At 39.6% G+C, this 57315-nt stretch carries 67 protein-coding genes and 5 pseudogenes (1 of these 72 only partly in view); 17 read left to right on the forward strand and 55 right to left on the reverse strand.

Features of this window, described 5'->3' with window-relative positions; genetic code table 11:
• From R0K30_RS15005 to R0K30_RS15060, 12 genes are all read right to left on the reverse strand, one after another.
• Nucleotides 1-284 (reverse strand): RusA family crossover junction endodeoxyribonuclease (locus R0K30_RS15005; RefSeq protein WP_410611486.1); only part of this gene is annotated, 284 nt, incomplete at its 3' end.
• A 378-nt stretch (nt 285-662) separates the two neighbouring features.
• The gene (locus R0K30_RS15010) at nt 663-1466 is read right to left on the reverse strand and encodes an ATP-binding protein (RefSeq protein ID WP_189293841.1); all 804 of its coding nucleotides are present in this window, start codon (nt 1464-1466) and stop codon (nt 663-665) included.
• Nucleotides 1456-2403: a hypothetical protein gene (locus tag R0K30_RS15015; RefSeq protein ID WP_189318748.1), complete on the reverse strand. Its 948-nt coding sequence runs from the start codon at nt 2401-2403 to the stop codon at nt 1456-1458. Before R0K30_RS15015 ends, R0K30_RS15010 begins: the two co-directional genes overlap by 11 nt.
• A 213-nt stretch (nt 2404-2616) precedes the next feature.
• The gene (locus tag R0K30_RS15020; RefSeq protein WP_081105436.1) at nt 2617-3417 is read right to left on the reverse strand and encodes a PD-(D/E)XK nuclease-like domain-containing protein; all 801 of its coding nucleotides are present in this window, start codon (nt 3415-3417) and stop codon (nt 2617-2619) included.
• A complete protein-coding gene (locus R0K30_RS15025) occupies nt 3377-4297 on the reverse strand; it encodes a hypothetical protein (protein WP_410611489.1) in 921 nt (306 codons plus the stop codon). The genes R0K30_RS15020 and R0K30_RS15025 overlap by 41 nt, the downstream gene beginning before the upstream one ends.
• 107 nt (nt 4298-4404) lie before the next feature.
• Nucleotides 4405-4626: a YqaI family protein gene (locus tag R0K30_RS15030; protein ID WP_025092875.1), complete on the reverse strand. Its 222-nt coding sequence runs from the start codon at nt 4624-4626 to the stop codon at nt 4405-4407.
• A 32-nt stretch (nt 4627-4658) separates the two neighbouring features.
• Entirely contained in the window at nt 4659-4850 is a 192-nt protein-coding gene (locus R0K30_RS15035) for a hypothetical protein (protein WP_025092874.1), read from the reverse strand.
• A gap of 189 nt (nt 4851-5039) precedes the next feature.
• On the reverse strand, nt 5040-5210 hold the full coding sequence (locus R0K30_RS15040) for a hypothetical protein (protein ID WP_155267116.1): 171 nt from the start codon (nt 5208-5210) through the stop codon (nt 5040-5042).
• Nucleotides 5211-5480, reverse strand: a complete 270-nt coding sequence (locus tag R0K30_RS15045) for a hypothetical protein (RefSeq protein WP_410611493.1) — start codon at nt 5478-5480, stop codon at nt 5211-5213.
• Nucleotides 5481-5482: 2 nt separating this feature from the next.
• Nucleotides 5483-5749 (reverse strand): helix-turn-helix domain-containing protein, encoded by a 267-nt coding sequence (locus tag R0K30_RS15050; protein ID WP_223254150.1) that lies wholly within the window; start codon nt 5747-5749, stop codon nt 5483-5485.
• 63 nt (nt 5750-5812) lie between these two features.
• Nucleotides 5813-5962 carry a hypothetical protein gene (locus tag R0K30_RS15055; RefSeq protein WP_181185473.1) on the reverse strand — a complete coding sequence of 50 codons (150 nt, stop codon included), beginning with the start codon at nt 5960-5962 and terminating at the stop codon, nt 5813-5815.
• A gap of 13 nt (nt 5963-5975) precedes the next feature.
• Nucleotides 5976-6194 (reverse strand): helix-turn-helix transcriptional regulator, encoded by a 219-nt coding sequence (locus R0K30_RS15060; RefSeq protein ID WP_047947372.1) that lies wholly within the window; start codon nt 6192-6194, stop codon nt 5976-5978.
• A 173-nt stretch (nt 6195-6367) separates the two neighbouring features.
• On the opposite strand from R0K30_RS15060, the gene R0K30_RS15065 reads away from it, so the two are divergent.
• The 6 genes and pseudogenes from R0K30_RS15065 to R0K30_RS15090 all read left to right on the forward strand — a co-directional run.
• Nucleotides 6368-6715, forward strand: coding sequence for a helix-turn-helix domain-containing protein (locus R0K30_RS15065; protein WP_047947373.1), 348 nt, complete (start codon nt 6368-6370; stop codon nt 6713-6715).
• Nucleotides 6716-6811: 96 nt separating this feature from the next.
• A complete protein-coding gene (locus R0K30_RS15070) occupies nt 6812-7282 on the forward strand; it encodes an ImmA/IrrE family metallo-endopeptidase (RefSeq protein WP_410611497.1) in 471 nt (156 codons plus the stop codon).
• A 104-nt stretch (nt 7283-7386) separates the two neighbouring features.
• On the forward strand, nt 7387-8064 hold the full coding sequence (locus R0K30_RS15075; protein ID WP_410611499.1) for a hypothetical protein: 678 nt from the start codon (nt 7387-7389) through the stop codon (nt 8062-8064).
• Between the two features lies 1 nt (nt 8065).
• Nucleotides 8066-9028, forward strand: a complete 963-nt coding sequence (locus R0K30_RS15080; RefSeq protein WP_410611501.1) for a PD-(D/E)XK nuclease domain-containing protein — start codon at nt 8066-8068, stop codon at nt 9026-9028.
• Nucleotides 9029-9033: 5 nt separating this feature from the next.
• Nucleotides 9034-10173, forward strand: coding sequence for a hypothetical protein (locus R0K30_RS15085; RefSeq protein WP_410611503.1), 1140 nt, complete (start codon nt 9034-9036; stop codon nt 10171-10173).
• A 1-nt stretch (nt 10174) separates the two neighbouring features.
• Nucleotides 10175-10573, forward strand: a pseudogene (locus R0K30_RS15090) (sigma-70 family RNA polymerase sigma factor); the annotation flags it as partial.
• 217 nt (nt 10574-10790) lie between these two features.
• On the opposite strand, the gene R0K30_RS15095 reads toward R0K30_RS15090, so the two are convergent.
• The 3 genes and pseudogenes from R0K30_RS15095 to R0K30_RS15105 all read right to left on the reverse strand — a co-directional run bounded on the left by R0K30_RS15095 (nt 10791) and on the right by R0K30_RS15105 (nt 11989).
• Complete coding sequence (locus R0K30_RS15095) at nt 10791-11063, reverse strand: DUF3986 family protein (protein WP_180275481.1); 273 nt, start codon at nt 11061-11063, stop codon at nt 10791-10793.
• A 39-nt stretch (nt 11064-11102) separates the two neighbouring features.
• A pseudogene (locus tag R0K30_RS15100) lies at nt 11103-11530 on the reverse strand (Imm1 family immunity protein).
• 33 nt (nt 11531-11563) lie between these two features.
• Nucleotides 11564-11989: an NUDIX hydrolase gene (locus R0K30_RS15105; protein ID WP_230030422.1), complete on the reverse strand. Its 426-nt coding sequence runs from the start codon at nt 11987-11989 to the stop codon at nt 11564-11566.
• Between the two features lie 147 nt (nt 11990-12136).
• Here R0K30_RS15105 and R0K30_RS15110 point away from each other — a divergent pair, with 147 nt between their 5' ends.
• Nucleotides 12137-12268 carry a hypothetical protein gene (locus R0K30_RS15110; protein ID WP_257213622.1) on the forward strand — a complete coding sequence of 44 codons (132 nt, stop codon included), beginning with the start codon at nt 12137-12139 and terminating at the stop codon, nt 12266-12268.
• 86 nt (nt 12269-12354) lie between these two features.
• On the opposite strand, the gene R0K30_RS15115 is transcribed toward R0K30_RS15110, so the two are convergent.
• The 4 genes from R0K30_RS15115 to R0K30_RS24070 all read right to left on the reverse strand — a co-directional run bounded on the left by R0K30_RS15115 (nt 12355) and on the right by R0K30_RS24070 (nt 15269).
• Complete coding sequence (locus R0K30_RS15115) at nt 12355-12570, reverse strand: hypothetical protein (RefSeq protein WP_099726573.1); 216 nt, start codon at nt 12568-12570, stop codon at nt 12355-12357.
• 95 nt (nt 12571-12665) lie between these two features.
• Nucleotides 12666-14078 carry a polysaccharide deacetylase family protein gene (locus R0K30_RS15120; RefSeq protein ID WP_410611507.1) on the reverse strand — a complete coding sequence of 471 codons (1413 nt, stop codon included), beginning with the start codon at nt 14076-14078 and terminating at the stop codon, nt 12666-12668.
• Nucleotides 14079-14236: 158 nt separating this feature from the next.
• A complete protein-coding gene (locus tag R0K30_RS15125) occupies nt 14237-14776 on the reverse strand; it encodes a delta-aminolevulinic acid dehydratase (protein ID WP_099726781.1) in 540 nt (179 codons plus the stop codon).
• A complete protein-coding gene (locus tag R0K30_RS24070) occupies nt 14745-15269 on the reverse strand; it encodes a GNAT family N-acetyltransferase (protein WP_441296451.1) in 525 nt (174 codons plus the stop codon). Before R0K30_RS24070 ends, R0K30_RS15125 begins: the two co-directional genes overlap by 32 nt.
• A 335-nt stretch (nt 15270-15604) precedes the next feature.
• Between R0K30_RS24070 and R0K30_RS15135 the strand changes: the two genes are divergently transcribed.
• On the forward strand, nt 15605-15931 hold the full coding sequence (locus tag R0K30_RS15135) for an uberolysin/carnocyclin family circular bacteriocin (RefSeq protein ID WP_099726571.1): 327 nt from the start codon (nt 15605-15607) through the stop codon (nt 15929-15931).
• Nucleotides 15932-16562: 631 nt separating this feature from the next.
• Here the strand turns inward: R0K30_RS15135 and R0K30_RS15140 are convergent.
• Nucleotides 16563-16811 (reverse strand): hypothetical protein, encoded by a 249-nt coding sequence (locus R0K30_RS15140; RefSeq protein ID WP_327925151.1) that lies wholly within the window; start codon nt 16809-16811, stop codon nt 16563-16565.
• A gap of 53 nt (nt 16812-16864) precedes the next feature.
• Between R0K30_RS15140 and R0K30_RS15145 the strand changes: the two genes are divergently transcribed.
• From R0K30_RS15145 to R0K30_RS15160, 4 genes are all read left to right on the forward strand, one after another.
• Entirely contained in the window at nt 16865-17629 is a 765-nt protein-coding gene (locus R0K30_RS15145; RefSeq protein WP_410611510.1) for a hypothetical protein, read from the forward strand.
• Nucleotides 17630-17732: 103 nt separating this feature from the next.
• Nucleotides 17733-18272: a stage II sporulation protein M gene (locus R0K30_RS15150; protein ID WP_410611512.1), complete on the forward strand. Its 540-nt coding sequence runs from the start codon at nt 17733-17735 to the stop codon at nt 18270-18272.
• Nucleotides 18273-18293: 21 nt separating this feature from the next.
• A complete protein-coding gene (locus R0K30_RS15155; protein ID WP_099726569.1) occupies nt 18294-18839 on the forward strand; it encodes a hypothetical protein in 546 nt (181 codons plus the stop codon).
• Entirely contained in the window at nt 18832-19500 is a 669-nt protein-coding gene (locus tag R0K30_RS15160) for an ATP-binding cassette domain-containing protein (RefSeq protein ID WP_230030426.1), read from the forward strand. Before R0K30_RS15155 ends, R0K30_RS15160 begins: the two co-directional genes overlap by 8 nt.
• 251 nt (nt 19501-19751) lie before the next feature.
• On the opposite strand, the gene R0K30_RS15165 is transcribed toward R0K30_RS15160, so the two are convergent.
• Nucleotides 19752-20045: a spore coat protein gene (locus R0K30_RS15165; protein ID WP_099727703.1), complete on the reverse strand. Its 294-nt coding sequence runs from the start codon at nt 20043-20045 to the stop codon at nt 19752-19754.
• A gap of 177 nt (nt 20046-20222) precedes the next feature.
• Here R0K30_RS15165 and R0K30_RS15170 point away from each other — a divergent pair, with 177 nt between their 5' ends.
• Together R0K30_RS15170 and R0K30_RS15175 are read left to right on the forward strand one after the other, a co-directional pair.
• The gene (locus R0K30_RS15170) at nt 20223-20537 is read left to right on the forward strand and encodes a hypothetical protein (protein WP_099727704.1); all 315 of its coding nucleotides are present in this window, start codon (nt 20223-20225) and stop codon (nt 20535-20537) included.
• A 35-nt stretch (nt 20538-20572) separates the two neighbouring features.
• Nucleotides 20573-20785, forward strand: coding sequence for a hypothetical protein (locus R0K30_RS15175; RefSeq protein ID WP_410611515.1), 213 nt, complete (start codon nt 20573-20575; stop codon nt 20783-20785).
• A 36-nt stretch (nt 20786-20821) separates the two neighbouring features.
• Here the strand turns inward: R0K30_RS15175 and R0K30_RS15180 are convergent, their stop codons facing one another.
• From R0K30_RS15180 to R0K30_RS15195, 4 genes are all read right to left on the reverse strand, one after another.
• On the reverse strand, nt 20822-22162 hold the full coding sequence (locus R0K30_RS15180) for a sugar porter family MFS transporter (protein ID WP_099727706.1): 1341 nt from the start codon (nt 22160-22162) through the stop codon (nt 20822-20824).
• An 84-nt stretch (nt 22163-22246) separates the two neighbouring features.
• Complete coding sequence (gene araA / locus R0K30_RS15185) at nt 22247-23668, reverse strand: L-arabinose isomerase (protein ID WP_410611517.1); 1422 nt, start codon at nt 23666-23668, stop codon at nt 22247-22249.
• A 17-nt stretch (nt 23669-23685) separates the two neighbouring features.
• Nucleotides 23686-24390, reverse strand: a complete 705-nt coding sequence (locus R0K30_RS15190; protein ID WP_099727708.1) for an L-ribulose-5-phosphate 4-epimerase — start codon at nt 24388-24390, stop codon at nt 23686-23688.
• Entirely contained in the window at nt 24384-26009 is a 1626-nt protein-coding gene (locus R0K30_RS15195; protein WP_410611520.1) for a xylulokinase, read from the reverse strand. The genes R0K30_RS15190 and R0K30_RS15195 overlap by 7 nt, the downstream gene beginning before the upstream one ends.
• 273 nt (nt 26010-26282) lie before the next feature.
• On the opposite strand from R0K30_RS15195, the gene R0K30_RS15200 reads away from it, so the two are divergent.
• The gene (locus R0K30_RS15200; protein WP_099727710.1) at nt 26283-27383 is read left to right on the forward strand and encodes a GntR family transcriptional regulator; all 1101 of its coding nucleotides are present in this window, start codon (nt 26283-26285) and stop codon (nt 27381-27383) included.
• Nucleotides 27384-27417: 34 nt separating this feature from the next.
• On the opposite strand, the gene R0K30_RS15205 is transcribed toward R0K30_RS15200, so the two are convergent.
• The 17 genes and pseudogenes from R0K30_RS15205 to R0K30_RS15285 form a co-directional block, all read right to left on the reverse strand.
• Nucleotides 27418-28143, reverse strand: a complete 726-nt coding sequence (locus tag R0K30_RS15205; RefSeq protein ID WP_249705033.1) for a DsbA family oxidoreductase — start codon at nt 28141-28143, stop codon at nt 27418-27420.
• A 150-nt stretch (nt 28144-28293) separates the two neighbouring features.
• Entirely contained in the window at nt 28294-28851 is a 558-nt protein-coding gene (gene hxlB / locus R0K30_RS15210) for a 6-phospho-3-hexuloisomerase (RefSeq protein ID WP_249705032.1), read from the reverse strand.
• Nucleotides 28848-29480 (reverse strand): 3-hexulose-6-phosphate synthase, encoded by a 633-nt coding sequence (gene hxlA, locus R0K30_RS15215; protein WP_249705031.1) that lies wholly within the window; start codon nt 29478-29480, stop codon nt 28848-28850. The genes hxlB and hxlA overlap by 4 nt, the downstream gene beginning before the upstream one ends.
• 303 nt (nt 29481-29783) lie before the next feature.
• Nucleotides 29784-30140 (reverse strand): transcriptional activator HxlR, encoded by a 357-nt coding sequence (gene hxlR / locus R0K30_RS15220; RefSeq protein ID WP_029708013.1) that lies wholly within the window; start codon nt 30138-30140, stop codon nt 29784-29786.
• A gap of 75 nt (nt 30141-30215) precedes the next feature.
• Nucleotides 30216-31085, reverse strand: coding sequence for an alpha/beta hydrolase (locus R0K30_RS15225; RefSeq protein ID WP_410611524.1), 870 nt, complete (start codon nt 31083-31085; stop codon nt 30216-30218).
• 53 nt (nt 31086-31138) lie between these two features.
• Nucleotides 31139-31516, reverse strand: a complete 378-nt coding sequence (locus tag R0K30_RS15230) for a hypothetical protein (RefSeq protein ID WP_410611526.1) — start codon at nt 31514-31516, stop codon at nt 31139-31141.
• Between the two features lie 1440 nt (nt 31517-32956).
• Nucleotides 32957-33745, reverse strand: coding sequence for a BPU family class D beta-lactamase (blaBPU, locus tag R0K30_RS15235; protein WP_367307814.1), 789 nt, complete (start codon nt 33743-33745; stop codon nt 32957-32959).
• A gap of 118 nt (nt 33746-33863) precedes the next feature.
• Nucleotides 33864-35033, reverse strand: coding sequence for an acyl-CoA dehydrogenase family protein (locus R0K30_RS15240; protein WP_410611528.1), 1170 nt, complete (start codon nt 35031-35033; stop codon nt 33864-33866).
• Between the two features lie 282 nt (nt 35034-35315).
• On the reverse strand, nt 35316-36146 hold the full coding sequence (locus R0K30_RS15245) for a manganese catalase (protein WP_099727804.1): 831 nt from the start codon (nt 36144-36146) through the stop codon (nt 35316-35318).
• A gap of 122 nt (nt 36147-36268) precedes the next feature.
• Entirely contained in the window at nt 36269-37312 is a 1044-nt protein-coding gene (locus tag R0K30_RS15250) for a 2,3-butanediol dehydrogenase (RefSeq protein WP_230030431.1), read from the reverse strand.
• Nucleotides 37313-37382: 70 nt separating this feature from the next.
• Nucleotides 37383-38603, reverse strand: coding sequence for an MFS transporter (locus tag R0K30_RS15255; protein WP_410611531.1), 1221 nt, complete (start codon nt 38601-38603; stop codon nt 37383-37385).
• Between the two features lie 373 nt (nt 38604-38976).
• Nucleotides 38977-39726 (reverse strand): glucose 1-dehydrogenase, encoded by a 750-nt coding sequence (locus R0K30_RS15260; RefSeq protein WP_410611533.1) that lies wholly within the window; start codon nt 39724-39726, stop codon nt 38977-38979.
• A 303-nt stretch (nt 39727-40029) separates the two neighbouring features.
• Nucleotides 40030-41063: pseudogene (locus R0K30_RS15265) on the reverse strand (iron-containing alcohol dehydrogenase).
• Nucleotides 41063-42043 (reverse strand): annotated as a pseudogene (locus tag R0K30_RS15270) (alanine/glycine:cation symporter family protein); the annotation flags it as partial. The pseudogenes R0K30_RS15270 and R0K30_RS15265, both read right to left, overlap by 1 nt.
• Before the next feature lie 157 nt (nt 42044-42200).
• A pseudogene (locus tag R0K30_RS15275) lies at nt 42201-42800 on the reverse strand (ABC transporter ATP-binding protein); the annotation flags it as partial.
• A 260-nt stretch (nt 42801-43060) separates the two neighbouring features.
• Entirely contained in the window at nt 43061-44275 is a 1215-nt protein-coding gene (gene fdhA / locus R0K30_RS15280; RefSeq protein WP_099727725.1) for a formaldehyde dehydrogenase, glutathione-independent, read from the reverse strand.
• Between the two features lie 430 nt (nt 44276-44705).
• Nucleotides 44706-45308, reverse strand: a complete 603-nt coding sequence (locus tag R0K30_RS15285; protein WP_326839039.1) for a class I SAM-dependent methyltransferase — start codon at nt 45306-45308, stop codon at nt 44706-44708.
• A 267-nt stretch (nt 45309-45575) separates the two neighbouring features.
• Between R0K30_RS15285 and R0K30_RS15290 the strand changes: the two genes are divergently transcribed.
• Complete coding sequence (locus R0K30_RS15290) at nt 45576-45701, forward strand: YjcZ family sporulation protein (RefSeq protein ID WP_099727727.1); 126 nt, start codon at nt 45576-45578, stop codon at nt 45699-45701.
• Between the two features lie 43 nt (nt 45702-45744).
• Here R0K30_RS15290 and R0K30_RS15295 read toward each other — a convergent pair whose 3' ends face one another.
• The 7 genes from R0K30_RS15295 to R0K30_RS15325 form a co-directional block, all read right to left on the reverse strand.
• Nucleotides 45745-45912: a hypothetical protein gene (locus R0K30_RS15295; protein WP_180275522.1), complete on the reverse strand. Its 168-nt coding sequence runs from the start codon at nt 45910-45912 to the stop codon at nt 45745-45747.
• 159 nt (nt 45913-46071) lie between these two features.
• Nucleotides 46072-46206, reverse strand: coding sequence for a YrzI family small protein (locus R0K30_RS15300; protein ID WP_008342648.1), 135 nt, complete (start codon nt 46204-46206; stop codon nt 46072-46074).
• Between the two features lie 445 nt (nt 46207-46651).
• A complete protein-coding gene (locus R0K30_RS15305) occupies nt 46652-46882 on the reverse strand; it encodes a YrhC family protein (protein ID WP_099727728.1) in 231 nt (76 codons plus the stop codon).
• A gap of 72 nt (nt 46883-46954) precedes the next feature.
• The gene (locus tag R0K30_RS15310; RefSeq protein ID WP_327925171.1) at nt 46955-48103 is read right to left on the reverse strand and encodes a bifunctional cystathionine gamma-lyase/homocysteine desulfhydrase; all 1149 of its coding nucleotides are present in this window, start codon (nt 48101-48103) and stop codon (nt 46955-46957) included.
• 1 nt (nt 48104) lies between these two features.
• Nucleotides 48105-49028, reverse strand: a complete 924-nt coding sequence (locus tag R0K30_RS15315; RefSeq protein WP_410611539.1) for a PLP-dependent cysteine synthase family protein — start codon at nt 49026-49028, stop codon at nt 48105-48107.
• Nucleotides 49029-49074: 46 nt separating this feature from the next.
• Nucleotides 49075-49770, reverse strand: coding sequence for a 5'-methylthioadenosine/S-adenosylhomocysteine nucleosidase (gene mtnN / locus R0K30_RS15320; RefSeq protein ID WP_099727731.1), 696 nt, complete (start codon nt 49768-49770; stop codon nt 49075-49077).
• Nucleotides 49771-49785: 15 nt separating this feature from the next.
• Entirely contained in the window at nt 49786-50427 is a 642-nt protein-coding gene (locus R0K30_RS15325) for a class I SAM-dependent DNA methyltransferase (RefSeq protein ID WP_410611541.1), read from the reverse strand.
• Nucleotides 50428-50612: 185 nt separating this feature from the next.
• On the opposite strand from R0K30_RS15325, the gene R0K30_RS15330 reads away from it, so the two are divergent.
• Complete coding sequence (locus R0K30_RS15330) at nt 50613-50816, forward strand: YrzA family protein (protein WP_008358500.1); 204 nt, start codon at nt 50613-50615, stop codon at nt 50814-50816.
• Between the two features lie 90 nt (nt 50817-50906).
• Here R0K30_RS15330 and R0K30_RS15335 read toward each other — a convergent pair whose 3' ends face one another.
• The 6 genes from R0K30_RS15335 to R0K30_RS15360 form a co-directional block, all read right to left on the reverse strand.
• Nucleotides 50907-51572, reverse strand: a complete 666-nt coding sequence (locus R0K30_RS15335; protein WP_410611544.1) for a YrrS family protein — start codon at nt 51570-51572, stop codon at nt 50907-50909.
• A 67-nt stretch (nt 51573-51639) separates the two neighbouring features.
• Nucleotides 51640-53382 carry a peptidoglycan D,D-transpeptidase FtsI family protein gene (locus tag R0K30_RS15340; protein ID WP_099727734.1) on the reverse strand — a complete coding sequence of 581 codons (1743 nt, stop codon included), beginning with the start codon at nt 53380-53382 and terminating at the stop codon, nt 51640-51642.
• Nucleotides 53383-53432: 50 nt separating this feature from the next.
• Nucleotides 53433-53906, reverse strand: a complete 474-nt coding sequence (gene greA, locus R0K30_RS15345; protein ID WP_099727735.1) for a transcription elongation factor GreA — start codon at nt 53904-53906, stop codon at nt 53433-53435.
• A gap of 639 nt (nt 53907-54545) precedes the next feature.
• Nucleotides 54546-55178, reverse strand: a complete 633-nt coding sequence (gene udk, locus R0K30_RS15350) for a uridine kinase (RefSeq protein ID WP_249705020.1) — start codon at nt 55176-55178, stop codon at nt 54546-54548.
• A gap of 7 nt (nt 55179-55185) precedes the next feature.
• Nucleotides 55186-56454: a peptidase U32 family protein gene (locus tag R0K30_RS15355; protein WP_410611547.1), complete on the reverse strand. Its 1269-nt coding sequence runs from the start codon at nt 56452-56454 to the stop codon at nt 55186-55188.
• A gap of 20 nt (nt 56455-56474) precedes the next feature.
• A protein-coding gene (locus R0K30_RS15360; RefSeq protein ID WP_410611549.1) for a peptidase U32 family protein crosses the window boundary here: on the reverse strand, nt 56475-57315 show its 3' portion. Its footprint extends 89 nt past the window's final position; the window shows 841 of its 930 coding nt (coding positions 90-930); its start codon lies beyond the right edge, outside the window; the stop codon is at nt 56475-56477.

Consider the following 57315-nt stretch of genomic DNA (forward strand, 5'->3'; position numbering starts at 1 on the left):
TTATCAACATCCGGCTTCTTAGCTGGTCTCAGCTCGCCTCTTTCAGCTTCTGCGGCCTTTTTCTTGCTGAAGCTTTTCAATAATGATTTATAGACTTTCACCTTCAATTCAAGTGGTCCTGTGAGGAGCTGATCCGGACGATGATCACTTGCAGCCAGCTTCACATAAGACTTAAAATCTCTTGATTTTTTCGGATCATACAACCTTGTCATGCCATTTACAGTCGTAGCCCGAGGTCTTCCCTGTGCAACCGGCTCTGCGTAAATGGTGAATGCTATCTTCATTCAGATGCCTCCATCCTGGCGTTATATGTTATCACCCTATTGCCACGTTGACTCTTGAAAGAGATGACAAGCATTTCAAGTTCATAGAGTGATAAATTTTCAGGGTTCTTGTCCAAACTAGCTAAATATCCAATACGAGTTAATTCGCTTAAAAGGTTCTCACGACGCTGTTTGCTATTAATATTTGACATATTCATTCCTCATTTCATAGTTCTGGCTTCGACTAACATTTGATTTAATTGCTCGATGATTGGTTTTAGGCTCTGTTTGCGCCCTGTATGGTTACATTCAGGGCAAGGGTAGTAGCCAGCCATAAATGACGTTTTACCTATGATGATTTTCTTGTCATTGCAGGTATTACACATCTTCCCTTCCCCTTTACTCGTATAGTTCCAAAAGCAGTTCTTCATTTTCTTTTTGCGCTATCTTTTTACGAATCTTTTCATTTGGCATAATCACAGGGAAAGCCAATTTTTCAATCCTGCTACTGATCCGACCACTTTTATAGACTGTGTCAAGTTCGTCTATACTTAAATTGCTTGTAAGAATTGTAGGCTTCTTGTTTTGAAGTCGGTAATCAAGAATACGAGTGAATGTTTCTTCAACAAAACCAGTTACGTTTTCTACTCCAATATCATCTAGGACAACAAGATCAGCTGTCTTGACAGCATCCATAATGTCAGTACTCTTCACTTTCGATTCGCTATCAAACGTGCTTTTTATTTCTCCGATTAAATCAGCTGTAGACGAATAGATGATTTTAAGTGGTTTGTACTTTTTGGTTTCTTTGTCATAAACCGTGTCATGAGTTTTGGTTATCGCATGAAGAATACTAGCAGCAAGCCTTGTCTTTCCGCTGCCTTTCTCTTTACTAAAGAAATACAAACCTTTTCCAAGCTCCCGCATCTTTTCAAATTTCAAAATATAATTTTTAGCAACCCGTTTCGCATTGGCTGCTCGCTCTTTGGATTCGGGTTTGTCGTAAACATTGATATCAAAAGAGTTTAGAGAAGCGTCTTTGAACTCTTCTGGTAGTCTTGCGCTCATAAGCCTATTTGAGAGCTTTTTCACTTCTTTGCATGGACACTCTTCCATAAATTCTTTGTTTTCCTCATGATCAATAATCCATATCAACCCCGCCCCATCGCATTTCCCATACATGCAATGTTGTTTAGAAATCACAGTGAGTGTCTCGTATCTTTCCTGAGAGGCCCTTTTCACGGGCAAGCGCTTCGAGTCTTTCAACTTCTGCGCTAGATGTGGATTGGCTTTCTCCAACGCCTTTAAGGTATCCCCCATACTCTGCATCCTTCTTCACTCCTTTGGGTGTCCAATTGCTATGCTTTTGTGGTTTACGCTTAAATTCTGAAACATTATTAGGTGGCTTTTGTTTAGCATGCCAACGATCAAGAATCGCTGATTCCAGGTATGCAAATGATTTAATACTATCTGCTCTATGCTTTGGTTGATATTGATCAAATACCTCGTCGATCCACACCAATATTTCTTCAAGTGGGATTCGCTCCTTGAGAATCCTTTCAATGGCAGCTGAATCTTTTGGTGTTAACATCAACCCACCTTTTCGTGATAAGTACTTTTCTTCGATTTGCTGGAAAGGAGTTAGATCATTTTCTACTGAGGCTCTCTTTTCCTCTTCTTCTTTAATTCTTAAATTCTTTAATTCTTGATATAGTTCCGACTTCGTACCGCTTTCGTTCCGTCTTCGTTCTGCGATAGGTTCTTCTTCCGTTCTGGGTTCTGTTTCGTGATCATTCGAAAACTCTTGATATGACTCGTATTTCACAATGGTGAATAGTGTTCCTAGTTCCGTTTCGCTAACAGTGATGATGTTGTTCATAACAAGTTTCTTAATTGAACGCATAATTGTACTTTTAGACAGCTTTTTTAGCCCTCTTCCTTCTTTATAAGCGAGGTCCTCACATAGTTTTGAGTACGATCTTATGTACTGGCCCTTATTTAATACAACTCCATTCATTTTGAAGCCATCTTGATGACTTGCTTTCATAACTAATAAAGTGAACAGTCTAAAAGTAGTCACGTCATTCCATAATTCGTGTTCTAAAATTTTTCGATGCAGTTTTACCCATCCAGTAGACAAATAACTTCCTCCTCTCCAACACCGTCAGTTACGGCCTTTTAATCTCACATAGAGCGTACATTCCACTGATCCTAATAAAAGTAAGACCTGTCTCATTTCTTTGGATATAACCCTTTACATATGCTCTAAATAACGCAGCTTGATTACGACTTGATTTAGATAAAGACAGGTATACAAACGGAATAGGAACTTTAATGATTAGCTTCTCCCTCATTAGCTGTTTACCAGCTCAGAAAAATGGATGATCCGGTTAAGACGATTTGTAGATCGACAATACTTACACTTTTCACACCTTCTCGGTCTTTCTCCACCATGCTTAACCTGAACGATCCGCTCCATATTTTTTTCTATATCCTCTAACTCGATTTCCATCCTTGACTCATCAATATTGATAACTGCTTTATCTGGTGGATCTTCTTTTGATATGGCCACAATCAAAGGCTCTAACCATTCACTACGTCCTGCTTCCTGTCTTTCTAATTCCGCATAGAGAGCCATTTGAGCAATATATCCATAGGCTTCTACAAATGAACAATAGCCGAGCTCTTGATCCCATATTCTTTCCCTGAGAGAACGAGTTGTTTTAAGATCAGCAAAGCGGCCACCTGCTGGGTTGTACACATCGAGTTTTCCTTTCCAGAGCACTCCGAACAGTTCACCTGTGATAATCACTTCTTTATCTCCTTGAAGAACAAACATGCACAAGTCGTCATTCTGTATAGCTTCAATCATGAGATCAGCCAATTGATATTGTTTATAAAGCTGGCCCTTTTGTGTAAATAGAGCAGGTGTGTTCATCTTAAATTCATCAAAGGCCTGCTCTCCTTCAAGCCAGGCATGAACATATTGACCAAAGAGTAGAGCCTCAGAGGACGGCGGCTGCCACTCACCATTGAGTTTTGCCATTGTAGCCGCCTCACATTCTAAGAAACTCTTATATTGAGAATTTGACATATAAACTTGATCGATCTCGTTAGAGTAATAGTTCTCCTTGTTGATTGTCGGAATGATCATTTGCTGGCTCACCAGCCTTTTCAGCACTTTCTTTTTGTTCCTGCTGCTTTAGAAACTCTTCTTCGATTTTGGATTTTGTGGCATTAGTAGCACCTGAAGTTTTGACGTTGAAATAGTCCTCTTTCTTTGCCATTCCATCACGAAGTGAAGTATAGATGCGTCCTATTTTGAGGTAATCCTGTTCAGTAAATGCATCCAATTTGCTACCGACATATTCCTCGATCATTTCCTTCGTAACACCAAAATCAGATTTAAATGTTGTTAATGCTTTTCTTAAACGGTCTTCTAAAGGCTCTTTATGACCACTAATCAGCGTTCTTTGACACATATCAACCGCGGCATCAACAATGTCTCCTGGTATCACTCCAAGAATGCATGCACGAACCCGACGTGCGCCTAGATTAGCCACAAGTTCATAAATATCTCTTGGATCATTGAGTTTTGTAATGGCTCCTTTTGCTTTTCGTTCATGCTTTACCGTAAATATTTTGGTCTGACGAGTATTGGTTTCAAGATCCCATGCATAAGCCATAACAGAAGATTCTCCCGCTTTTTGTTCAAGTTCCATGATTCCGTAATCAATGTTCCCCCAATTCTGTGCCAAAGCTTCAGCAAGACGAATTGAAGGACCTGATACCTTTGTGCCACCTCGTGGATATTCATAGACAGCATTCTCAGCTAATAGCCTACGCTCACATGCTTTCTTGATTCGTTCAAAAGCAGCATAAACGTCTCTTGGAAACTTCTTTGCTATGACCATAGCTGCTTGTACTTCCTGTGCCTGCCGACTAATCATAGCTTCTGTTGTTACTGAAGTTCCTGCTGATTGCTGAGAACCTGCCATATAGTTTGAGTAATCAACATTTGACAATCCATTCATATAAGAAACCCCCATTGAATTTAGGTGCCAACCTGCTTATAATAGTGGTTGACACCATATTCTGTGTCTGGTTATTTAGATGAGTTCACTTGTGGGAGTGAGCTCTTTTATTTTGCTGTTTTAAATTCAAAATCAAGCTCCTCTGCAAGATATCGTTCTAAATTTTCTCGCAAGATCAGTTCACCCGAATTTTTATCCTCAACATAGTCATCTTCTAGCAAAATTTCTGACCCATAAAAATCAATTCCAAAGTGTTCTTCTTGCCTCACCATATCTTTTGGATAGCCATATCTGTTAATCTCTGTGATGATCGGATGCTCAATATTCATCTTCTTCCCTCCTCTTCTGTTTGATATGAAAATCATGAAATCTCTAACTTTGAGCGGATCGCATCTGCCTTTAGTTGTTGAAATTTCTCAAAGGCTTGTTTATCAGGAAATTGGAACATTGGCTTACCTTTGTTAGTCATCACAATTGATCCATTCACTTGTGATAGATAGAACTGATCAGACTGTCTCTCACTGAAAGGTTTAATAACTGGTTTAGTTCTCAAGACTTCTTTCCTCCCTAACACATTATTTGATGCTTATTCGCATCGTCCGACCGCGGATGGAGCATGATTTGAGGGGGTAGGTGTGCACTGTCCCATCCGCAAGCCGGACGACAAGAATAAGCCTTGTCGTGATCTCTAAATAACGCTATAATGAGATCGATCATTTTGTTATTCATGGTTTGAAATGATTTAAGCAGTAAGTGTCGGAGCTTGCTGCTTTTTTCTGTTTTCTATTTCCGTTCTGATCTGTAATTCCAGAGCGGCTAATAAAATGAGCCCTTCCTCTGTATGACGCATCTGACATTGTTTCACGATATCTTTCGCCTTCATTAAGCGACTTGCTGTGAACAAATACTTCATCTAAATCAATCCTCTCAATCTATTTTTTAGTGATTTTGGATATTTGATTTTTGTAATCTTCGCAGCCTGTTTTAATAAATGAACTTTAGCTTGGCTTTCGTAACACTGAATTTGGTTTAATGATTTAGCAATATCTTTGTGAGCTGCTAATGCCGTATTTGTATCAGCACTCTCTAATGCTTTCATTAATCTTTTTTGTAGTTGTTCAATACAGATCATTTCAGCTGTTATCCCTTCATGATCAATACTCTTGAAAATCGCTTTTCTCATCTTCATCCTCCAAACAAAGCCATAATGGCTGTAATTTGCTGCGTGACCGCAAGTGGATCGACACCACATAAGGTTGCGATCATGGCTTCTTTTGCATTTGTCGCCTCCATCCACCGCACATATGTAGGAACATCAAGCATCTTTTGATCGTTCTCAAATTTTGATATACAGCTCCTTGAGCGACTTAACAATTCAGCGAGCTTCTCTTGGGACATCCCAGCTCTTTTTCTTGCTTGTCGGAGCACTACCCCCAACCTCAACTTCCTCACCCCCTTTGTTCTGGTTAAGAACTTTTTCCAAGTTAGAACAGCTAGAAAATTTTTAAATGGGTATCATGATGAAGAAGCAACTAATTCTTTCTTTTCTCTTTCAACTTTTTCTTGATGCTCTTTCATTCGTTTAATTAAGATGCCGCTTAGGTACTTATAAGCCCTGGCTTCTGCTTGATGAAATAGAGGGCCTTTTGTGACGGTTATTTTCAATTGGCTACATCTCCTATTCATTTTGTGATGTATCATCACAATTATGATTAAAAAATTTTGTCCATTCAAAATCTAGAATATTGCCTAAAACCTTGGCAACTCTAACACTTGGGGTTTGACCATTCTCAATCTTGGTATAATAAGACCTATCAATACCTGCTTCCCTTGCCACTTCATACTGTTTGAGACTTTTACTCGCTCTAAAATCTTTTAACCATTGATTGGATTTCACTAAATCACCTCCACATTGTGATCTTTCATCACAATTATAATGTGTTATATCATCACAATCAACCCTTTTTGTGTTTTTTTATCACAAAAATTTAATTGTGACCTATTATCACTTATAATGAACTAAACAACAAATTACATATAAACTAAGATTTTTATGTCAGGGGTTTTAATATGACTGGATTAAGTGAGCGGTTAAAAAAACTAAGAAATAATCATAGACCTAAGCTCTCTCAACAAGCTCTTTCGGAAAGATTAGGTATCAATAGAGCAACTTATGCAAGATATGAAACGGGAGATAATGAGCCTGATTATGATACATTAGAAAAAATAGCTCAGTTCTACAATGTGAGTATAGATTTCTTAATAACAGGGAGAGAATTTGAGGCATCAGATGAGGAGATGTGGAAAGAGCTCTTAAATCCGAAAACACAACTTTTCTTTAAAGATCTTAAAGATGCACCCGATGATAAGATTGAGGAATTAATTCAGTTTTGGGAGTTCATTAAAAACAAAAAATAATACATTAAACACTTTTATAGAAGCCTACAAAAAGGCTTTTTTTATTAACCCAAAACAGAACATTCGTTCTAATATTTTTATAAGGAGTTGCTTAAGTTGGAACGTATTTTGCCAAAAAACACAACACACTTAGATGACTGGATCGAAGCATTCTATCATCAAATCAACATTAAAAATCCATCAGAACTTGATCTATTAGACATCGCCTACCGCTCCAATTTAAAAGTCGAATTCTTAAACATCAGCAGCCGGTACTATGCTGGAACTATTATCATTGATAATCGCCTCAGCCCTCAGGAACAGTGGCAAGATTTTGGTCATGAACTTTGTCATGCGCTAAGACATGAAGGGAATCAACTGATTATGCCCCCACTGTTTAGAGAGCTGCAGGAAATGCAGGCGAAGCGTTTTGCATATAAGTTTTGTATTCCGACATTTATGCTTAGAAAAATAAAAGCTATTCAGCCGTATAATAATTTCATAAATGAAATAGCAGCACTTTTTAATGTTACACATGAATTCGCTACCGAACGTTTTGTGACTTTTACCGCATCTAATAAATCATAAATTTGTCTACTTTTGTCGAAAATAAACATAATATGGATTTTTGGGTTATTATATACTTGTGCATTTAGAGAATTTAACCCATTAACAGTTTTCTGAGGAAGGAAATGGGGATAATGCTTTATATATTTAAAAAAATAGATAATACCTCAATAAAAAAAATCCAAAGTTTTTTTGAGGATTTCAACTCTATGCCAAAAAATAAATTTGAAGTAAAGGATGTAGAACATTTTTCGGATTTTATAAGATACACCTTTGTTAAATTTTTTGACTCATATGAACTATTCTATGACGAAAATACTCAAAATCTTGAAACAAAGAAATTCTCAAGAATGTATTCTGCACAAATATTAATTTTAATAAAGTTTAATTGCATTATTATTTTTGGCGAAAAAAAAGTTTGTTTAAGTGCTGAAAAGCATATCTTTGAAATTTCATCTAATACTTTAATTAATTGGGAGTTCACTTTTAATCAAATATACAACCACTTTTCAGAACTGGAGATGACTATTAGTGAAGTAACATTTTCAAATATCAATTTACTTGATACTTCTCTAAATGCTATAACTCTAGAATTTCACAATAACTTTGATGCTCTTAAAATTATTAATAAATTAAAAAAAAATCCTATAAGTATGAATTTCAAAGTTTTTTATCAGAAAGAAATGTGCGAACTAGGAATTAATTTTATTTCAGGGCAGATAGAATTGAAATACGAAAGTTTTTCAAGAGTTGCTTTAGAAAATTTAGAGGAAAAAATATTGAATCTAATTGAAGGTGAATAAAATGTCAGAAGGACAACAAGTTCAAGGAGATCGTTGGACTACACAAACTCTAAATATTTTAAAACAATTTGGTTGGGAGCAAAAAGCTGATGCTAATTTTGATATTGCCTGCTCCAATAAACCTAAACATGGAACTAACGACAAAAACAGAAAAAATCCACATGGCATAGATTTGCTGCTTTCTTATTTTGATCCCTATAAAAGCAGTACTAGTGATGTATTAGTAGAATCGAAAGAAAGAAAATGGGATGGCATTTCCACAACTACATTGCAAAGTTTTGTTAAACAATTATCAAACACAATAGAATGTGCAAGAACAGCCCCATCCATAATTAATGATTTTGGATGCAAAAACCTCAATGAGGGATTACTGATGATATGGTGTAATGAACCTGAAAAGTTTGACGAAAATGAATTTCAAAAATACTTAAGCGAATTAAAGATAGCAAAAAGAAGGAGACCACTGACCATATACGTTGCTTCTAATAAAGAAATACTGAGATGGTGCTCTATATTATTAAAAATTAAAGATATTCGTACTAAAGGTGAGAAAATAGAATTCTTTTTCCCAGGGGATTATTTTAGTAACGGTCTCACAACAGTTAAGAGGCAACAACAACTAAACATTACCCACATGTTCTCGGATTATATTTTTGCCAAAGGGAAAAGTTCGATAACACTTTTAGATCATCAATTCACGGTTAATTCGAGTCATGTATTTTTCTTTGCTGAACCTACTATTGAAGAACTGAGATTTATGGATAAATGTATAACGCCTTATCAAATTGAAGACGATACTCAACGGCTTGTTATTCATATTTATGGTGAGCAGAGAGAATATCGTACACAATTACAGCAATTTAAAAATGAAAAAGAGCAAAATAGCAATTCTAAAATAAAAATTGAATTCGACTATATGATTGATTTAAAGAAACCACCTGAAAATCTAATTTATAAGGAGTAAAATCCATGCAATTAAATAGATATCCGGAAAAAACCAATCTATTCAAAGCAATGAAAAACTATATGCATTGGAAAGATATATTTGAATACTTAAGAAATAGAGGTGTTTTAGTAAGTGGCTTTTCTAAAGATGACTATGCACGTGTAGGGGTGAATTTCTATTTTTCAAAAGAAACATATTTAGACTTGAAACAGAGATTAGATGGTGAAATTAATTTCATTAAATCTAGCAGATATTATATTGATAGTGAAAAGGTAGATGATTTGAAAAATAGTATATCAGAAATCGTAGGAAAAAATTTAGGAAATGATGACACATCAGTGGTTTTATTTGATAATAATGATGATACATGGGAATTTGAAATTACCTATACAGAATCAAAGCCAGGGATGATAGATTTATTAGATTCAACTGAAAGAAGAATACCTGTTAAAGTTAACACTCATAAATCTTTCACAAGTCTCGATTTTAATCTGGAAAGCGCAAGTGATCATAAAAAAGTTACTGAAATTTTGACTCATATACAAAAAGAAAATCCAGAAGTATCATTCGCCCTATCAGATATAGACTTAGAAAAACTCGACGAGAATAATAAAATTTCCTTATTTAAAAATTTCTTCGAAATGCTACACTCTGATTGGGAACTCAAAAAGATAAACAAGTTGAAAGTAAATAGACATTCTAAAGATCAGAAGAAAAAGTTAGATGATTTACTTCAAGGTATAAATTCAGCTTTATTAGATGGCGAAAATTTAATCGAAAACGAATTTATTAAAACAATTACTAAAAAAGATTTTCATTTTACCATGGCAAGTATGCGATTTGATAATAAAAAAACATCAGAATATATTGATTTCTCTATAGAATTCAAATCAAGACCCGTAAGATTTGAAGCAAAAATATTAAATTCAGGTGAATATGAAGAATCAAAAGATGGTTTAATTGAGAATAAAAAAGTTCTCAATAAAGATTTGCAAAACAGTATTACTTTCGATTTTCAAAATCAATTTTTTATTCTGTATAAACAATTACTAAACAAACAAAGAGCAGAATATGAAGAACTTAATTTAACCGACGACTTGACGCTGGATGAAACTGCAGCATCGAATGAAATATATGAGGATGACGACGCTCCCCCCTCTTGACATTAATAATGAAATCCTCATGCATTTACGCGCACTCAAAAAAACAAAAAAAGATGTCTCTCTGCATGACCCCATCGGTCAGGATAAAGAAGGTAACGAAATCAGCCTCATCGATGTCCTCAAATCAGAAAACGAAGACGTCATCGACACCATCCAGCTCAACATGGAGCTTGAAAAAGTGAAAAAATACATCGACATCTTGGACGGTAGAGAAAAAGAAGTCATCGTCGGCCGGTTTGGCCTTGATTTGAAGAAAGAGAAGACGCAACGGGAAATCGCGAAGGAGCTCGGGATTTCGCGGAGCTATGTGTCACGGATTGAGAAGCGCGCGTTAATGAAGATGTTTCATGAGTTTTATCGGGCGGAGAAGGAGAAGCGGAAGAAGGCGAAGGGGAAGTGATGACAGATTTCAAAATAACTTTTTCCAACTTCTAGTTAAAAACAGACCTTGTTTGGTCTGTTTTTATTTTGTCATTACGATCTTCCCCCCACATTCGTCACCATCCTTTGTTTCATATTTGATAAGAGAAAGAATCTATTAATAAAAAGAAGCAAACATTAAATTTCACTCTAAATAAAAAACATCACCAAGGCTAAGTAATGTTTACATTCTCCATTTATTTCACTATGCTGTTTTCTTTTAAAAAACGCTCAAATAGTTTATGACCTTCATCCTCAATTTGGTCATCTTCAATAGGATACTCCCCTATCAATAGCCCTAAATCATCGTATTTTTCATAGCGCTTTAAAAGCATTATTCCGTAACTTTTATGATCAAAAAATAATAGCCATCTTTCTGATTCTAAACTCTTATAAAACACCCCTTCATAATCAAAACCGTTTTTATAATACCCTACATGTAAATGCATGGTATCGTCTAAATTAAGCATTCTTTTCTCTCTCCTTAATACGCTTCGTCTCAAAAAAGTCTATTTACAGATATGCTGAAAATCAATATTCCTCAACTCTACCCATTCAACAAAATCAGGCATCGTTTTTGTCTTTAGAAAATGTTGAACGATTTGATGGGCTTCATCTCGATTTACATAGCTGCACGATGGCACATACAATGGCGCTCCTGCCACAAAATACTCAATTGTTTCTATATTTTCAACCTTTGTAAAAGGGACCAAAAAATCTGGATATCTCAATATAAAAAAACCATAAGGTTCATTGTAAAAGAAAACAAGACTTTCATATTCCCCTTCTTCTTCAATCTCAATAGAAGATTCGCCATTCCCTTGTTTCCAATAATCTTCACCCTTTTGAAAGAATATACTTTTCATTAATTCTTCTCCCGGAATTCTTCTCCCGGATTTTCTACTGGCGCTCCTGTGGGCCCATAATACAAAAACATAAAATCTATCCATCGTACCTATTCACCAACAACTTAACCAATTGTTCTATTTCCTTCAAATTCATAAAATGCATGCGTTTGTTGTTTTAATTTTAGCATGCTGAATAGCTTTGGATTTAGCTTTTGAGCAGCTTGAGCGCTTACCCATTTTACTTCTTCAATATCATGATCCGGATCTAGAATGTTCATCTGCCCGCCGATGATTTCAGCAAAGAAGGTCACGATGAGTGCATGATGCATTTTATCTTGAAAGAATGCTTCTCGAATCGAATGAAGTTCATTTATTTTTACTACATACCCTGTCTCTTCTCTCACTTCACGGATGACAGCCTGCTGCAAGTGTTCACCTTTTTCCACAGCACCGCCTGGAAGTTCCCAATATCCCTTTACATTCTTGACCATTAATATATTTTCTTTCACGTCATAAATAATAGCTGAAACCACGTCTACTCGTTTCAAATGAATCCCCCTCAATTATTCACCATTCACATCAATTGTCGAATTTATGGAACGAACTGTTCATTTTAATACATTCTCATTATACTGTAACCTTGATACGAAAGCGGCAGCAAAAAAGGAATTAGTCAGCCTATTGGAGGCCTTAGCATGTGGATCATCATCATTTCACTTATTGTCCTAATAGGATTTACGGGAAATATCGTTTCTCTTTTGAGACAAATCAAAAAGGCGAACGAAAAAAGCATCCAACTGTTAGATCATCAAAAACCAAGAAAATAAATAAACCTCCTTCATCTTAGTAGGAGGTTTGTTTTTAGATTTGGATGGGTCATTGCGTGATTATGATGGAAACAGGAGGTACAACTTTATGACTTTGGGTCTTTTCCTTTCAACGGCTTCTCATCAAACAACATGTATCTGATTCGCTGAATATAATGGAACGAAATATGACCGAGGCAGAAAAAGAGCCCAATCATCGCAAGAATATAAATGGGCAGCATCAAACCAGGTACATAGTTTACGATAAAAGCCAAACCAAACGCTGTCAGCATATATAGGCTGATCAACCTCATCAATACCATATGAAGTCCTCCCACACTCACTTTAACATATTTTCCCTTTATTTTCATGATTCACTTTAAAAAAAGATGCGAATCCACTAAGATTCGCATCATCATTACATATTCAATTCACCTTTCTTCGCACGCTCTTCCTTCCACTCTTCAAGCTCCGACACTGTCAATAATTGATACCCTTGTTTGGTCAATTCTTTGATAATCGTGACAGCTGCGTTTGCTGAGGTGTCATAGATGTCGTGCATTAAGACGGTTTCTCCGCTAGACGCATGCGCTAGAATGTAGTTGGCGACGTACTGACTGTTTCGATATTTCCAGTCTTCAGGATCTACATCCCAAAGGGTGACTTTCATGTGAACAGCCTCGTTGATTTGCTGATTTGTTCCACCATATGGCGGTCTAAAGTGAGTCGGTGTGAACCCGCCTGCTTTTTCAATGATTTGCTGCGTCTCTTCTACTTGTTTGATGGCTTGTTTTAATGGCAGTCTTGTGAGTAAAGGGTGGTTATAGGAATGATTTCCGATTTCATTTCCACCCTTTCGGATTTCATTCAGCATATCTGGATAATACTGCACCCTGCTCCCTAATACAAAAAATGTCGCATGTCCTTTGTTTTCTTTTAAGGCTGTTAAAATTTTTGAGGTCGTTGATGGATTTGGCCCATCATCAAATGTGAGTGCAATGGCTTTTTGGCTTGGACTGAATGTTGACTGTTTTGGCAGTTTCACGATCTTTCTTTTTGGAATCGGCTCTTTTTTCTCATTTTTGTTCTTTTCTTTATTGATGTATTCAGGCTTTAACATTCCTTTAAGAAGTGTTTTCTTAATCGCTAACACTTGAGGGCCTTGCTTATCTGATGCAATTTGTCCAACTGGAAAGTAGAATTCGATATAACGATCCTTGATAGCAAAATGCTGATAATGCTTCGCCGCTGGAGACGTTCCTTGTTTGAGCAAATGCTGATTTTCAGCAAGAGAGCGATCTTTTTTTAACTCCTCTAATGTCATATGAGACAGTTTTTGCAGACTTTCTTTTTTTGATAAAAATAGATCATCTATCGATAAAAATTGCTGTTTCTTGAAATCAAAGTTGAACATCTTCGTTTGATGTGCGCCTTTTACTCCGCCTTTCAATTCATATGTATTGAATTTGATCGCAGCGGTTTGCTTGGCATAATGAGTGATCTCGTAATCTATGTTTAATTCGTAGCGATTCTCTTCATCGACATCACTTGCTTCGCTAAATGATGTTTTGAATCTGTCCAGCGCTGTTTCTGCAAATCTTTTCATCTCTTGATCTAGCTTTTTTTGATGAAACACTGGATAGTTGACAGCATATCGCATGTATCTCCCGTCATTCACGAGGGTGACTATCTCAACTTCTTTATAGCTCGCATCTGGTTCTATTTTCCTCTTCTCTGTCCCGCTTGCCTGCTGGTTATGATAAAACGCAGCGATACCGATGACGATCGCAAGTCCGCATAGGACGAGACTGACCTTCCCTTTTATTGACACAATGATTCTCCTCTCGTGATGCCGCCATGCCTGGATGACGTGTGTTTGTAGGATAGACTTTGCATCACCCCTTTTTAGTTTGCAAAAAACACAATTGTCACATTTTCGTCACAATTATGAGAGGATGAAAAAAAAGGCTTGATCTCTCAGCCCTTTGATTATTTTTGCATATATAGTTGAAATAATTTCGTTTCTTCATCAATAGAGCTCGCTCGATCAAAAGCCGCTCTAACCGTCTTCGTGTTGTTCATGAGCTCATACAGCATTGTCAGGACAAAGATAAATGCCGCATCTCCATCAATGTAATCATCAGGGGCTGTATAGGACAATGCACCTGCTTCTAAAAAGGCTTCTGCAAGTTTTTTCTCACCTAGTGTGCAGCCGGTTGATATGACGTGAACCCCTTTTAAGGAAGCATACCGCTTGATTTCATCCGCTCCAAAAGTTGCACCTCTAGGCTCCCCATCTTCGTATACATCTTTCCCTAACTCCGGCATGAGAAACGCTCCTTCGTCCCCGTGAAAAGATAAAAGAAGGTAGTCCGTCTCCCTTCTATTTCTCCCAGATAACACATCAATCAGATCATTGGGTCTGCCTATCCAATGCATATCGACTTTAGCACCAAAGTTCTCAAATGCTGCACGCAGGGCAAAAGATTCTAGCTCACTATTTGGTCCTGCTGCTAATGTGATGCACATGGCCTGTTGTTTCACTTTTATCTCCTCCAAACGATGATAAGAATAAAACCATTTTTTCCTCATCTGCATATGTATCATTCATATTTAAAGCTTTTTCTTCTACAGCATACGACTCAAATCCAACGGACCTGTACAGGAGATTGGTTGTCACCACTATGAGTCCTTTCTTTCTCGTGCGAAGGACAGAGCTTTCGTCATCAGGGCCTTGCCTATTCCTTGTCCGCGGCCAGCAACCGTTACATGCATGGCTGTCACATTTGCGCGGTGCTTTCATTGCTGCAAGGTTTCTTGTATGAGCGTGACCGAGCCACCAGTTGATCTTGATGAAAGGCTCCAAATGTCCAATAGATTGCGCCGAAGCACAACGCGACGAGTAGTTGCCCTTTGTATCTACATTCTCTTCTGCATAGATCATAGCAAAACCCTCTGGATTTAATCGCAGTGCTTCTAATATCAAGTCTGCATATTCTTGAGCATCACCTGGCGTTAACAATCAAATATTCAGAAAACCGTCTCCAAAAGAGTGATTGATACTTCCAATTTTATCTTGAAAGGAGCTTTTGATCAAAGGATATTGATCTTTTTGCACGCATCTCTTTTCCTATATGCTATTAGTCTTTCTTTCCCTTCTGTGAAAACAAGGTAATTTCGATCATGTTTACTCGTTTTATCCTATCAAAAACGATTCTTTTCTCACTTATCTTTTCACCTTTTTTATATTAATCTATAACTAATTCATGAAAAAAATGAAAAAAAAAGATTGCTATGAACAAAAACATATCATAAGATAGAATAGTAATAAAAAGACAAAAAAGGGAGGAATTTGATATGACGGAAACAAGAAATGAAATCAAACTACATGTTCTTTTTGGTGCTTTAGCAGTAGGGTTCCTTATGCTAGCTCTTTTTTCCTTCTCGTTACAGATGCTGCCAGTTGCTGATTTAGCAAAAGAATTTGGTATTCCAGGCAGTGTTGCTGCTGTTGTTCTTAACGTGGTTGAAGCCGGCGGAGCTGTCACAACAATTGTCTCCATTTTAACGGCTGTAGGATCAGGTGGTCTTTCACTTATTGCAGCTGCTGGTAAAGAGACTATTCGTCAATACCTTAAAAAACAAATTAAGAAAAAAGGCCGTAAAGCCGTTATTGCTTGGTAATTCATTTTTATGACTCAATAGAAGGAGACTTTGTTCTCCTTCTATTTAAATTTTGATGCAGGTGAGAAGATGTTATATCCATTATTATCACTACTTCTATCAATTAGAATTCAACAACAGTATTCAAATCTAGCTCAGTTCATTATACGAAAGGTTCCGTTTTTCACATCGTTTTCTTCTAAACAATACATACTATTTTCTTGTATACTTGATACTTTATTCGGATTCATGATTGTATTCGTTATTTCTTCATTTCTTTACTCTCCGGTCTATCAAATGGAATGGGAAAGTGCTTTTGTGATATTCTTGTTTCTTTTTTCTATCGTCAAAGGGATTGAATCTTATAGAAGAACGCATATTCTTCCTTTTGAAGAATTGATTCGGCTCGCACCTGTTTCCTCAAGACATCTTTTTCAAACGCTTTTGTTTTCAGAATTGATTTGGCTTGTGTTTACGAGCTTGAGTACTTATTTGATCTATTTTCTGTTTCAATATTCAATTACTCAAACACATGACTGGATATTCTGGTTGAAGCATCTCAATGTCATGTTGTCAGGTTTCTTCCTTTTTATCGTCAGCAATAAGATATTCGGTGCTTACATCTATAACATTGTCGTAAAAAAGATTGGGGTTATTCGTGTCCTCTTTTTTGCAAACATCTCTTTGCTTTTTTTCTTTTTTGGAAGGGTCCTGATATTGAACATGATTTTCCCTTTTTATCACACCTTCCAACAACTTTTTCAATCGATCTCATCGCTTGCAGAGGATTCGTTTTGGATGACTCTTTCCAACGAGCTGGTGTCTCTATATAAGAATGATCTTCAGCAGATTCATCATGCTTTATTTTCAAAGGGTTCTCTATTTCTACAATTTCAATCACTTTTCTCTTCACCTATCACGTTCTTCGTTGTGATACTAGGTGCTGTGTTTATCATGATGAGTCCTGTTCGCTGGATTCCTACTGGGAGAAATCACGACCAAAGCTCAACGCATTTTCAAGATTTATTTTATTGGTATTTTCAAGCACTTCATAAAATTCAAGGTTCACTGTTTCGAAAAAAGGTGTTGATTCAAAAAGACCTCAAGCTGCTGAAAGAAAAAAGGTGGCTTCTATCTAAAGAGTTTTTTAATTATATGTTCATGTCATATGAAGCCTTCTTTTATATAGGGTTTTTTACAGGCTTGATCTCCATCATCGATCATCAAGCCTTGCAAATTCAGCTGCTATTTACATTAAATGTGATGATATTAGCTAATCAATCTTATGAGATGAGAATGCTGACCCCTTCTATTTTTTCTTTAAGTGCTGAAAAAAAGAATATTTGGCTTTTCGAGCTTTCTCAAACATCTCTTTTGCAGTTTTTCTTATCAAAAATCCAGTTGTTTTATTGTTTATTTTTCATACCAGCACTCTGGCTACTATTCATTAATCTATCAATCATGGTTGTGTATCAGCTGTTTGATATTCAGATGCTCATACAAATTGTGGCATTAGGGATTGGCTTTTTCATTTTCCCTTTGATTCAGCTTTACTTGTTTCCATTTACGACGAAATTCAATTTTATTCATGAGCATGAAATAGGAACAACCAATGAGGAAATAGAAATTATTGATAAAGGTCAGTCTTTTGCAAGAAACTTTCTTGTGTTACCTTTCATGTACTATATGATCTTGGCCTCTTTTCTACCTATTTTGTAGCAGTCCTCAGGGCTCGTAAACGTTCTGTTTGCTCTATATTTTGTGATCGTTTCAGTGATTTGCTGGGTGTTATGCCGCAAGACCATATATAAAGGAATTGAGTATGTTGAAAAAAATAAGATATTTTCTATCGGAGAATAGATTGATTTTACGCCTAGGCTACCTTTACGCTGCCGTCTTTATTGCAGCTGTGCTCATTGGAAGCCTCCTTCCCTATGATCAGATTCCTTATTTAAAAAAGGATGAAGAGATGTTTTTTTTGTCTATTTTTTTAAACAATTTACAGGTTGGAATGGCGATATTAGGCATCGGCGCTTTTACAGGCGGCATCATGTCTGCTGGCATTCTTTTTTACAATGGCTACATTATCGGCAAACTCGTCCAGTTTTTGATTGTGAATCACGAGGCTCAGCAGTTATTCACAGGGCTCCTGCCGCATGCTTTCGTCGAGGTTCTTGGTTTAATCCTGTTCTCAATCGTCAGCTCCTTTCCTTTTATTTATCTTTACCGATTTATAAAAGGAGATACGATTGATCTAAAAAAGCTGACTCGGACCGTGCTTCAATTGATCTTTGCAGCAGCTGTGCTCTTATTAATGGCGTCTCTTTTAGAGGAATACGTCAGCCATGTACATCTACCATAGAAGAAAGGAGAATGTGGTTCCATGGAGCTACTTCTACGACCTAAACAATTTTTCAATCAAAATCAATCTATTAAAACCATTGTAGGACTTGTCTTACTATCTTTATTTGTTTCGACTGTCTTCTTAACATTTTTTATTATTGATTTGTTAGTAGAGGAGCCTTTATCTGCCGGGAAACAATTAGCCAGCATTGTTTTTATCTTTTTGCTGACGATCCCGCTTTATTTCATCTTAAATTTTCTCAGTACTGTCCTGACTTCTATTTATATGTATTTTTTTCATAAGGCTTTTATTTTACGCAAAATGTATCTGGTCATTTTGGTTTATAATGCGTTTCTTTTATTAGTGAATAGTGCAGCGATCTATTGTGTGATGGTGCTGCATTTAGACCACTATTTTATCTTAATCCAAGCGGTTTCCTTTTTGATCAACTTATATCTTTTACGCATCCTTTATGATGGGATCATTTACTATGCCGAAGGATCAAAAAAGGCTGCCCTTGCGACTGTGACCTTGTATATGCTCGTGACCACTGTATTTGTTATTGGGGGATTTATAAATGGCTAGTTTGCAAGTGTCTCAGCTATCTTTTCGCTATGAAACAACAGAAGAAAACTCTCCCCTTCTGGATCAAGTATCATTTCAACTGAAAGAAAGTGATCGAGCTTGTATCATTGGAAAAAACGGCAGTGGTAAATCAACACTTTTAAAGATCATCGCAGGTCTGCTTCCTTCAGTATCAGAAACGATTGTACTCAATGAGCAGCATTACCCTGGGTCAGCTCAATATAAAAGTATGGTGGCGTACATCCCAGATAAGCCTTTAGTCTATGATGCACTGACTGGTATAGAGCACATGGAGCTTGTACAGTCTTTATGGAAAATGAGAAAGCCAGAAAAGGATTTATACAAAGAGACATTTCTATCGCTTTGTGATGCGTTTGATTTAACTCATGCACTAAAAATGCCTGTCAAACAGTATTCATTGGGCATGAGATATAAGCTTTTTTTTAATTGTATGGTGGCAAGGTCTCCAGAGCTGATTATTCTTGATGAACCTTTTACATCTCTTGATGAAGCGTCTCAAATGCAATCAATTTCTTTATTAAAAAAAGAATTCTCACATCGATGTGTTTTATTTACAAGTCATCAGCGCTATCTTTATTCAGAATTAGGTAATCGCTTCTTTCAGCTTGATAAAGGACAATTAAATGAAATAGAACATTAGACAAACAAAAGGCATCCCATAAAAGGATGCCCCAGCGTGTAGACAAATCCTCGCATTCGGTGTCAGTCCTGCGTGCCGGTGCTCACGAATGTCAAATTCACTCCGCTCCGGTACTCGTCCTTCCTAGACTTCAAGGGCTTTCTATCACGCTGAAAAGAAGACAAAGGGCTAAAATGAAGATCATTTTAGCCCTTTGTCAACAATCTGAGGCATCCCATAAAAGGATGCCCCTATTCCTCCTCAACATCACATTACCACTTACAGCGTTTTACCGGACGGCAGCAAGGGTTCTTGATATCCCTGCCGCAATCGTATTCTTCCACAATATACTCGTTTTGAGTAGATTGCGTGACAGGATAGTAGTTTTCAATTCTCTTGATGTTTTTATTGACGTTTGTGATATGCGTTGGATGAATTTTTCTGATGGTTTGTTCATTCGTTGTCGTGTTGACAATTTGACGTGTGGGGAAAACAACCGTTTCATCTCCTCCTTGGTTTCCTCTGCGAGGCCCAAAGAAAAAATCATCTAATCTATTCCGGCTCATCTTAAAACCCCCTTCAAGTTGTCTTTCACTTACACTCTATCGTATGCAAGAGGCGTCTTTCGTGACTAGATGCTTGTCTATTTTTAAAAAATCCACCATCCATCTAGTTTTCTCTTTCTTTACAAAAGGGTAAATTTAACATATCATACAAATGATATCTGTAAAGAAAGGACATCGATGAAAACAAAACATAAGCTCTTTTTGTTCATTACATTACTCGTCATCATCACTCTTCCACTGCTGTCACCTATCATTTTTACAAATGCGACTGAAAAAGGAGCCATCCGGCAGGCTATTTATCAAGAAGGCTATCCTTATCAAAGCTACTTTGCCATTTTGCAAAAAAAGAATCATGTAGATCCTCAGGATGGCCAGCTTTATGATGTGTATTGGCATGCTTGGAAAAGTGAAACAGGGATGACGCCTTCCGTCTGCTATTCAAAAAAGGTAGAAGAAAAAGAATATGAGGTCAGCTGCGGAACTGCGCCATGACCTTTCCACTCATCATGAAATAAGAGGTGAACCATATGATCAATCCGACACAAACTATCGAACGTAACAAGCTAGACATTGCCCTTGAACTCACTCAATTGCATTTGAATCAATATGAAACGAATCATCCTGATCAGCTGAGTGAAATCTATGCGAAATATTATGCGCTGCTTGAAGTTCTGGATTTGTGTTCCTATGATCAATTAATTGATTTACTGCCAGATGATCTTAAAAATACGCTTGAGTAAGAAAACCATCTATCCACGTGGGATAGATGGTTTTCTTTATACACGTGCCGCCATATCGGTTTCGATTTGCTCTAAGCTTCTTCCTTTTGTTTCGACTAAAACAAAGCGGGTGAACAATAGTCCGATTAAGCAGATAACCCCAAATGAAGAGAAGATGACCCCAAAGCTGAATTGATCAGCCAAGATGGGGAAAACGAGTCCGACTGCTAACGACCCCGTCCAGTTAAAGGCAGATGAAATACCTGCTCCAATGCCCCTGACAGAGAGCGGAAAGATTTCGCCGATGATGATCCAAGTGATCGGCGCCCAAGAGAAGGCATAGCACAAAATAAAGCAGCAAAGTGAAATCAATGTGACCCAGTTTAAAATCCCTTCACTGACTCCGAGTGCACCTAATGCCGCTGGTGCAAAGAAGGAAAGTGCCATTCCTGTTCCCCCTACTGTGAGGATCGTTCGGCGGTCAAACCGATCGACAAATTGCAAAAAGATAACAGTTGTCACAACGAAAATGACACCAACGATGACTGTAAAACCCGCTGCGACCTGCGGAGCAAGACCGACATTTCTAGCGATACTCGTTGCATAATACACAATGGAGTTGGCCCCCTGTATTTGCTGAAGGGTGGCCATCCCAACCCCAATGAAGAGTGCCATTCGGAATTTCTTTTGGAACAATTGACGAATACCTGAGCGTTCTTCTTTTGCGACTTCTAAAATTTCCTGCATTTCTGCTTCGATTTCTTCACGGGAAGAGCGCAGTGACCCTAATACTTCCCGTGCTTTATGAGCCATTCCGTGTTTAATTAAATATCTCGGAGATTCAGGAAGTTTGAGCATGCCAATATAAAGCACGATAGCAAATAAAGCGGCACTTCCCAGCATCCAACGCCAGCTGTCTGGGATGGGCTCAAACACAAACGCGACAATATAGCTGAGCAATAGTCCGCTCACAATCATGAGCTGATTGAGCCCAGACAATTTCCCGCGGATTTTAGCAGGAGCGATTTCAGACATGTAAGCCGGCACCAAAGATGAGGCTGTTCCTACTGCTGTCCCTAAAAAGATACGAGCAATGGTTAATGAAATCTCTTCTGGTGCGATAGCTGATCCGATAGCTCCGACAAAAAAGATGATCGATGAGACCAAAATGAGCTTTCTGCGGCCGAACTTATCCCCCATAAGACCGCTTAAAATCGAACCAATGATTGCCCCGCCCATTAATGAAGAGACGACGATCCCAAGCCATAATGGACTGAGCTGAAATTCTTCCTGAATATGTCCTTCCGCCCCTGCAATAATGCCAATATCATATCCGAATAAGATTCCTGCAAAGGACCCGAAAAAGAAGATAAATTTACTTGACACTTTTTTCTCCAAGTGGATAACCCCCTCACTTAATAAACCGCTTTCATTTCACCCAATGATTCTACTGTAAACAGCAGAATCTATTTCACCCTTCATTTATAAAACCACATATTCTGCATTCACAAGCTTTGCAAAATGAACAATTTGATCAACCGTTAAATTGAGAGACACGACTGTATGATGACCGCCGCCTTGTTCGATCCATGCTTTGACTCCGTCCTGAAAGTTCGGCTTGATTTTCCAGAGCACACGGGCAACTGGTAAATGAGGTGCTGCTTCCTGCGGTTCAAAGGCCTCAACTTCTTGAATCAGCCATTTGAAATGCGTTCCAAAATCAGCGATGGAGACAACAACGCCCTCCCCTGCTTTTCCATCAAACACAAGACGCGCTGGATCTTCCCGATTTCCAATGGCAAGTGGAGACACGACAATGACGGGTTTCGTATTTGCAAGTGCTGGATCTACTTCTAACATATGAGATTGCAGCACCGCTTCCTGCCCAGAGGTCATTTCATACGTGTAGTCCTCCATAAAACCAGTTGCTTGATGATGACTCATCACCTTTAATAAACGGTCCAGTGCGGCAGTTTTCCAATCGCCTTCACCAGCAAAGCCATATCCCTTTGCCATCAGCCGCTGAACCGCAAGTCCAGGTAGCTGCTTCATGCCATGTAAATCCTCAAAGTTTGTCGTAAAGGCATTGTAGCCGCCTTCATCTAAGAAACGTTTGATGGCGATTTCATAGCGCGCTTGCACCTTTACACTTCTTTCCCATTCTTCAACCGAATAACTCCCATAATGAACGTCATATTGCGTCAAATAATCAGCAAATAGTGCATCCACTTCTGCTTCTTCCACTCTGTTTACATATTCGACGAGATCACCTATCCCAAAGTAATCAACAGTCCAGCCTAGTTGGATCTGAGCTTCAATTTTATCTCCTTCTGTCACAGCAACATGGCGCATATTGTCACCAAACCGAGCCACTTTGATGTGAAAGCTCTCTTGGTAGGCAGCAGCGACGTCCATCCAATCAGCGATTTGCTGCTTCACCTCTGGTTTAGACCAATGACCGGCGACAATTTGGTTCTGTTTATTTAAGCGTGCATTGATATAGCCATACTCTCTGTCTCCATGTGCAGATTGATGGAGATTCATATAGTCCATATCAATCGTGTCCCATGGAATCTTTTCATAATATTGAGTGACGAGATGCAGGAGAGGCTTTTGCAAAAGAGACGTACCGCGTATCCACATTTTTGCTGGAGAAAATGTGTGCATCCAAGTCATCACACCGATCACCTCATCACGATAGTTGATCTCTTTCATCAGCTGTGTGATTTGATCCGCGCTGACAGCCAGCTCCTGCAATATAATTGGATAAGGTAGTAAACCGCTCTCATTTAAGGCATCCGTTATCTTCTGTGCATCTGCCTTTACTTGCTGCAGTGCTTCATCTCCATATAAGTGCTGTGACCAGACGACAAACCAACATTCTTTTTTCTGACTTGTTAACATAGAAATCCCTCTTTTCTTTATCTTGAAGGTTTTTGTCCATAATACGCATGCGCACCATGTTTTCTTAAGTAGTGTTTATCCAAAATTCGCTGCGGAAGAGGCTCCGCATATTCGTTCAATTGCTTTGCAAACAGATTCATTTTGGCTACTTCGTCTAAAACCACACTGTTCGTTACCGCACTTTTTGCATCTTTCCCCCATGTAAATGGACCATGGCCTTGAAGCAAAACACCAGGTACCGCCATCACATCTATCTTTCTTTTCTCAAATGTTTCAATGATCAGCCGGCCCGTTTCCACCTCATATCCGCGATTTACTTCTTCTTCTGTGAGAAATCGAGCGCACGGAACAGGGCCGTAAAATGTATCCGCGTGAGTCGTGCCCATTGCTGGTAAATCGAGACCAGCTTGCGCCCATACGGTTGCCCACATGGAATGGCTATGTGAAATACCGCCAATTTCCTCATAGTGTTTGTAAAGAACAGCATGTGTGGCTGTATCTGAAGAAGGACTGAACTCCCCTTCCACTACTTGCCCGTCAAAGTCGACAACGACCATGTCTTCCGCTGATAGTTGGTCATACTCTATGCCGCTCGGCTTAATGACAAACAAACCGCTGTCACGATCGCACGCACTGACATTGCCCCATGTAAATTTCACAAGTCCGTATTTTGGCAGATCTAAATTCGCGTGAAACACTTCTTCTTTTAACCGCTCTAACATACCGTTGTCACTCCTTTCTTTGGCGTCAGATGTGCTACTGCGGCTTCTTCAATCGGGAGTCCCACTTGATAGCGCTTTAAAAATTCCTCAAAGCCTTTGACATCGAGTGGATCGGGCTCGACCAGCTCTTCTGTTGTGCTTGCAAACACTTGATGTGTTAGAAAATCAGCCAACGTTTGCTGCTGATAATTGACCATATATGAAGCAAGGACAGCCATCCCAAACGCACCGCCTTCTCCGGCTGTGGAAACGACTGATACAGGTGTATCAAGCGCAGCAGCAACCATTTTTTGACCAACGAGCGGTGTTTTAAATAAACCGCCATGTCCTAGTAAACGATCAATCACAACATGCTCATGTTCTTTTAAGCGGTCCATCCCTATTTTCATTGCACCAAATGCAGAGAAAAGGTGGGTACGCATGAAATTAGCGAGGTTAAAGCGGCTTTCAGCGGCCCTGACAAAAAGAGGCCTTCCTTCTGGCAATCTTGTAATATTTTCACCAGAATAATAGCCGTAGCTTAAGAGTCCGCCGCCATCACGGTCTGCTTCTAAGGCTTGCTGTAATAAGACTCCGTATAACCTTTCTGACTCCACTGGCTGGCCCATTGCTTCAAATGCTTCACGAAATATATTCATCCAAGCGTTTAGGTCACTTGTACAGTTATTCGCATGAACCATTGCTACTGGCAGTCCGTCTGGTGTCGTGACCATATCCACTTCTGGATACACACCTGTCAGATGCTGCTCTAACACAATCATGGCAAAAACAGAGGTCCCAACTGAAATATTTCCTGTTCGCCTTTCCACGCTGTTTGTCGCCACCATCCCCGTTCCCGCATCGCCTTCTGGCGGGCAAAATGGAATACCTGGCTGCAAATGTTTGCCTTGATCTAAAATAGCTGCTCCTGCTACCGTTAACATGCCAGCCTCCTCGCCTGCTAAATAAACACGTGGCAGAAGGTGACGTAGATTCCACGGATAGCCTTTTTCTGCGATCAAGTCTTCAAATTGATGGAGCATTACTTCATTGTAATCCTTCGTTTGTTCATCGATTGGAAACATGCCTGACGCATCCCCAATGCCAATGGCCTGCTTTCCTGTTAACAGCCAGTGAATGTAACCTGATAGGGTGGTCATATATTCTAAGCGGGAAAGATGTTTTTCCTCTTCTAATATGGCTTGATACAAATGGGCAATGCTCCATCTTTCTGGAATATGAAATTGGAAGACATCCGTCAGTTTTTGACTCGCCTCAATGGTTGTTGCATTCCGCCATGTGCGGAACGGAACGAGGACCTCTCCTGTATGATCACATGCCACATAGCCATGCATCATCGCTGATACTCCAATTGAGCCAATGGTTTGAATGGTCACGCCATACCTTTGCTCGACTTGCTCTTTCATCTCTCGGTACGCTACTTGAAGACCTGTAATGATATCGATTAAGTTGTACGTCCAAATTCCTTCCTGGAGAGAACTTTCCCATTCAAATGTCCCTTGGGCAATTGGCTGAAACGCTTCATCTATTAAAATGGCTTTAATTCGTGTTGAACCAAATTCAATCCCTAAAGATGTCCGTCCTTCTTTTAAGGCTTTGGTCGTCTCTTCATGATTCATTCTGCGTTCACCTCCATTGTTGATAGCGGTTTCAATTTTAATTTTCTAGATTCATTGATTCTCTGTGCACATTCACAATATAATATTTGTACGTACATATGTCAATATTAAATATAGTTGTACATACACAATATGACAAAAACCTGCACTTTTCTAAAGCTGAGACGACAGAAAGGGAAAGCGCCTGTTTTTGATTCGACAACCATGTTAAAATATGTCCATACAATTTCTTCTCAATCCGAGTAGATGATCAACTGAGAAAGAAGTGAAACGATGAAAAAGAAGTACCAGATCATTATCGATGATATAAAAAGCAAAATACTTACAGGGGATTACCGGATCGGGGAACGTATTCCAACTGAATCAAGCCTGCAGGAGATGTATCAAGTGAGCAGGCATACGGTTCGAAAGGCCATCTTAGAATTGTCGAGCGAAGGTTTTTTGCGAAGTGAGAAGGGTTCAGGCACATTTGTGACCAATCAATATCAAACAAAGCCTGCCGGACATGCTCATATGAAAACGATTGGGGTTATCACGACATACATATCCGATTACATTTTCCCTTCCATCATTCGAGGCATTGAAAGCCGATTAAACGAAGAGAACTATTCTTTGTTACTGGCGAGTACGAATAATGATGTAGAACAGGAGAAAAAAGCGCTAGAAATGATGCTGTCCTTTGGTGTGGACGGACTCATTGTCGAACCGACGAAAAGTAATTTATATAATCCGAACATCTCGTACTACCTATCTTTTAAAGAACAGGATGTACCGCTCATTATGATCAATGCCTATTATGAGCAGTTAGAGGTTCCTTTTCTCTGTTTGGATGATGTCAAGTCCAGCTATCTAGCCACAAAAGAGCTGATCACGTCTGGACATAAGCAAATCGGGCTGATTTCAAAGACAGATGATTTACAGGGGAAATACCGGATGAAAGGTTATATTCAGGCACTAGGTGAAGCCAAGCTGAATTTCCTGCCTGAGCATGTACTCTTTTTCGATACAGAATCGAAGCAGCATTTGGGGGATCATATCAAAACATTCTTAATCGCGCACCAGCATGAGCTGACCGCCCTCGTTTGCTATAACGATGAGGTTGGATTAGAAGTGGCTAATGTATGCAGCGAAATCGGGCTATCCATTCCTGGTGATCTCTCGATTATTGGACAGGATAATTCGTACATTGCCCAAAAAAATGCCCATGTGAAGCTGACAACACTGACACATCCTCAGGAGCAAATGGGCCGAGATGCAGCAGACTGGATGATTAAAAAAGTACAAGAAAAAAAGAATCTGCCTGATCAAACCTTTTATGAGCCTGAACTCGTTCCTGGTGAAACGATCAAACAAATGAAGGCAAGAAAAAAATGAGCCCTTTTCACAGAAGGCTCATTTTTTTATATGATTAAATCTCTTCTTTTGAAGATGGCACTGCACACACGCCATCTACACATGCGGCTTCAAAAGAGGTGTCGTCGGTCTTCTCAGCTTGAGCTGCTTCTTCTGTCCAAGCCGTTTCAAGTGCACGAAGGAAGGTATCGGCTGGCTGTGCACCTGCAACCGAATATTTGTCATTTATTAAGAAAAAAGGAACAGCAGAAATTCCGAGCTGTCTCGCTTCTTTTTCGTCTTTTCGTACATCATCAGCAAACGTTTGCTCATCTAAGACTTTCTGGACTTCTTTTTGATCAAGACCTGCTTTTTCTGCTATATCTAAAAGGGTTTTACGATCACCCACATGCTTTCCATCTGTAAAATACGCTTGAAACAGCTCTCCCATCACGAGATCGCCTTTTCCCATTTGACCAGCATATTGCGCCAATCGATGGGCATCAAATGTGTTTGTTAAAACGAGCGGATCAAATTGAAAATCGATTCCTTTCTCCTTGCCGGCTTGCTTCACCTGCTCATTCATCGCCATTGCCTGGCTGCGGCTCATTCCATATTTTTTGACGAGCATATCATGTACATCATAATCGACTTCAACAGGTGCATGTGGATCGAGCTCAAAACTTTTAAACTCTACTTCTATCTGTTCCTTCTGCGGAAATTGCTCAAGCGCTGTTTCTAGCTGTTTTTTTCCTATATAACAAAAAGGACAGGCGATATCTGACCATATTTGTACTTTCATCTTCATCTTCCTTCCACTGCTTACGTTTTTTCTTTAAAGATGTAACTATTATAGTTACATTAAATCACTTATGTCAAGCCACATTCATTTTGTTCTACATTTATTAGAAAAAAGCCCTTCCTTCTAATAGAGGAAAGGCTTTAAAAGTCACTATTCTAAATTTGCATGGTGTCCGTACATTGTATGTGTGTCGAGCTCTTTCATTTCCATTAACCGCAAAATGACCGCATCGTACATCAGAAGCAACGATTGCTCAAATAGCGAGCCCATCGGCTGAATGGTATGATGGCTTCCTTCATGTTGATCCTTCGGCGCACCTGAGAGTAAGATGACTTCATCGGATAGATCAGCCATCGGTGATTCAGCTGAAAGCGTGAAAGACGCAACTCTTCCGCCAATTGCCCTTGCCTTTTTTGTGAGCACAAGCAATGTCTCTGTTCGACCAGAGCCGCTCCCCACAATCAAGAGATCCTCTTCTGTAAAGGAAGGCGTATTCGTTTCGCCGATGACATAGGCACGGATGCCAATATGAGTGAGTCTCATGGCAAACGATTTCCCCATCAAACCGGATCTGCCTGCCCCTGCCACAAAGACCTTTCGTGCAGCTAAAATGCTTGTGACAAGCCGCTCTGCTTGTTCGTCTTGAATGGCTGACGAGTGCTCAGAAAGCTCATTCAAAATGGATTTCACATAGTCACTTGTGTTCATGATTGTGCGATCAGCTGCTTCATTTTTGCGGCCACTTCTGCTTTATTGGCCTGGCTTGCAATACCGCCGCCGACAATGATCAAATCAGGGTTTAATTTCACGACTTCAGGTAAAGTATCAAGCTTAATACCGCCTGCAATCGCTGTTTTCGCCTGTTTGACGACTTGTTTAATGGTCATGAGGTCAGCAAAGGAGTTTTGACCAACCGCTTGCAGGTCATAGCCTGTGTGCACACAAATATAATCTACTCCAAGCTCATCCAGCTCTTTTGCACGGCCTGCGATATCTTTAATGCCAATCATATCGACTAAAATTTCTTTGCCTCTTGCTTTCGCTTCTTTCACCGCTCCTTGAATGGACATATCTTCTGCCGCTGCAAGAATGGTGACGATATCCGCTCCAGCTTCGGATGCCTGCTGCACTTCATAACCGGCAGCATCCATGATTTTCAGGTCAGCGAGTACACGTAAATTCGGAAACGCCTGTTTGACTTCTTTTACAGCACGAAGCCCTTCGTTGATCACAACAGGTGTCCCAATTTCGACCACATCAATAGATCCTTCTACTTCTTTGATCAGCTCAATCGCTTCCGGTATATTCACTAAATCTAATGCTAATTGTAATTTCATCAACTTTCACTCCCGTTTTTTCATCTCATCTTCAAGAGCTCCGCGGATGGTGCTTCTTGAACGATGAAATGAGTATAACAACAGGATTGAAGCAATCCAAGTACGCACTTTTTTTTTACATACTATACTTTTTTGCATATGGTTACAAAAAAGATACTGTCTTTCGGCCAGTATCTCAGCTGTCACATTCGCTCCGCTCCAGTACTCGTCCTTCCTAGACTGCAAAGGTTTTCTATCACGCTGAAAAGAAGACAAAGGGCTAAAATAAAGTTCATTTTAGCCCTTTGTCTATCGTAGGTATTTCTATTTATCATCCTTTAAAAAATTGCTGTCGAGATATTGTTTTCCCCAATCATACATCGCCTCTAAAATCGGCATTAAGCTTTCTCCTAGTTCTGTGAGAGAATACTCAACCTTTGGAGGAACGACAGGATAAACCTCCCGATGCACAATGTGATCTTCCTCTAATTCTCTTAGCTGATTGACAAGCATTCTTTGCGTAATCCCAGGCATTAACGACTTTAGCTCACCAAATCGTTTTGTCCCTTCTCTGCCAAGGTGCCATAAAATCAGCATTTTCCACTTACCGCCGATAATATTCAGCGTCAGCTCTTTTTCGCAATTGAACACTTTATTTTCCATACGTGATGACAACAACATACACTCCTTTGATTACAAACCATTTACGCATTATCATATACTGCGGCAAAAGGATTGCCTAGCATACGGTCTTCGTTATTGATTTTGTTTTTTGACAAAAGCCATTACAGTTCTTGTCATATCTTGCGCTTCTTTTGTCGCCCTGTCTGATCCAAACCATTTATTCAAGTCACTGTGGCTCAGCGAATGAACCCGAAAAACAAACCGAGATCCTTTATCATGATTCAGCTTTTCAGCAAATCGGTACACCTCTGGATTTTCCCAGCCTGTGACCAAAAAAACAGGCGGTACATTCGCTTGATTCATATAAGTGACAGGTGATGCCTTTGTCCAGTTCTTCTCTTGTTTGCCAAAGACTTTTTTGTACGAGGGGATGGCTTGTATAAATTGATTGATGTTTAACGGCCCGTCTAGAACCACAATGGAATTGATCGTTGTTGGCGATAGCCCCACACGTTTTAAGTAAGTCGAATCTGTGGCCACCAGTGCCGTCAAATGACCGCCCGCTGAGTGACCCATGACATTAATTTTTGATGAATCGATTTGATATTCATCCGCATGATCCTTGACCCATTTAATAGCGTTTGCCGTATCATCTGCCATCTGCTCATAGTTGGCATCTGGATGAAGGCGATAATTCATCGAAACAAACACATATCCCTGATCAGTAAAATAATCCGCTTTAGAAGCAACTCTGTTTTTATCACCGCCTGTCCATCCTCCACCATGAAGATAGATCATCACTGGGTGCTTTTCCTCTTTGTCTTTGTTTTTGCCCTTTGGCAAGTACATGTCGAGGGTCTGCTGTTTGTTTTGTGTGTCTGCATAATGGATATTCGTTGTCGGCTTAGGCTGGTTGATACGGAACACAAAGAATGCACAAACCAATAAGCCCGCGATGACAGCCGCACATAAGAGCCATTTTGTGATTCGTTTCAATGTCATTGCACCTTTCTGTGTTGGGATGGAGAAGCATGATTAGCACATATGTAGATAGACTAGCCCGATTCATTTGATACGACTTGTATGACTTGAACCGTTTCACAATAAAAAGAAAAATATTGTTCTTCATAGTCTTCGACGAAGTAATTCAAATTGTCCCAGCCTCTATCCAAAAGCTGAATGTCCAAAAAAAGATAGGAATCGTTTGTTAACTCCAAATCTTTGATTTGAACAGAAGAGACATTGGTGAATTTCAGATGAATGTCTGCTTGCCAGTTCGCAGATTCATATGGGATGTGCAGAACAATACAGTTGATCAAGTCGTAATGTTCATTATACTCTTTAAAGTAGTCAAATTCATTGATTTGCTTTAGAAGACTGATATCGAAATCGGGGATTTGTTTCTGGATTTTCTCATCTAAAAACCATGTCATCGTTTGTCCTCCAAGAGATTATTGTCTAAGTGCAGTGATTCGTTTTCTTGTTTTCTTCATGGTATTGAACATAGGAATGCAATAAAGGATATGACTCAAGGATATGTTGATAGGTTTTGATTTGAGGATATTACTCTTCAAATGACTTACGCAGCACGTTTAACTGTTTTTTCGGTATTCGTTTGTTCTCTATGACATAACTGAAACTACCAGGCACAAGTGTGAAAAATTGATACAGATCACCGGAGGAGATGCCCGTTTCCTCTTCGTAAGATATGAGATCTCATCTAGATTGGAAATTTAACACAAGTATTGATAAAGATGTTTAAATTATCAATCATGACTTATTTTTTCTATTTATGAATTATAAAAGAATATTTAATATGAAAGATCATATTAAATATTCTTTAAGTGGACTAGACATTATTACTTAGAATCTTTTACAAGTCATCTCTCTATATACACAAACAAAAAATTCAACACATATAAGCTTATGCCTAGTTAGCAACATCTTTATAACTAGATATAAATTTATCAAGCTGATTCTTTAAATCTCTTATTTTGTATTGATCTAAGTTTAATTCAAAATGAAGTATTTCTTCAAAATCAATTTCGTTATATTCCAGTTTAATTAAAGTTTGTTTAGGACTTGTTTCAATTATCACTTTAAGTTTTCCGTCTAATGAACTTGATACATTTTTCTTTTTAACGCATAAAAGACTTTTATGCCAATTGATGAAGAAACCAAGATTTAATTCAATTTCTTCAATGCAAATATAAATATTTTGTTTAGATAATAATAATTGAATTGACTTACAAAATAATAACCTCTATCAAATTCATCTGACTGTTTGACTTTCAATGTCTTAAATTCTATTTCCTCATCATTATTTATAAAACTAAAACGCTTCATACAATCCCCCTAAAATACAGAGATAAATTCTACTATGTCATTATGCAATGATTTCAGTAGAAAACCATCTATTTTCTGCTCAAGATAAATAGTGCATTGCGGATTTTGAGAATCTTTACTGATAATTACAGAAAAAGTATAATCATCTATTTTTTCTATAATGAGTTCAACTTGTTTTGTCAAATCTCTCAAACAGCACTCGTTTAATTGACAGTTAAGTATACTTTTTAGATCAATTATAAATTCATTTAATAACTTCTTATTGAAATTAAGTTTGTAAAGAAGAATTTTTTAATTTAAGGATGAGTAATCAAATCGACATGTAAATATCTCATTTTCTCCCTCAATATATTCATCTAATTCAAGTGAAATCTGGCAAATAGTATTGTTTAAAGCAAAAACTTTCATGTGTATGCTCCTTATTAAGTTAACGGATATCTAACGTTTCTTTTTCTTCTTAACATCTTCATACGTTAAAAATAAAAAAGATTGTAGAAAAACATGAGTTTCTCTACAATCTGAGCACCCTAAACGGATGCTTCCATCAAATGATATTTTTTCAATATACGATAGGTCATGTCTTTCGCTTCTGTTCCTGTACCTTCTATATTTGTGGCGAAGATGTAGGTTTTGTTTTTATGCTTGATGAATCCTACATACCAGCCGATGCCTGAGCCTGAACCAGTTTTTCCATATAGGGTGGCGTGTTTCTCTTCTTCTTGAATCATCATTCGTTTGACGGTTCTCATGACGTTTAGGTCAAATGGGAGTCTCTCTTCATATAGCTGTTTTAGGAAACGGACTTGTTCTATTGGAGAAATACGTAAAGTACTACTTAACCAAAATTGATCGATTCCACCAGATAAGTCTTCATTCCCATAATGGATCGTCTTGATCCACTTATTCATTTGCTCCATCCCGATGTCACGCGCCATGGCTTGATAGTACCAGACGACTGAATATCTCATTCCAGAACCGAGGGTATGATCTCGATTCCATTGATCAATCTCTCTTTTCACTCCATCCCAATATTTGATGTCGTATTCATCTCTCACTGCGCCTGTTTGAAGTCCGATTAAGGCATTTGCCACCTTAAATGTCGATTGAGGCGCAAAGCGCTCTTTCGCTCTTTTTTTGTTATACACCCAGGGCGACTTTTCTTTTACTTCTTGAATCACAAATGTTCCTTCTCGGTCTTTCATCATGTCATCTACTGACCATTGTGGAGATGTTCCCTCACTTGAAGAAGGCTGGCTGATACATAGCGCCACAAGCATCACACCGGAAAATAACCATTTCATGTGCCTTTTCTTCAACACACTCGCCCCTTTTCTCATGATTTGAATCGATTGTAGCATGGTGAGCCACGATAAATAAGAGCCGCTCGTCCTCTTTTTTTCAACAAAAAAAGCCGCTTTCAACCGGCTTTCCGTTTTAATGCACGTTAGCTTTTTTCTCTTCAATGGCCTGCTTCGCGATTTTGGAAATCGTCATATCGTCCATTGGCGGGTTATGAAGTCCAGCACGAATGTCTCGATAGTAACGCTGAAGCGGGCAACCAAGGCTTAAGCTTTTTGCGCCGACTAACCGCATGGCTTTATCGACAATTTGCAGACTATGATTGACGACTATATGCTTCACAGCGCCGAACTCATTGGATAAAAGCTCTCTTTTCTCAGGCTGCTCATACAATTTAGTCGTTGAATAAATGACGTGACGCGCTTGTTTTAACAGTAAATCGATTTCGCCAATGAGAGTTTGAACATTTGGCAGATCACTAATGGTTCCGCTGATGCTGTTCGGTGAATGTGTGATGGCATACTGAACAGCATAGTCTCTTGCCGCTTGCGCAAGCCCTAAATAGCAGGAAGGGATATGAGCGATCCAAGGATTTAACGTACCGCCTCGAGGCCCCTTTTGTAATTCAACGAGCATGTCATCTGAGACTTCAACCTGATCCAAAATCAAATCATGGCTTTCTGTTCCTCTCATGCCAACAACATCCCACGTTTCTTCTATAGAAACACCTTTTGTATCACGATGAATTAAAAAGAAGCCGAGCGCTTCTTTTTCTTCGATCCACACACCAACTAAAAAGTATGTGAGCGCTGGTGACATCGTTGTGAAAATTTTGCGTCCATTGATCACCCATTGATCACCTGATTTAGTTGCTGTTGTCCCGGGTTTGCCCCCTCTTGTTGGACTGCCTGTCTGCGTCTCACTCACAGCCCGGTTGACAAGGGCACCCTTCTTCACTTCTTCAGCAAAAAATTGCAGCTGCTTTTCACTCCATTGTTTCTTTTCATAAATTTCGCCTACAACCCCTTGGTGCCAGCCGATCGATAAGGCAGTCGCTCCATCCATGCTGCCGAGCGTCTCTTGAAATAGAACCATATCCGTCACAGATTGACCTCCGCCTCCATATTCAACAGGCAGAGACAAGGCCGTATACCCCATTTCCACTAAGGCTTCGATATTCTTTTTGGGGAAATGAGCACCTTCATCGTGTTCTTTTGCAGTTTGTTCTATCGATTGACGAAGTGATTCCAATTGATTGAGCCATGTTTTTTGAAAGTCTGTATCAACAAATAATGCTTTAGACAAAACATTCCATCTCCTCTGTTTCTCTCTATCTATGACATGCTTATTTTTACATCAATAAAACACACTTTACTTATAGGATTTAATGCGTTAAATTTTATCAATAGTCAGTACATATGTCAAAAGAACGTGCTCCTTCTATCATCGCAGCTACTAACCCTTCAAAGATGGCAGACGCATACTCGCTTTTGCTATCTTAGAAAAAACGATTGAGCGTGCGGAAGATCTCTTTGACGATAAAAAAGTCGAACAGGCACGAGCACCTGATCGACTTTTCTCATTCATTTACTCACTTTTTTTCGGTGTGTTAAACAGTTCCTTTGGTGCCGGTTTCAGTTTTGGTGCAGAGCCGAACACGACAGGTGCAGAAATATATCTGAACTCTCCCTTTCCATCCATGCTTCGGCCATGTGCCCATCTGCCTTCCTTGCTTTCTTCCCCTCTTGAGAAGTTAAACAGATCATAGGATACTTGCTGTTTTTCTAGTGAGCGCGGGAAGGTCGTTGGTACAACAACATCGCCTTCTCTTTCCTCTAATTCTTTAATTGCCGCAATCCACATATTTTGATGATATGTATCACGAGCAATGAGAAAGGAGAGCATATCCTTAACCCCGCGGTCATCGGTCATTTCATATAGCCTTGTAACCTGAAGTCTCCCTTGTGACTCTGCATTCAAATTCGCCCGGAAATCAGCCATTAAATTTCCGCTTGCAATGATATATTTTGCATTCCACGGATATCCTTGACTATCCGCTGCCATTGCTCCTAAGCCTGCAACAATTGCATGTTGAGGGTTCATTCCCCCCATGACAGCTGCAAGTGCTGGATCACTTTGATACGCCTGTTCTTGTTCTTTGACCGGTGCTTTATCAAGTAATCGTGCAATCATCGTCGCCAGCATCTCGACATGACCAATTTCCTCTGTTCCAATGTCAAACAATAAGTCTCTATATTTTTGATCGGCTCGGCAATTAAAGCCTTGAAATAAATATTGCATCATCACGCTGATCTCTCCATATTGACCGCCTAATACCTCTTGCAATTTTTTCGCATAAAGTGGATCAGGCTTAGAGGGCTTTGCTTCATATTGCAGTTCTTTGATGTGATAAAACATGATGTCATCTCCCTTATTTATAAACATCTCTTCAATTATCACTATTCAAATGTACCCCTCTTTATGAAAACGGACAGATCATATAAAAAAAGGGAATAGCTTATGCCATTCCCTTCGGTGTCTTATGATTCAGCACTGACTAAAATTTTCACTTGATCTTTTTCATTGATTAATGCATGGAAGCCATCCTCGATCACATCGTCCAGCTTGATTTTTTTCGTGACGAGTGTATCTGCGGAGAAATAGCCTTTTCTCATTAAGTTTAATACAGATGGGAATACGTCTCTGTAGCCGATAATTCCTTTGACTGTACGTTCTTTAATGACAATGTCATTCGGCAGAATCTCTGCGCCTTTTTCCCAAATGCTTACAATGACAGTTTCACCTGAAATTCTAGTTGATTGGATTGCTTGCTTCAATACAACAGGTACACCTGTCACTTCAAAAGAAACATCGACCCCGCCGTTTGTACGGCGTGCGATTTCTTGTACAACATCTTCATACTGAGAAGGATCAACAATGATCGCTCCAAGCTCTTTTGCTTTTTCTTGGCGTTCTTTTGATAATTCAACTGCGTAAATATCTGTAGCGCCAGCTGCTTTTAAAGCTTCAATGACAAGTAAGCCAATCGGTCCGCAGCCAAACACAGCCGCTGTATCTCCAGCTTGTACTTTACTAGAACGAACAGCATATAAAGCAACTGCAGAAGGCTCTACAAGAGCGCCTTGCTCATATGATATTTCGTCTGGTAATAAATGAAGTAATTCTTCATCGACTGATACATATTCAGAGAATCCACCGCCGCCTCCGGCAAGTCCTAAAAAGCCCATGTTTTCATCTAAGTTATAAGCACCTTGATGCCCGTGAGTCGCGAAAATAGGTTCTACAACCACTCGATCGCCTACTTTGTAATGGCTCACACCTTCTCCTACCTCAACAACCTCACCAGAAAATTCATGTCCCAGTGTAACGGGTGCCTTTTCTTTTGTCAGTGGATGAGGCTCATTCACTGGAATGAAGATAGGTCCTCCTAGATATTCATGTAAATCACTACCACAAATGCCGCACCATTTTACTTTTATTTTCACTTTTCCTGGAGCAACTGTTGGTTCGTCAATTTCCTCTAGTCGAATGTCCTTTTGATCGTGCCAGCGTAGTGCTTTCATTTGTAAGTCTCCTTTTTTCATCAATTTAATTAACTTACTTAAATAATGATAACATAATTTTTTTAATTTTCTAAGTACGACGCACTATTTTGTTGACAGTCAATGGACGAAAAATGACAAAACATAGAAATAGACAAACTAGAAGCATACACATACTCCCTAATATGACGGACGTTCGTATAGATAGAACATGTGCTAAAACGCCAAAGATGCCTGTCATGCCAATCGTCAGAACGGCTTCGCACAATGCATAAAAGCTTGCAACTCTCCCCATGACCTCTACCGGGATAATCGTTTGATAGAACGTCATAAAACCTGTATTGGCAAACGCTAAAAAGAATGCGAGAACAAAAAAACCAATAGCCGCTGCGGTCAATGTGCTAGAAAAAGCATAGATGAGATAGCCAAAAGTGACAAACAGACTGCCGATCGCTAGCATGATGAAAACAGGCAGCCTCTCGACAATAGCCGAATTGAGACTTGCGCCTGCAATAATTCCCGCTCCAGCCATACTGACAAGAAGTCCATATTCTGTATCAGTCAGCATCAGCACTTCTTTGGCAAAAGCTGCTTCAAGTGAGTCAATAGCAGTAGGCAGTACCGTCATGGCAGCACTAAATAACAAATACACAACCATCACATGGCGTGACGTCAGACTAAATCGAAGAACAAGCCTCGCATCCTCTTTTAACATTGAAAGGGATAAGCCCTTTTGCTCAGCATCTTGTTTTAGCAAATTTGGTAAATACATCGTCAAAAAAGCAGAGATCAAAAGGCAAATCGCATTTACATAAATTGAAAAAACAGGTGTACCGATTAGAAAAAGCAGACCTGCGACTGCGGGTCCAAGTAAAAATCCACCCGATTGTAGTAAAGACCTTATGGCATTAAACCGTTTGCGGTGACCCGCCGGAACCAGCCCTGTCATATACACCATCGACGCTGGATGAAATATTGCTTGTGCCATATGAATGAGAAACACCATGACATACAGGATGAGCAGATGCCCTGAAAATAAGGCAAAGGGTATACATGCAATCAGAATCGCGCGGGTTATATCTAAACTGATCATCACATTTCGCTGATTCAGCCTATCGATCAAACTGCCAGACCAACTATTTGTCAAAAGAGCAGCGGCTGGTCTTAGCATATAGACAGCTGTTATAGCAAGCACAGAGCCTGTTTCTTGAAAAATGAGCAGATGGAGGGCAATCATATAAATCCATTCTCCTATGTTCGCAATGCCGATGGCTCCAAGTAAAATACTCATATCCCGCCAATGTTTTTTCATCATTGTCCCCCCAATTTGTCATCAAAAAAATCCCGTCCCCAAGACATTTCTGTCTTGAGGACGGGATTTACTCCGCGTTGCCACCTCAGTTCATTCATCTGTTGCCAGATGAACCTTAGCAGGTCACATGAACCCTTCTCTGTAACGTGAGAATATCGCTACACCACCATCCGAAGGAATCCGGTGCAGAGCTAAGAGGCTTGGTTCCATAACGCTCCCCAGCTCCTTCTCAGCTCAACGGAGTTCTCTGTGTGAGGCAGCGATTATGTACTCTTCTCTATTTGCGCTTTGTTTTCTTTTTTTACACGATCTTCAGCTGAATTGTTACATATTATACTGCGGCTGAACCAAAGCGTCAATGTTTTTTTCATATTTAATCAGCATATATCATCTTTCTTGTCATGCCGCCATCAACGACTAAATCTGTGCCCGTCACAAATTGATTGTCCTCATCGGTTAAATAAAAGCAAGCCTTCACAATATCCTTTGGCGTGCCGACTCGATTGGAAAGATGCTGCTGGTGATCGATCTCTCGAAGATTCTCCTCATCCTTCGTTTCAATCCATCCAGGGGAAATGCTATTCACCGTTATGTGATCCTGACTAAAGGAAGCAGCCAGGGCATGAGTAAGCGCTGATATCCCGCCTTTTGATGCCGCATACGCTTCTGCATCAGGTTCTGACATTGTCGCGCGAGTGGATGAAATGTTCACAATCGAACCGCCTTTTTGATTCTCTTTTATATAACATGCCGCCTCTCTTGCACATAAAAAAGCACCTCTTAGATTCGTATGTAACACATGATCAAACTCATCGACCGTTAATTCATAAGGGGATTTTGTACACATGACACCAGCATTATTGATCAGAATATCTATCGTTTTGTAACGCTCCACGGCAAACGACATTAAACTTTGAATATCCTTCTCTTGTTTTACATCCGTTTTTTTAAAATAGGCTTCATAGGACCCCTTTCTTAGCTGCTCTTCCAAATACTTGCCTTTCTCTTCATCGATATCCGCAAGCACCACACGTGCTCCTTCTTTCGCATAACCGTATGCGATTGCTTCACCAATTCCATTTGCTGCGCCGGTGATGATGACTGTTTTATGCTGAAAGTTCATCGTTTATCAAACCCTTTCTACATGAGATGTTGTCGTCTATCATACCACTTTGATGAGATAACATGTATAGACTATACCTAGTCAAATGGGACATACAAGAACACCCTCCTAATGAACACTTAGGAGGGTGGATTATTTGTGTCTCATTCTGCCGTGTCAGACTAGCCCCATAAATCATGTCGAACTTCTACATCACTATTGTCGTTTGCTTTTTATATAAAGTCTTTAAAAGACTCGTGTTTGTATTCTCTATTAGTAGAACTGATGTGTCATTCTATTATTCTCTTTTTCTATATCGTTATTTTAAAAAGCAGTCTTTAAAATTTCTAAGTAGTCAGCTTTCGTAACAGGACGAACATTGCTTGGTGTAGAGTTGTTTTGTTCTGCTAATTCAGCCATTTTGTCAAAATCCTCTTCTTTTACATAAGATAATTCTTTTAGTGTTGGAATGCCTAAATTCTTTGTAAATGTATAGATCCCATCAATCAATTTTTGAATCGCCACATCATCTGAATCCGTTTTATCTGCAAAGCCCATCAACAATGTATGGCTGCTACATCGGCTGAACCGAAACATAAGCCAGCAAGTAAACTACCTTCCTGCATTTTATATCTTGCTTCTAAATCAGCTCCGTTTTCATATGCCTTCGGTAAGTATTTCACAATTGTTTCCATTGCACTTGCACCCATTGCTTTCGAAATAGGGTTTGTTACTTTACATGTATAGCCTTCAATAGCATGCACCAATGCATCAACGCCTGTTGCGGCTGTTATGCTTTTTGGCACTGTCGCTGTAAGAGCAGGGTCTAAAATCGCAATGGTTGGTCGAAGCAAGGTATGTTTTAATGTGATTTTTTTATGTGAAGCAGCTAATGTAATGACAGATGAACGCGTCACCTCAGAGCCAGTGCCAGCCGTTGTTGGAATACAAATTAATGGCGCTATATTTGTATACGCCTTCTTTCCTGCTATATAATCTTCAGGATTGCCGCCATTTGGACCTAATAACGTAATGGCTTTTGCTGTATCCATTGGACTTCCTCCACCAATAGCAATAACCGCTGATACTTGTTCTTTTCTAAAGAGCTCTGCACCAGTTAGACATTCAGTATCTCTAGGGTTTGGAGATACTTGGTCAAATACGATAACGGAATAACCAGCTTCTTGTAAATGCGTTTCAATAGGCGTAACTAATCCTGCGTTTTTCACACCAGAGTCAGTCACAATCATAACTGTTGCACTAGGCACTACAATGTCCCCTAGTATAGATGCAATTTCTTTTGATTTGCCAGCCCCCATCATCATTTTTGTATTACAAACATATTCAAAATTCATCATTATTTTTCTACTCCTTCATTTGTATTTGTTGAGTTAGTAGCTTGTTTTTCTGCTCCCCACCATTCTATTTCTATTAAACCTGGTATGGTAGAGGCATAAAAAATAGGATTTTTACCTAACATTCTTTGTCCAATGTAATCATCTAAAGCTGCAAAAGCAAATTTGCCTAGAATCGCAATCGCAATCAAGTTTACAATAGCCATAATGGCCATCGACAAGTCGGCTAAAGTCCACACAACTTGTAAGTTGGCTACAGCACCAAACATCATCATGATTAATACAGTCATTCGATACACTAATAAAGCTGCTGCACTGTTATGAATAAAACCGATATTGGCTTCACCATAATAGTAGCCACCTACAATAGAGCTAAATGCAAAAGTAAATATGGCAAAAGCTAAGAAAATACTAGCCCAAGAGCCGAAATGCTGCGCCATCGCAGCTTGTGTAATTTCGATACCAGATAATTCACCTGTTGTTTCTACTGTCGATAGCATAATAATAAATGCCGTACAGCTACAAACAACTAATGTATCAAAAAACACTCCTAATAATTGAACAAATCTTTGTTTTACTGGGTGCGAAACATTGGCGGCAGCAGCGGCATTTGGGGCACTTCCCATTCCTGCTTCATTGGAAAATAACCCACGTTTTACACCGTTCATAATCGCAGCACCGATGCCTCCTCCAACGATTTGCTCTAATCCAAACGCACCTTTTATAATACTTGCTAATGCTGCGGGTACATCAGCGATATTTGTGACAATCACATAAAGTGCTAAGGCAATATAAAACGCTGACATAACTGGGACAATGACTTGTGTAAAGTTAGCAATTCTCTTTACACCACCAAAAATAATGAAAGCAGTAAGAATTGTTACAAATACCCCCATGCCAATCGGACTGATACCAAATGAATAATGAAAGGCATTTGTAATTGTATTCGTTTGCACAGCATTAAAAATTAAACAACTGCTGAGGGTGTTGATCGAATATTTTGATTTGATTTCCTTGAACCACACTTTCCTTTATCGGGTCATATTCATGTATGTATTGACGCACTCGATCTATTTCGTTTTGTCCATGTTCACATTTGATGGTGAAAATAATCTCTCTTTGATTTTCGACAAGTTCACTTAATTCACGTTGATCCCCCATAGCAATGATAGAGCCATGATCCATAATGGCCATTCTTTCGCATAAATATTCGACTTCCTCCATGTAATGACTAGTATAAATCATTGTCATTCCTTCACTATTTAGCGTTTTGACAGTTTCTAGTATATGATTTCTAGATTGGGGATCTATACCTACAGTGGGCTCATCCATGATTAATAGTTTCGGTCGATGCAAAATAGCACATCCGATATTCACTCTTCTTTTCATCCCTCCTGAGAATACTTTCACTTTATCATTTGCTCTATCTTCAAGACCGATTAACTCAAGCGTTTCTTGTACTCTGCTTTTTAACTCCTTTCCTTTGAGTCCGTACATTCTCCCCCAAAACATTAAATTTTCCTTTGCTGTCAAATGTAAATATAAAGCGATCTCTTGCGGAACAATGCCAATCAATTGCTGCGCATGTTTTGTTTCTTTGTTTAAATCTTTACCTCCAATCGTCACAGTGCCGCTTGCTGCACGAATAAGCCCTGTCATAATGCCAATTAATGTAGATTTCCCTGCACCATTTGGTCCTAATAACCCAAACGATTCTCCTTTTTTTAACTGAAAGGACACCCCTTTTAGTACCTGTTTATCCTCATAATTTTTTTGATGTCATTTACTATAAGCAATGATTTCTCTCCCCTATTTTTCCTATAGTCAAGCAGAATATATGGTATGACCTTCATCTAAAGAATAATATTTCCAATTCATTCATTTTAACATGTTACAAATGCAGGAGAATAGTACAGGTCTGTTTAAATTTGAAAACACAAAAAAACTTACAGGATTTGCTTTCCTGTAAGTTATTTCTCCAGCTTATTTTAAATGGATCATTATTTTGAAATCATCCCATGCGGGTCAATCACAAATTTCTTCGCCACACCCGAATCAAAATCACTATATCCTTTAGGGGCTTGATCAAGGTCAATGACGGTTGCATTGACGGCTTTGGCGATTTGTGCCCTTCCGCTTAAAATGGATTTCATGAGACTGCGGTGATATTGCATGACAGGGGTTTGGCCTGTCACAAAGGTATGCGCTTTGGCCCAGCCAAGTCCAATTCGTACTTTAAGAGAACCGACTTTTGCATCCTCATCCACTGCACCTGGATCTTCTGTGACGTAAAGCCCTGGGATTCCAAGTTTACCGCCAACTTTTGTAATATCCATAATGGTATTTAAAACGGTCGCAGGTGCTTCTCCCTGATCTCCATGACCTGAAGCTTCAAAGCCGACACAATCGACGGCACAGTCGACTTCTGGCTCTCCTAAGATATTCGTAATTTGTTCGCCGATTCGATCATGCTTTCGTAAATTGATCGTCTCGCAGCCAAAGCTTCTGGCCTGCTCCAGCCTTTGCTCATTCAGATCGCCAACGATCACAGCAGAGGCGCCAAGGAGCTGAGCGGAATGTGCTGCTGCAAGACCTACTGGCCCTGCACCAGCAATATATACGGTAGAGCCCGGCTTTACTCCAGCCGTATAAGCACCATGAAAACCTGTCGGGAAAATATCAGAAAGCATCGTCAAATCCAGTATTTTTTCCATTGCCTGATCTTTGTCCGGGAATTTGAGCAGCTGGAAATCTGCATATGGAACCATGACGTACTCGGATTGACCGCCAACCCAGCCGCCCATATCCACATATCCATAGGCGGAGCCAGGACGATCCGGGTTTACATTTAAGCACACATGGGTTTTTTGTTCCTTACACATGACGCAGCGTCCGCAAGCAATATTAAACGGAACTGACACGAGATCACCTTTTTGAATAAACTCCACATCTCGTCCAACCTCAACGACTTCACCTGTAATTTCATGACCAAGGACAAGTCCCTCAGGTGCAGTGGTACGCCCTCTCACCATGTGCTGGTCACTTCCGCAAATGTTTGTTGTCACCACTTTTAAAATGACGCCATGCTCACATTTGCGCCCAACATTGGCTTTAGGTACACCCGGGCCATCCTTTAAGACCAAATCAGGGTATCCAATATCCTCAACTGCTACATTTCCTGCCCCTTTATAAACGACACCTTTGTTTCCCGACATGTTTCCATTCCTCCCTTTTTGTTTAAAAATGAAGTCTCTACAATTTTCTCTATTTCTCGAGCAATTCCCTTCTTCAAACCGCACATTGACTCAAAAAGAAGGAACCAAATGTCTATCAGGGAGAGAAAGATGTATCTTCCAGTCAAATAAAAAAGAAAATATTGAAAAAAAAGCTAAACTTTTGCAGAACGGTGTCGATATAAGGAATAAGCCAGACAGGTATCCTTAATCGACAAACAAATTCCTTATATATACTATCATTCCTTACACACCTGGCTGGCCCCTTTATATGAAATGAATGCAAAAGGCTCAGGCTCTTCTCATGAAGAGCCTTTATTTGTTGACACTGTCGCCTTCACACGCAAAGAGGCTCCTCTGACGAAGAGCCTCTTTTTTGAAGTGCTTGTTCATTACCTGGGAAATATTTTCATCATTTTAAGGCTTTGATACAGATGTATGTATCATAGTGATAAACCGAGACGTCTCTAAAGTGATACGCTGAAAATAGGCGGCTGATCTCTTGTTCACTGTACGATGAGAAAGACTGTGACCGTTTTTGTTCCTTCATCAGCTCCTGTTTTTGAAAAGATAAGAATACTTCTCCATCCACTTGAAGGACGCGGTACACTTCCTTCATCACCTGTTCGATATCCGGCAAGTAATAAATGGTCTGCACCGTAAATAATTTATTGAATGATCTGTCTTCAAAAGGTAAATGCTCAGCCTTACCAAAAGTAATGACGGCTTTGTCCTGTTCCACAAGCTTCTTATTTTTTCTTTTTGCATATTTGATCATATGACGAGAGGCGTCCACTCCGTACACTTTTCCTCGGTCGAGTTTTTCTGCTACTTTTGATAATGTCATGCCTCTTCCGGTACCGATTTCTAAAATTCGGTCATTTTCTTGTATATTTAAGAGTTGAATCGTCCATTGATTGATATTATGATGATTTTTTTCCATATAGCGGGCAACCCATTTTGAGAACAAGCCTTTTGGTTCTCTCATTTGTTTTCCAATCCAGCTTTGAATCAATGTTAACACCTGCTTTACACCAGTAAATAAAACTATTTACGAATTTTCTTACTTTTCATATCGGTTCTCACCTAACAAAAGTTAAGACCTAGTCCTAATTTATTTGTCCTTTATTAGACGGCACCTTTTCAGAAAATGTTTCGCATGACTTAAAAAATATTTGATTGAATAGGCGTTTTCATTAATTGTGCAAAGATTGCTTTCGTTTTCTGCATGAGCTGCATATTTTATGAATGTATCTTGATTAGATAAAGGTGGTGCTAGATTATGGGCTTTGGCGGTTATTCTGGAGGCAACTGCGGTGGCTACGGTGGCGGTTTTGCAGGCGGATTCGCATTGCTTGTTGTACTCTTCATTTTGTTGATCATCATCGGTGCAAGCTGGATTTGCTAATGTAAAAGGAGCAGGAAACGTCATTGTTTCCTGCTCCTTTTCTTTAATACCAATAAGTTGGATAATTGTAATTGTACATATAGCGTCTGAGCATTTCTTGCTGCTCTCTTTGCATTCGGTATGGATTGCCGTACCCGTGCTTTAAGGAATGCGGAATGGACGCATACCCGTGCCCCACTGACGGAAACCTCATATATGGTGACATCGACATTCATTGATCACCTCACAATCTCCTTTTACGGTTATCATATGTGCAGGTGATCAATGTGGAGCGTGTCTAAACCTGGTCCTTCTCCCTTGTATAACAATCAAGCATTGCAAGCATCATAAACATGTCAATCTCCTCCTTTTCATCTTTTTTCTTTTCCTTTTAGTTCATATACTTTAGTTGTTTCTGCTTCATTTCTTCATAAAAAGTTTCGACTTGCTGTTCATAAAGAACGGTTTCAATGTCTTTGTATTTACGCTGAATAGTCAATGTAATAAAAAATAAATGGATTGTCATCTACGCTCACCTCCCTTCAGTTCGCAACACGCGAAATAGCCCGCAGATCTTCTTTATCAGTTGACCTGCGGGCACACAAAAATGCAGATCAAAAGACAGTGTCTTTCAACCTGCGATGGATGATGCGTGAAAAATCCTCGTTTACTTAAACAGTTTTGAAGCGTGCACCGTAATAGGTAAAGGAAGGACACGAGCTCTTCCACAGGCTGATGACATGATGAAATTGTTTGTTGAATTGATCACAAGTAGATACGAATAACATATTCTTCAGCCTCCTTTACATTTTTTAATTACTTTGTAAGTATATCCAGCAAGCACCATTTTGTAAACCTGTTTTTAGTCATTTAGGTGTTTTTTGTGTTTTTAACTAAATTTCTACAGTCATTCTTGTCCCTTTGTCCAATCAATAAAAAAGCCCCCTCATCACATGAGGAGACTTTTCGAATTAATCTTCATCTAGTTCTTGTAGTTTCTTTTGAAAAAAGATCGCACGTTTTACACAAAGAAAAGCTGCTAATAAGAACATACAATCTACTGCCATCATCAGCATTTTTGGAGATGCTTCGATGTGCTGGTTAGGTAAGATCGTACCAATATATAAAAAGGTGCTGACAGCAAGCAAAATAAAAGCGTACTGCTTGTAATCTGTCACTAAACCACTCCACTTTTTCTTCACTTGTTTCACCTTCCCGTATTCAATGTCTATTCATAGCTTAACATAGTGAAAGAAAGCGAGGAGCATGTAAATCTATCCATTCGCTAGTGCGTCAAGCCCTTGTTCGATATCATGCAGTAAATCATCAACATCTTCAATGCCGACTGAAATACGAATTAAACCATCTGTGATGCCAAGCTCTTCTCGTCGATCTTTTGGAATGGACGCATGGGTCATTCGAGCAGGGACAGAAATTAAGCTTTCAACCGCTCCAAGGCTTTCTGCTATTGTAAACAGCTTAAGCTGGCTTAAAAACTCATCGACATTTTCTTCTTTTCCAATATCAAAAGAGATCATTCCGCCGAAGCCTGTTGCTTGTGCTTTCACCAGTTCATGACCTGGATGAGTGCTCAGACCTGGATAATAGACACGTGTGATCGCTGGATGTTGTTCTAAAAATTCGGCGATTTTCTGCGCATTTTGTTGATGTGCTTCCATTCTTAGTCCAAGCGTTTTCATCCCTCTCATGAGAAGCCACGAATCCTGCGGTCCAAGAATACCGCCTGTCGAGTTTTGAACAAAGTGCAGTTCTTCTCCAAGCTCTTTCGTTGCTGTCACGACAAGTCCGCCCACAACATCACTATGGCCGCCTAAATATTTTGTGGCACTGTGCAGGACAATGTCAGCCCCATATTCAATTGGCTTTTGGACATACGGCGTGAAAAATGTATTATCCACAATCATCAAAATGTTGGCTTCTTTTGTGATGTGGCTGATGGCTTTTAGATCGGTCATTTTGAGTAAAGGATTAGTCGGCGATTCAATGTAAACGGCTTTTGTTTCAGGTAAAATCGCTTTTTTCACCGCTTCAGGATCACTTGTATCAACAAAGGTAGCCTCAATGCCAATACGATTGAGCACCTTCGTGATCACGCGGTAGGTCCCGCCGTACACGTCGTCTGTCAGAACAATATGATCCCCGCTGTTAAACAGCATCATCACTGCTGTAATAGCAGCCATCCCGGAACCGAATGCGTAGCCGTTTGCTCCTCCTTCAAGTTCACTTATGACTGTTTCCAGTGCTGTTCTTGTTGGGTTCGCTGTTCTGGAATATTCATATCCTGTATGTTCACCTGCTTTCGGCTGCTTATAGGTGCTCACTTGGTAAATGGGGACAGACACGGCGCCTGTTTTTTCATCACCAGTTGTTCCGCTGTGAATCATCATTGTTTTTGGTTTCATTCTATTTTCCTCCCTCATAAATTCCTTTACTTAAATACCGCTCACTGCTGTCAGGAAAAATGGTGACAATGACTGTGCCAGGTGCTGCCTTTTTGGCTTCCTCTAAAGCGGCAAATAACGCGGCGCCAGAAGAGCTTCCTAGCAGAATGCCTTCTTTTTCAGCGGCTTCCTTTACCATTCGGAACGCATCATCGTCACTGACGATGTAAATCTCATCAAATAAAGACGTTTCCATATAATCTGGAATAAATTCAAGGCCAATTCCTTCCGTTCTATGGGGACCTGGCTTTCCGCCATTTAAAATGGATCCATCTGGCTCAACAATAACCGTTTTTAACGCCTGATGTTGCTCTTTTAAATAGGCGGCACATCCTTGAAAAGTCCCTCCAGATCCTGCTCCTGCCACGAAAACATCAATGTTCCCTTGTAAGTCAGACCATAATTCTGGGCCGAGCGTTCTGTAGTAAGTCAATGGATTTACTTGGTTTTTAAATTGTAAAACACAATAGGCATTGTCAAGGCTTGCCTCTAGTTCAAGGGCTCGATTAATCGCACCTTTCATGCCCTCTTTTCTTGGTGTATGAATAATGTCTGCACCAAGCGCCTTCATCAGCTGTTGTTTTTCTTGACTAAAATGTTCTGGTACACAAAAAATGGTGCGCAATTGATGCTTCCTTGCGTTTAAGGCAAGCCCAATTCCTGTATTTCCAGCAGTTGCTTCAATAATAGTTCCGCCTGGCCGCAATTTGCCAGATGCCAACGCCTCTCTTATGAGCATGTCGCCTAAACGATCCTTAATACTTCCACCTGGATTCATCATTTCAAGCTTTGCATACACGTCAACACCTGCCGGAACCCCAATCCCTGACAGCTTTAGAAGTGGTGTGTGACCAATTAATTCTGTAATATCCTTTATGACAGCCATATGTTTCCCTTCCTTTGCATGGAAAAGAAGGGGGAAACCCCTTCTTTTATTGTGTTTGCTTTATCATACGCAGGACAAGATCTGTTGAGTGAATCGCTGCTTGCTCAAGAAATTGATCAAAGGAGATATTGGATTCTTTCCCCGCAATATCCGATAGCGCACGAACGACAACAAATGGCGTTCCAAAGAGCTGGCATACTTGTGCAACGGCCGCTGCCTCCATTTCCACCGCATATAGCTCTGGAAACTTCTCTCTCACAAACGCTACACGATTCGGATCATTCATAAACGAATCTCCTGTTGCAATCGTTCCTTTTGCCACTTGAATATGATCGATCTCTAAAGCAGATTCCTCTGCCAGTTTCACAAGCTTTTCATCTGCGACAAAAGCAGCTGGCAATCCTGGCACTTGTCCGTATTCGTAATCAAAGATTGTGACATCTACATCATGATGTCTGACATCTGTAGATATGACAATATCACCTACATTTAATGAGTGATGGAAACCGCCAGCAGATCCAGTATTGATCACATAATCTGGCTGAAAGCGGTCAAGCAGCAGTGTTGTGCTGACCGCCGCATTCACTTTTCCAATTCCTGATTTTAATAAAATCACTTCTTTATCTTCATAAACACCTGTTGTAAATTCACACCCAGCGATGTTTTCTTGTGCTGCATTCTTTAGTTGATCTCTTAAAATCGTGACTTCTTCTTCCATTGCACCTATTACTGCGATTTTCAAATCAAAAACATCCTTTCATTCCCTTTTCTTCGCCTCTACGATCCAAACAAAATCATTCATTTGATGAAAAGATGTGCTAAAACCTTCTTCTTCGAAGATTTGCTTTAACACATCAATGGATGGATAGTATTCCGTTTCTAAATCCTCTGCAAGCTGGTCGAATCCAGTGGCTTTGGCTTTGTCGATTTCAGCTTGATGTGCTGCTTGATTTTGAAACATTGTATCAGCAAAGACTATTTTACCACCTGAGTGAAGGAAGTTGCCATAGGTGTGAATGGCTTGTTTTTTTTCTTCGTCCGTTAAATGGTGGAAAGCATATGAGCTGACGATCGTATCGGGCTCAAATGGTGGCGCTGGAAACGATAAAAAGTCCCCATCATGAAACACATTTGGTACTCCTTTTTGAAGAGCCGCTTTCTTCATGGCGTCTGATGGTTCAACGCCAAACACGTTCTTATCTGCTGCAAGCAGCACAGCCGTTAGATTACCCGTGCCGCTTCCAAACTCAAGCACATATTGACCCGAACGTCGAGCAATCTCATTTAGAATGGCCGGATACCGGCGGAACACTTCTTCATACTGCTCGTCATGACCACTTACAGTGTCGTCATAAGACTCAGCCCAATGATCAAATAAAGAAAGAAACTCACGTCCCATTTTCTTCCCCTCCACTTTATCTATTTATTCCTATGCGTATAGTATGTTTTATTCCGTCGAACAGTTCCTATCCTACCACAACTTCTGTTTCTTTCCTACTAAAAAATACAGGGGGGGTAGAAAAATATTTGCCCTTTTGAAAGAGAGAGATTAAGATGAATGAAGAGCATGGAGGGGTGAATGAAATGGATTTTCAACTGGACTTTTTAAAGGACAAAATTGAATTTTTTGAGGCAGCGTCTTTAAAAGAGCTTGAACAAAAGATCCAAAAACAAATTGAACATAATCAGGCGATCCTGCTAACCGTTCATTCAGTGAGTCATCAAACAACTGTGATCGATGACCGGATTTTGTATACAGCGGTTGTTCATTTTAAAGCGAATGTCTAAATAAAAAAGAAGACAAAAGGCTAAAAATAAAGATCATTTTAGCCCTTTGTCAACAATCTGAGATAGCATGTCTGCTATCTTTTTTCATGTTTATTTTAATTTTTCAACCTTCACAGGTTTCCAGCCTTTTTCATCCACCCACGTAATTTCCACGCGGTAGCGCTCACCTGTTGATTTATCACGGATGGTTCCCTTTGCATCTTGAGGTCCTCCGTTATTTCCTAACCAAAGAACAGTCATTTGATCCTCTGAAATTCCTGTCGCATAGGACATGGCTTTGATCATTTCTTTCCAGTCTTTTGATTTAGAATCATAGGTCGCTGTATGTGAACCGGATTGCTCTGTTCCTACAGGCTCCCAGTCATCGTTTTCGTATGTTTTGTCTACGTCACTCGTTTTACCGCCGTCTGTTTCTTTGGCGTCTTTTAACGCATCTTTGCTCGGCTCGTTTTCATCATCCGTTTTCTTTGTATCGTCGTCTTGATCGGATGAGTCATCTTTTTTTGCATCTGAATCATCGGATGTATCTTTCTTTTGATCTTTCACATCTTCTTCTGAGTTTTGTTTATTTTCACTCGATGCAGGCGCCGTTTTAGATGGTGCATCCGCTACATCTGTATCTTTCGGTTTATTAAAAATTAACAAACTCGATGCGACAACCAAAATAAGCACTACAACAATACCAATTAATATGTTAAGCACCATATTCGCCTTTCTGCGCTTATCACGATGTTCAAATCGAGAATTTCTACTCAAAATCTCTGCACTCCTTTGCCTCTGTTCCCTAAGTCGTTACTATTCTAACATGACATGAAGGGATGTTCTATGTCTGTTTCTTTTCAATTTCATTGACCTTTTTTACAATATCATAAAACGCATCATTTGTCTTAGCCCGTCCACTTGTCTCGTCAAGGTGAACAACGACAAGGGCGTATTTTGGTTTTTCCACCGGAAAGTATCCAGCAAACCACTTATGATAAAGGGGATTCCCCTTTTTGTCTTTACTGCCGGTTTGAGCAGTGCCTGATTTCCCCGCCATATCGAATGGCAAATCTTGAAACCTTCTTCCTGTTCCTTTGTCAGACGTCACCACCTGCCTTAAGTACTTTTGCAACTTTTGAGCTGTATAGCGGTCAATGCTGTCTCCTTCAGATCGTTTGTTTTGAAAGGATAGCATCGTTGTTCCGTTTTGATACAGCACTTTATCTGCAATTCTCACTTCTTTTCGTTCTCCGCCTCTTGCGATCGTTGCCATCATATTGGCGATTTGCAACGGAGTCGTTTTGACATTTTTTTGACCTATCGCTGTTTGCGCAATGGCTTTTTTGACATGCTTGTCTCTTTTATCTCCCCACACACTGCCTGTTTCTTCACGATCAAACTGTTTGAATTGCTGCTTATGGTATACCTCCCCTTCCCAGCCAGCTCGATCAATAAGTCCAAGCTTTGAAGCCGTCTTTTCGATGATTTGATCATCTGTTTGGATGAGCTGACCGGCGAGTGTTGCAAAGGTATAGTTACAGCTTTGCGCAAAGCTCTCAGACAGATTCAGCACTTCCTGTTTTCCTTCTGGCTCTCCATATAAATTCTTTCGACAGTCATACATGGTTTGTGGCTGGTCGAGGTTTTTTTCGATCGCTGCTGCAAGCACAGCGGTTTTAAATACAGAGCCTGGTGCAATGGCTGTCAGCATGTAATTTCTTGCTTCATGCCGGTTTTTGCTTGTGACATTCGGAGCACTCGCCATGGCCAGCACACTGCTGTTTTGAATATCGAGCAGAACAGCTCCGCCTTTTTCAACGCCTTGTTCTTTGAGAACCTTCTCCATTTCGGCTTGCATGTCTTCATCCATTGTTGTCTGAACCTGAAGTGGATAAAACGAATGAGCTTCTGCTGTATATTTGACGTCCATCCCAAACAAAGGGTTTCCCCTTCCGTCCACATGATATAACAATTTTGTGTCTTGCTCGGGTAATAGAAATTCGTCAAAGGTACTTTCCAGCCCAAATGTGCCAATTTCTGTTCGGATGGAAAGCCCTTTTTTATCAGGATAACGCTTTCTCAGTAATTCTGGATTCTCGCTTGTGAAACCTAATGTGTGGAGGGCAAGTCTTTTTTTGTCCTTCTCTTTCATATATACGCCGTAAACACCTGAATATTTCATATCATTGATGTCTTTCAGCTTTTTTTTCGTCATGTCCTCTTTTAGAATAAGAGGTTTTTTGGTTTCTGTTAGCTGTTTTTTGAGTTCGTCTTCTTCCATTTCAAGAATAGAGGCGGTTTGCTTTAAGTGAGGAAGATCATATTGCAAAAAAGGAAATAAGATGATCGCTGGCTGTTCTTTTGTGAGAAGTGCTTGGCCATTCCGATCTAAAAATTCGCCGCGTCCGTCTGAAATGACCACTTCTTCTGTTCGCTGTCTGACACTTTCTTGTATTAAATTGATATCAAGCTTTGAAAAAGATTCTGTGAAAAACAGCTGAATTTCTGCAAGTCTGATAAGAAGACCGAGCAGCAGCATAAAAATAATGGCACCTGTCCATTGAATTCTTCTTTTTTTGCGCATAAAAACACCTCGTCCCTATTGTGGACGAGGTGTTTATCGTATAAACGTGATTATGAAATTTTTACAATTTGGACGAACATTTCTCCGCCAGGTGTTTGAACGGTTACTTTGTCATCTACTTGTTTGCCTAATAGGCTTTTTGCAATTGGTGAGTCGTTTGAAATCTTTCCTTCAAACGGATCAGCTTCTGCACTTCCAACAATCGTATAAGATTCTTCTTCTCCGTCCGGTAATTCAACGAATGTCACCGTTTTACCAAGTGAGACAACATTTGAGTTCCCCTCATCCTCGATAATTTTGGCATTACGAATCATATTATCAAGCGTTGTGATACGACCTTCTACAAACGCTTGCTCTTCTTTAGCAGAATCATATTCCGAGTTTTCAGAGAGGTCTCCGAAGCTTCTAGCGATTTTAATACGCTCTACAACCTCTTTACGTTTAACCGTTTTCAAATGTTCAAGCTCTTCTTCTAATTTACGCTTTCCTTCTTCTGTCATTGGAAATACTTTCTCGTGTGCCATGAATCATTCACTCCTTCTATTAATCCTCATCATACAAGCTTTCTGCACGTGAGTGACGACTGAAATATACAAGAATGAGGACATGTGCAGGCCCTCATTCTTTCTGTCCCATATTCGTAAAAGTCCATCTTACATGGCGTCCCTTTTAGATGCAACTATTATGCCTTTTATTTTGGCAGGACCACTCGCGGTTTAAAGATAATTTATCTTCATCGCACAAACTGTGGAAAGGCACAGGAAGCTCCTGTACCTCGTTCGGCCATTTCGATCATATGTAGAAGAATATCTTATCCATTCTTCATCTTTCAATACATAATATGGTCAGTGTACGATATGTCTATGCTATATTATTACAAAATTGCATTTTGATCAAGAATTGTTTGAAAATTTGTGATGATTTGTTTGTCATTTTTTCAATATACTTTTACAACTTCATTCTTTCACTATATGATGGTGATTTTTCCACTTCTGCTTTTCTTCATTGTTTTCCTATCATATCAAATCTTTCATTCAATGTTTTACTTCTCAAAATGCTCAAATATCATCTACCACTAGAAATAAGTGAAATATTGGTTTTAACTCTCTTTTTGTGATCATGATGCTGAAAAGACCTTTACATTGTAAAGGCCTCTTCACCATTTATTCTCCGCGGTTTTGAAGAATCGTTTGAATTTTTGTGACCATTAAATCTATCGCCACATGGTTTTGACCGCCTTCTGGGATGATGATATCGGCGTAACGCTTTGTCGGTTCAATGAATTGATTATGCATCGGTCTGACAACAGATACATATTGTTCGATCACGGAATCGATAGAACGGCCTCTTTCCTTCGTATCACGTAAAATACGGCGAATGATGCGTAGATCTGCATCAGTATCGACATACAGTTTAATATCCATTAATTCTCTAAGACGTTCATCTTCTAGTGCAAAGATGCCTTCAACGATGATGACATCCTTTGGTTCAACATGTACCGTCTCTTCTGAACGTGTATTTAGTTTAAAATCATAAATTGGTTTTTCAATGGATTCGTATCTTAGCAGCTGTTCCAAGTGCTCAAACATGAGATCATTGTCGAATGCAAGCGGATGATCATAGTTCGTGAGCAGGCGCTCTTCAAATGGCATATGACTTTGATTTTTGTAATATAAATCTTGTTGAAGCATGAGGATGGAATGTCCTTTAAATTTTTCATAGATGGAATTGGTGACGCTCGTTTTACCTGAACCCGAGCCGCCAGCAATTCCGATCACAACTGGTTTTCTCCTCATGGGCCTGTTATTTCCCCTTTCTCATCATGTTGCTAGGGTATACTTTTTGATCAAGCTTAAATTTCACAATTTGCAGCGGATGACGAGCGGCATCTAGCTCATTTCCTTTTTCATCCCAAATCGTCTCAATTTTGAATGTGAAATTCTCAATTTCTGGTCCGAAGAATTCGACTTCATCGCCTGCTTTAAAGAAGTTACGCTGTTGCAATGTCACGATATGTTCTTTTTCATCATAATGAAGAACGAGACCAGCGAAATCAAATGTCGTTTTCTTTCCATGAATGCCAAACATTTGTTCATCCGTTCCCGGTACGCCTTCGAAAAAGGCTGGCGCTGTGTCACGGTTTGCACATTTATCTAATTCATCTAACCATTCCTGCTGAATGACAAAATGATCTGGATCTGCACAATAGGCATCGATGACTTTACGATACACACTCACGACAGTCGCCACATAATGAATCGATTTCATCCGTCCTTCGATCTTTAAGCTGTCAATCCCCATTTCGATCATTTGAGGAATGGATTCGACAAGCTTTAAGTCTTTTGGACTCATCGCAAATGGTGCATCTTCTTCACCGAATAATGGTGCTTCCTCAGAACCTTCTAGTTTATAAAGATCATAATCCCAGCGGCAAGACTGACAGCAGCCTCCGCGGTTAGAATCTCTCGCGGTCATATGGTTACTGAGCACGCAGCGGCCAGAGTAAGCAATACACATCGCGCCGTGAATGAACGTTTCGATTTCTATATCGACCTTTTCTTTCATTTCTCTAATTTCTAGCGCACTTGTTTCACGTGCAAGCACCACACGCTCAAGCCCTTCTTCCTTCCAAAACTGAACAGCTTTCCAATTTGAAAGAGATTGCTGCGTGCTTAAGTGAACTTCCAGCTTTGGCGCCACACGTTTACATGTTTCAATGATCAGCGGATCAGCCACAATTATTCCCGCTACACCAGCGCCTTCAATCCCTTGAAGGTATTCCTCTAGCCCGTCCATGTTTTCATTGTGGGCAAAGATATTTGTTGTCACATAAATCCGTGCGCCGTATTTGTTTGCAAATGCGACGCCTTCTGCCATTTCTTCAATTGAAAAGTTATCTGCATTTGAGCGAAGTCCAAACTCTTTCCCGCCAATAAAGACGGCGTCTGCTCCGTAATGTAAAGCAATTTTCAGCTTTTCCAGGTTCCCTGCTGGTGCAAGCAGTTCTGGTTTTTTTGTAATGACACGTTTTCCATCAATCATTTCAGAAATACCATCCTTTAAAAGTGCCATTTCCTCTGCCTCCTCTTATGTTAATAAACCGTTTCTTTAAAGAAGAATCCTGTATCAATCGAACGATTGACTGGCTGAATGTCTTCAATCTGCTTCACCCAATCATCTTTCTGATCTTCATAAGCCTCTTTGTCAGTCGTTAGCAAATCAATTGCTTTTCTATATAGAGACGTCACCTCTGTCATATAAGAAAGTGACTTTAAAATTCCGTCAATTTTAAAAGAGTCAACACCTGCGTCGACAAACTCCTCTAATTCATCAATCATACACACATCATTTGGACTCATAATATGAGTGCCGTTTGCATCCTCGAAAATAGGGTATTTGTTTTGACGCTCTTGGTCATGAAGGAATAGTCCTTTCCCCATATGACTGCCTTCCACGTCCATTTGTTTGCCCTGGTATTCAAAGTAGTTGCCGATGAGAGTACGTTTCGATTGGAACATACATGTCATGCCATGGACTTGAATTTCGATCTCCACCTCAGCATTTTCTTTGATGTCGATCACACTGTCCATATTCAGCTCTTTGGCAAGAACAGCACGCGTTGCACCTTTTCTGCCCCAGTAGTTACAAGTGTAATAGTTTGTCCCAGTCGTTTCTGTACTCCAGTGAAGATTCAGGCTGACTCCTGTTTCCTTTGCGGCCATGATCACTGCTGGGTCTCCAAAGACGACACCATCCACGTTTAATGCATCGAGAAAGGTTAAATAATCTCCAAGCAGCTGAACACGGTCATTATGAAAAATCGCATTCATGGCCACATACACTTTTTTGTGATGTGCATGTGCAAGCTGAACCGTTTGTTTCACATCTTCTCTTGAAAACTCGCCTGCAAGGCGAATGCCGTATGTCTGTTCA

This window comes from Bacillus sp. SIMBA_154 (genome assembly GCF_046536015.1).
GTDB classification, from domain to species: Bacteria; Bacillota; Bacilli; order Bacillales; family Bacillaceae; genus Bacillus; species Bacillus pumilus_P.

Excerpts from the sequence above, each read along its gene's own strand:
- R0K30_RS15075 (WP_410611499.1), top strand. The coding sequence starts at position 7,387 with ATGGGGATAATGCTTTATATATTTAAAAAAATAGATAATACCTCAATA.
- R0K30_RS15095 (WP_180275481.1), bottom strand. The coding sequence starts at position 11,063 with ATGCTTAATTTAGACGATACCATGCATTTACATGTAGGGTATTATAAA.
- hxlB (WP_249705032.1), bottom strand. The coding sequence starts at position 28,851 with ATGAACACAAGTGACTATGTGAAATCCATTTTGAATGAGCTTTCTGAG.
- R0K30_RS15045 (WP_410611493.1), bottom strand. The coding sequence starts at position 5,480 with ATGAGAAAAGCGATTTTCAAGAGTATTGATCATGAAGGGATAACAGCT.
- hxlA (WP_249705031.1), bottom strand. The coding sequence starts at position 29,480 with ATGAAATTACAATTAGCATTAGATTTAGTGAATATACCGGAAGCGATT.
- R0K30_RS15330 (WP_008358500.1), top strand. The coding sequence starts at position 50,613 with ATGGATTTTCAACTGGACTTTTTAAAGGACAAAATTGAATTTTTTGAG.
- R0K30_RS15200 (WP_099727710.1), top strand. The coding sequence starts at position 26,283 with ATGAAAAAGAAGTACCAGATCATTATCGATGATATAAAAAGCAAAATA.
- R0K30_RS15260 (WP_410611533.1), bottom strand. The coding sequence starts at position 39,726 with ATGAACTTTCAGCATAAAACAGTCATCATCACCGGCGCAGCAAATGGA.
- R0K30_RS15175 (WP_410611515.1), top strand. The coding sequence starts at position 20,573 with ATGATCAATCCGACACAAACTATCGAACGTAACAAGCTAGACATTGCC.
- R0K30_RS15160 (WP_230030426.1), top strand. The coding sequence starts at position 18,832 with ATGGCTAGTTTGCAAGTGTCTCAGCTATCTTTTCGCTATGAAACAACA.
- R0K30_RS15190 (WP_099727708.1), bottom strand. The coding sequence starts at position 24,390 with ATGTTAGAGCGGTTAAAAGAAGAAGTGTTTCACGCGAATTTAGATCTG.
- R0K30_RS15325 (WP_410611541.1), bottom strand. The coding sequence starts at position 50,427 with ATGGGACGTGAGTTTCTTTCTTTATTTGATCATTGGGCTGAGTCTTAT.
- R0K30_RS15290 (WP_099727727.1), top strand. The coding sequence starts at position 45,576 with ATGGGCTTTGGCGGTTATTCTGGAGGCAACTGCGGTGGCTACGGTGGC.
- R0K30_RS15310 (WP_327925171.1), bottom strand. The coding sequence starts at position 48,103 with ATGAAACCAAAAACAATGATGATTCACAGCGGAACAACTGGTGATGAA.
- R0K30_RS15250 (WP_230030431.1), bottom strand. The coding sequence starts at position 37,312 with ATGAAAGCACTACGCTGGCACGATCAAAAGGACATTCGACTAGAGGAA.
- R0K30_RS15025 (WP_410611489.1), bottom strand. The coding sequence starts at position 4,297 with ATGAATGGATTGTCAAATGTTGATTACTCAAACTATATGGCAGGTTCT.
- R0K30_RS15205 (WP_249705033.1), bottom strand. The coding sequence starts at position 28,143 with ATGAAAGTACAAATATGGTCAGATATCGCCTGTCCTTTTTGTTATATA.
- R0K30_RS15315 (WP_410611539.1), bottom strand. The coding sequence starts at position 49,028 with ATGGCTGTCATAAAGGATATTACAGAATTAATTGGTCACACACCACTT.
- hxlR (WP_029708013.1), bottom strand. The coding sequence starts at position 30,140 with ATGTTGTTGTCATCACGTATGGAAAATAAAGTGTTCAATTGCGAAAAA.
- R0K30_RS15145 (WP_410611510.1), top strand. The coding sequence starts at position 16,865 with ATGATGAGTCCTGTTCGCTGGATTCCTACTGGGAGAAATCACGACCAA.
- greA (WP_099727735.1), bottom strand. The coding sequence starts at position 53,906 with ATGGCACACGAGAAAGTATTTCCAATGACAGAAGAAGGAAAGCGTAAA.
- R0K30_RS15195 (WP_410611520.1), bottom strand. The coding sequence starts at position 26,009 with ATGAATCATGAAGAGACGACCAAAGCCTTAAAAGAAGGACGGACATCT.
- R0K30_RS15230 (WP_410611526.1), bottom strand. The coding sequence starts at position 31,516 with ATGACATGGTTTTTAGATGAGAAAATCCAGAAACAAATCCCCGATTTC.
- R0K30_RS15030 (WP_025092875.1), bottom strand. The coding sequence starts at position 4,626 with ATGAATATTGAGCATCCGATCATCACAGAGATTAACAGATATGGCTAT.
- R0K30_RS15065 (WP_047947373.1), top strand. The coding sequence starts at position 6,368 with ATGACTGGATTAAGTGAGCGGTTAAAAAAACTAAGAAATAATCATAGA.
- R0K30_RS15080 (WP_410611501.1), top strand. The coding sequence starts at position 8,066 with ATGTCAGAAGGACAACAAGTTCAAGGAGATCGTTGGACTACACAAACT.
- R0K30_RS15040 (WP_155267116.1), bottom strand. The coding sequence starts at position 5,210 with ATGAAGTATTTGTTCACAGCAAGTCGCTTAATGAAGGCGAAAGATATC.
- R0K30_RS15165 (WP_099727703.1), bottom strand. The coding sequence starts at position 20,045 with ATGAGCCGGAATAGATTAGATGATTTTTTCTTTGGGCCTCGCAGAGGA.
- R0K30_RS15170 (WP_099727704.1), top strand. The coding sequence starts at position 20,223 with ATGAAAACAAAACATAAGCTCTTTTTGTTCATTACATTACTCGTCATC.
- R0K30_RS15255 (WP_410611531.1), bottom strand. The coding sequence starts at position 38,603 with ATGAAAAAACATTGGCGGGATATGAGTATTTTACTTGGAGCCATCGGC.
- R0K30_RS15225 (WP_410611524.1), bottom strand. The coding sequence starts at position 31,085 with ATGACATTGAAACGAATCACAAAATGGCTCTTATGTGCGGCTGTCATC.
- R0K30_RS15020 (WP_081105436.1), bottom strand. The coding sequence starts at position 3,417 with ATGATCATTCCGACAATCAACAAGGAGAACTATTACTCTAACGAGATC.
- R0K30_RS15245 (WP_099727804.1), bottom strand. The coding sequence starts at position 36,146 with ATGTTTTATCACATCAAAGAACTGCAATATGAAGCAAAGCCCTCTAAG.
- R0K30_RS15125 (WP_099726781.1), bottom strand. The coding sequence starts at position 14,776 with ATGTGCATCACATTAGCAGCAGGACCAAATAGTGAGCTAGAATCTTTT.
- R0K30_RS15340 (WP_099727734.1), bottom strand. The coding sequence starts at position 53,382 with ATGCGCAAAAAAAGAAGAATTCAATGGACAGGTGCCATTATTTTTATG.
- R0K30_RS15135 (WP_099726571.1), top strand. The coding sequence starts at position 15,605 with ATGACGGAAACAAGAAATGAAATCAAACTACATGTTCTTTTTGGTGCT.
- R0K30_RS15295 (WP_180275522.1), bottom strand. The coding sequence starts at position 45,912 with ATGTCGATGTCACCATATATGAGGTTTCCGTCAGTGGGGCACGGGTAT.
- R0K30_RS15110 (WP_257213622.1), top strand. The coding sequence starts at position 12,137 with ATGTGGATCATCATCATTTCACTTATTGTCCTAATAGGATTTACGGGA.
- R0K30_RS15115 (WP_099726573.1), bottom strand. The coding sequence starts at position 12,570 with ATGGTATTGATGAGGTTGATCAGCCTATATATGCTGACAGCGTTTGGT.
- R0K30_RS15155 (WP_099726569.1), top strand. The coding sequence starts at position 18,294 with ATGGAGCTACTTCTACGACCTAAACAATTTTTCAATCAAAATCAATCT.
- R0K30_RS15085 (WP_410611503.1), top strand. The coding sequence starts at position 9,034 with ATGCAATTAAATAGATATCCGGAAAAAACCAATCTATTCAAAGCAATG.
- R0K30_RS15355 (WP_410611547.1), bottom strand. The coding sequence starts at position 56,454 with ATGGCACTTTTAAAGGATGGTATTTCTGAAATGATTGATGGAAAACGT.
- araA (WP_410611517.1), bottom strand. The coding sequence starts at position 23,668 with ATGTTAACAAGTCAGAAAAAAGAATGTTGGTTTGTCGTCTGGTCACAG.
- fdhA (WP_099727725.1), bottom strand. The coding sequence starts at position 44,275 with ATGTCGGGAAACAAAGGTGTCGTTTATAAAGGGGCAGGAAATGTAGCA.
- R0K30_RS15300 (WP_008342648.1), bottom strand. The coding sequence starts at position 46,206 with ATGACAATCCATTTATTTTTTATTACATTGACTATTCAGCGTAAATAC.
- udk (WP_249705020.1), bottom strand. The coding sequence starts at position 55,178 with ATGAGGAGAAAACCAGTTGTGATCGGAATTGCTGGCGGCTCGGGTTCA.
- R0K30_RS15150 (WP_410611512.1), top strand. The coding sequence starts at position 17,733 with ATGTTGAAAAAAATAAGATATTTTCTATCGGAGAATAGATTGATTTTA.